44 protein-coding genes (2 of these 44 only partly in view) are annotated in these 57,671 nt (G+C 60.0%); 20 read left to right on the top strand and 24 right to left on the bottom strand.

Annotated elements, in window-relative coordinates; all coding sequences use genetic code 11:
- The 11 genes from nuoF to AC1RPZ_RS13055 all read left to right on the top strand — a co-directional run.
- Positions 1 to 1,147, top strand: the 3' portion of a protein-coding gene (gene nuoF, locus AC1RPZ_RS13105; RefSeq protein WP_493137452.1) for an NADH-quinone oxidoreductase subunit NuoF. Its footprint begins 209 nt before the window's first position; the window shows 1,147 of its 1,356 coding nt (coding positions 210–1,356); its start codon lies beyond the left edge, outside the window; its stop codon occupies positions 1,145 to 1,147.
- Positions 1,148 to 1,285: 138 nt separating this feature from the next.
- Complete coding sequence (gene nuoG, locus AC1RPZ_RS13100; RefSeq protein ID WP_493137451.1) at positions 1,286 to 4,000, top strand: NADH-quinone oxidoreductase subunit NuoG; 2,715 nt, start codon at positions 1,286 to 1,288, stop codon at positions 3,998 to 4,000.
- The gene (nuoH, locus tag AC1RPZ_RS13095) at positions 3,997 to 5,004 is read left to right on the top strand and encodes an NADH-quinone oxidoreductase subunit NuoH (protein ID WP_493137449.1); all 1,008 of its coding nucleotides are present in this window, start codon (positions 3,997 to 3,999) and stop codon (positions 5,002 to 5,004) included. Before nuoG ends, nuoH begins: the two co-directional genes overlap by 4 nt.
- Before the next feature lie 12 nt (positions 5,005 to 5,016).
- Positions 5,017 to 5,562, top strand: coding sequence for an NADH-quinone oxidoreductase subunit NuoI (gene nuoI / locus AC1RPZ_RS13090; RefSeq protein ID WP_401123796.1), 546 nt, complete (start codon positions 5,017 to 5,019; stop codon positions 5,560 to 5,562).
- Between the two features lie 9 nt (positions 5,563 to 5,571).
- Positions 5,572 to 6,072: an NADH-quinone oxidoreductase subunit J gene (gene nuoJ, locus AC1RPZ_RS13085; RefSeq protein ID WP_019689817.1), complete on the top strand. Its 501-nt coding sequence runs from the start codon at positions 5,572 to 5,574 to the stop codon at positions 6,070 to 6,072.
- A gap of 4 nt (positions 6,073 to 6,076) precedes the next feature.
- Entirely contained in the window at positions 6,077 to 6,385 is a 309-nt protein-coding gene (gene nuoK / locus AC1RPZ_RS13080) for an NADH-quinone oxidoreductase subunit NuoK (RefSeq protein WP_493137448.1), read from the top strand.
- Positions 6,382 to 8,235 carry an NADH-quinone oxidoreductase subunit L gene (gene nuoL, locus AC1RPZ_RS13075; RefSeq protein WP_493137446.1) on the top strand — a complete coding sequence of 618 codons (1,854 nt, stop codon included), beginning with the start codon at positions 6,382 to 6,384 and terminating at the stop codon, positions 8,233 to 8,235. Before nuoK ends, nuoL begins: the two co-directional genes overlap by 4 nt.
- A gap of 39 nt (positions 8,236 to 8,274) precedes the next feature.
- Positions 8,275 to 9,807 (top strand): NADH-quinone oxidoreductase subunit M, encoded by a 1,533-nt coding sequence (gene nuoM, locus AC1RPZ_RS13070; protein ID WP_493137445.1) that lies wholly within the window; start codon positions 8,275 to 8,277, stop codon positions 9,805 to 9,807.
- A gap of 7 nt (positions 9,808 to 9,814) precedes the next feature.
- Positions 9,815 to 11,278 carry an NADH-quinone oxidoreductase subunit NuoN gene (gene nuoN, locus AC1RPZ_RS13065; RefSeq protein WP_493137444.1) on the top strand — a complete coding sequence of 488 codons (1,464 nt, stop codon included), beginning with the start codon at positions 9,815 to 9,817 and terminating at the stop codon, positions 11,276 to 11,278.
- Positions 11,279 to 11,453: 175 nt separating this feature from the next.
- A complete protein-coding gene (locus AC1RPZ_RS13060) occupies positions 11,454 to 11,918 on the top strand; it encodes a type II toxin-antitoxin system Phd/YefM family antitoxin (RefSeq protein ID WP_493137443.1) in 465 nt (154 codons plus the stop codon).
- The gene (locus AC1RPZ_RS13055; protein ID WP_493137442.1) at positions 11,915 to 12,292 is read left to right on the top strand and encodes a type II toxin-antitoxin system VapC family toxin; all 378 of its coding nucleotides are present in this window, start codon (positions 11,915 to 11,917) and stop codon (positions 12,290 to 12,292) included. Before AC1RPZ_RS13060 ends, AC1RPZ_RS13055 begins: the two co-directional genes overlap by 4 nt.
- Positions 12,293 to 12,372: 80 nt before the next feature.
- Here the strand turns inward: AC1RPZ_RS13055 and cysS are convergent, their stop codons facing one another.
- Together cysS and AC1RPZ_RS13045 are read right to left on the bottom strand one after the other, a co-directional pair.
- Complete coding sequence (cysS, locus tag AC1RPZ_RS13050) at positions 12,373 to 13,755, bottom strand: cysteine--tRNA ligase (protein WP_493137441.1); 1,383 nt, start codon at positions 13,753 to 13,755, stop codon at positions 12,373 to 12,375.
- A gap of 20 nt (positions 13,756 to 13,775) precedes the next feature.
- Entirely contained in the window at positions 13,776 to 15,473 is a 1,698-nt protein-coding gene (locus AC1RPZ_RS13045) for a glutamine--tRNA ligase/YqeY domain fusion protein (protein WP_493137439.1), read from the bottom strand.
- A 277-nt stretch (positions 15,474 to 15,750) separates the two neighbouring features.
- On the opposite strand from AC1RPZ_RS13045, the gene AC1RPZ_RS13040 reads away from it, so the two are divergent.
- Both AC1RPZ_RS13040 and lpxH read left to right on the top strand, forming a co-directional pair.
- Positions 15,751 to 16,254 (top strand): peptidylprolyl isomerase, encoded by a 504-nt coding sequence (locus tag AC1RPZ_RS13040; RefSeq protein ID WP_493137438.1) that lies wholly within the window; start codon positions 15,751 to 15,753, stop codon positions 16,252 to 16,254.
- Positions 16,251 to 17,003, top strand: coding sequence for a UDP-2,3-diacylglucosamine diphosphatase (gene lpxH / locus AC1RPZ_RS13035; RefSeq protein ID WP_493137437.1), 753 nt, complete (start codon positions 16,251 to 16,253; stop codon positions 17,001 to 17,003). The genes AC1RPZ_RS13040 and lpxH overlap by 4 nt, the downstream gene beginning before the upstream one ends.
- Positions 17,004 to 17,126: 123 nt before the next feature.
- On the opposite strand, the gene AC1RPZ_RS13030 is transcribed toward lpxH, so the two are convergent.
- From AC1RPZ_RS13030 to AC1RPZ_RS13000, 7 genes are all read right to left on the bottom strand, one after another.
- Complete coding sequence (locus AC1RPZ_RS13030) at positions 17,127 to 18,656, bottom strand: DHA2 family efflux MFS transporter permease subunit (RefSeq protein WP_493137436.1); 1,530 nt, start codon at positions 18,654 to 18,656, stop codon at positions 17,127 to 17,129.
- A 64-nt stretch (positions 18,657 to 18,720) separates the two neighbouring features.
- On the bottom strand, positions 18,721 to 19,923 hold the full coding sequence (locus AC1RPZ_RS13025; protein WP_493137434.1) for an HlyD family secretion protein: 1,203 nt from the start codon (positions 19,921 to 19,923) through the stop codon (positions 18,721 to 18,723).
- Between the two features lie 15 nt (positions 19,924 to 19,938).
- Complete coding sequence (locus AC1RPZ_RS13020) at positions 19,939 to 21,414, bottom strand: efflux transporter outer membrane subunit (RefSeq protein WP_493137432.1); 1,476 nt, start codon at positions 21,412 to 21,414, stop codon at positions 19,939 to 19,941.
- Positions 21,411 to 21,884 carry a MarR family winged helix-turn-helix transcriptional regulator gene (locus AC1RPZ_RS13015; RefSeq protein WP_493137431.1) on the bottom strand — a complete coding sequence of 158 codons (474 nt, stop codon included), beginning with the start codon at positions 21,882 to 21,884 and terminating at the stop codon, positions 21,411 to 21,413. The genes AC1RPZ_RS13020 and AC1RPZ_RS13015 overlap by 4 nt, the downstream gene beginning before the upstream one ends.
- A gap of 246 nt (positions 21,885 to 22,130) precedes the next feature.
- The gene (locus AC1RPZ_RS13010; protein ID WP_493137430.1) at positions 22,131 to 25,802 is read right to left on the bottom strand and encodes a translocation/assembly module TamB domain-containing protein; all 3,672 of its coding nucleotides are present in this window, start codon (positions 25,800 to 25,802) and stop codon (positions 22,131 to 22,133) included.
- Entirely contained in the window at positions 25,799 to 27,526 is a 1,728-nt protein-coding gene (locus tag AC1RPZ_RS13005) for an autotransporter assembly complex protein TamA (protein ID WP_493137428.1), read from the bottom strand. The genes AC1RPZ_RS13010 and AC1RPZ_RS13005 overlap by 4 nt, the downstream gene beginning before the upstream one ends.
- 65 nt (positions 27,527 to 27,591) lie before the next feature.
- Positions 27,592 to 28,242 (bottom strand): GNAT family N-acetyltransferase, encoded by a 651-nt coding sequence (locus AC1RPZ_RS13000; protein WP_493137427.1) that lies wholly within the window; start codon positions 28,240 to 28,242, stop codon positions 27,592 to 27,594.
- A 175-nt stretch (positions 28,243 to 28,417) separates the two neighbouring features.
- Here AC1RPZ_RS13000 and xthA point away from each other — a divergent pair, with 175 nt between their 5' ends.
- Entirely contained in the window at positions 28,418 to 29,230 is an 813-nt protein-coding gene (xthA, locus tag AC1RPZ_RS12995; protein WP_493137426.1) for an exodeoxyribonuclease III, read from the top strand.
- A 62-nt stretch (positions 29,231 to 29,292) separates the two neighbouring features.
- Here the strand turns inward: xthA and AC1RPZ_RS12990 are convergent, their stop codons facing one another.
- From AC1RPZ_RS12990 to AC1RPZ_RS12980, 3 genes are all read right to left on the bottom strand, one after another.
- Positions 29,293 to 30,537: a lipoprotein-releasing ABC transporter permease subunit gene (locus AC1RPZ_RS12990; RefSeq protein WP_493137425.1), complete on the bottom strand. Its 1,245-nt coding sequence runs from the start codon at positions 30,535 to 30,537 to the stop codon at positions 29,293 to 29,295.
- 66 nt (positions 30,538 to 30,603) lie between these two features.
- A complete protein-coding gene (gene lolD, locus AC1RPZ_RS12985; RefSeq protein ID WP_167368529.1) occupies positions 30,604 to 31,287 on the bottom strand; it encodes a lipoprotein-releasing ABC transporter ATP-binding protein LolD in 684 nt (227 codons plus the stop codon).
- Between the two features lie 7 nt (positions 31,288 to 31,294).
- The gene (locus tag AC1RPZ_RS12980; RefSeq protein WP_493137424.1) at positions 31,295 to 32,545 is read right to left on the bottom strand and encodes a lipoprotein-releasing ABC transporter permease subunit; all 1,251 of its coding nucleotides are present in this window, start codon (positions 32,543 to 32,545) and stop codon (positions 31,295 to 31,297) included.
- A 94-nt stretch (positions 32,546 to 32,639) separates the two neighbouring features.
- On the opposite strand from AC1RPZ_RS12980, the gene AC1RPZ_RS12975 reads away from it, so the two are divergent.
- Together AC1RPZ_RS12975 and AC1RPZ_RS12970 are read left to right on the top strand one after the other, a co-directional pair.
- On the top strand, positions 32,640 to 33,224 hold the full coding sequence (locus tag AC1RPZ_RS12975) for a PilZ domain-containing protein (protein ID WP_493137423.1): 585 nt from the start codon (positions 32,640 to 32,642) through the stop codon (positions 33,222 to 33,224).
- A gap of 13 nt (positions 33,225 to 33,237) precedes the next feature.
- Positions 33,238 to 33,960 carry a glycerophosphodiester phosphodiesterase gene (locus tag AC1RPZ_RS12970; protein WP_493137422.1) on the top strand — a complete coding sequence of 241 codons (723 nt, stop codon included), beginning with the start codon at positions 33,238 to 33,240 and terminating at the stop codon, positions 33,958 to 33,960.
- A gap of 42 nt (positions 33,961 to 34,002) precedes the next feature.
- On the opposite strand, the gene sthA is transcribed toward AC1RPZ_RS12970, so the two are convergent.
- The gene (gene sthA, locus AC1RPZ_RS12965) at positions 34,003 to 35,397 is read right to left on the bottom strand and encodes a Si-specific NAD(P)(+) transhydrogenase (RefSeq protein WP_493137420.1); all 1,395 of its coding nucleotides are present in this window, start codon (positions 35,395 to 35,397) and stop codon (positions 34,003 to 34,005) included.
- A gap of 210 nt (positions 35,398 to 35,607) precedes the next feature.
- Entirely contained in the window at positions 35,608 to 36,588 is a 981-nt protein-coding gene (locus AC1RPZ_RS12960) for an FAD:protein FMN transferase (protein WP_493137483.1), read from the bottom strand.
- A gap of 412 nt (positions 36,589 to 37,000) precedes the next feature.
- On the opposite strand from AC1RPZ_RS12960, the gene AC1RPZ_RS12955 reads away from it, so the two are divergent.
- Positions 37,001 to 38,302, top strand: a complete 1,302-nt coding sequence (locus tag AC1RPZ_RS12955) for an MFS transporter (protein ID WP_493137419.1) — start codon at positions 37,001 to 37,003, stop codon at positions 38,300 to 38,302.
- A 121-nt stretch (positions 38,303 to 38,423) separates the two neighbouring features.
- Here the strand turns inward: AC1RPZ_RS12955 and AC1RPZ_RS12950 are convergent, their stop codons facing one another.
- From AC1RPZ_RS12950 to AC1RPZ_RS12925, 6 genes are all read right to left on the bottom strand, one after another.
- Complete coding sequence (locus AC1RPZ_RS12950; RefSeq protein ID WP_493137418.1) at positions 38,424 to 39,863, bottom strand: efflux transporter outer membrane subunit; 1,440 nt, start codon at positions 39,861 to 39,863, stop codon at positions 38,424 to 38,426.
- Between the two features lie 9 nt (positions 39,864 to 39,872).
- A complete protein-coding gene (locus tag AC1RPZ_RS12945) occupies positions 39,873 to 42,023 on the bottom strand; it encodes a glycosyltransferase family 2 protein (RefSeq protein WP_493137416.1) in 2,151 nt (716 codons plus the stop codon).
- A gap of 1 nt (position 42,024) precedes the next feature.
- Positions 42,025 to 43,290, bottom strand: coding sequence for a hypothetical protein (locus AC1RPZ_RS12940; RefSeq protein ID WP_493137415.1), 1,266 nt, complete (start codon positions 43,288 to 43,290; stop codon positions 42,025 to 42,027).
- Positions 43,287 to 44,498 (bottom strand): HlyD family secretion protein, encoded by a 1,212-nt coding sequence (locus tag AC1RPZ_RS12935; protein WP_493137413.1) that lies wholly within the window; start codon positions 44,496 to 44,498, stop codon positions 43,287 to 43,289. The genes AC1RPZ_RS12940 and AC1RPZ_RS12935 overlap by 4 nt, the downstream gene beginning before the upstream one ends.
- Positions 44,499 to 45,201: 703 nt before the next feature.
- Entirely contained in the window at positions 45,202 to 46,383 is a 1,182-nt protein-coding gene (gene ampC / locus AC1RPZ_RS12930; protein ID WP_493137412.1) for a class C beta-lactamase, read from the bottom strand.
- Positions 46,384 to 46,552: 169 nt separating this feature from the next.
- Complete coding sequence (locus tag AC1RPZ_RS12925; protein ID WP_493137411.1) at positions 46,553 to 48,016, bottom strand: glyceraldehyde-3-phosphate dehydrogenase; 1,464 nt, start codon at positions 48,014 to 48,016, stop codon at positions 46,553 to 46,555.
- 168 nt (positions 48,017 to 48,184) lie between these two features.
- Here AC1RPZ_RS12925 and mfd point away from each other — a divergent pair, with 168 nt between their 5' ends.
- From mfd to AC1RPZ_RS12910, 3 genes are read left to right on the top strand one after another with little or no spacing between them, the layout of a single operon-like run.
- On the top strand, positions 48,185 to 51,634 hold the full coding sequence (mfd, locus tag AC1RPZ_RS12920) for a transcription-repair coupling factor (protein ID WP_493137410.1): 3,450 nt from the start codon (positions 48,185 to 48,187) through the stop codon (positions 51,632 to 51,634).
- A gap of 10 nt (positions 51,635 to 51,644) precedes the next feature.
- On the top strand, positions 51,645 to 52,211 hold the full coding sequence (locus tag AC1RPZ_RS12915; RefSeq protein ID WP_493137480.1) for a CsiV family protein: 567 nt from the start codon (positions 51,645 to 51,647) through the stop codon (positions 52,209 to 52,211).
- An 11-nt stretch (positions 52,212 to 52,222) separates the two neighbouring features.
- Positions 52,223 to 54,913 carry a DEAD/DEAH box helicase gene (locus AC1RPZ_RS12910; RefSeq protein ID WP_493137408.1) on the top strand — a complete coding sequence of 897 codons (2,691 nt, stop codon included), beginning with the start codon at positions 52,223 to 52,225 and terminating at the stop codon, positions 54,911 to 54,913.
- 137 nt (positions 54,914 to 55,050) lie between these two features.
- Here AC1RPZ_RS12910 and AC1RPZ_RS12905 read toward each other — a convergent pair whose 3' ends face one another.
- The 4 genes in view from AC1RPZ_RS12905 to AC1RPZ_RS12890 are tightly spaced (at most 48 nt apart) and all read right to left on the bottom strand, a layout consistent with a single transcriptional unit that may run on beyond the window.
- Positions 55,051 to 55,788 carry an S-methyl-5'-thioinosine phosphorylase gene (locus AC1RPZ_RS12905; RefSeq protein ID WP_493137407.1) on the bottom strand — a complete coding sequence of 246 codons (738 nt, stop codon included), beginning with the start codon at positions 55,786 to 55,788 and terminating at the stop codon, positions 55,051 to 55,053.
- Positions 55,789 to 55,800: 12 nt separating this feature from the next.
- A complete protein-coding gene (gene nagZ / locus AC1RPZ_RS12900) occupies positions 55,801 to 56,811 on the bottom strand; it encodes a beta-N-acetylhexosaminidase (protein WP_493137406.1) in 1,011 nt (336 codons plus the stop codon).
- Positions 56,808 to 56,960 (bottom strand): hypothetical protein, encoded by a 153-nt coding sequence (locus tag AC1RPZ_RS12895; protein WP_493137405.1) that lies wholly within the window; start codon positions 56,958 to 56,960, stop codon positions 56,808 to 56,810. Before AC1RPZ_RS12895 ends, nagZ begins: the two co-directional genes overlap by 4 nt.
- A 48-nt stretch (positions 56,961 to 57,008) precedes the next feature.
- Positions 57,009 to 57,671, bottom strand: the 3' portion of a protein-coding gene (locus tag AC1RPZ_RS12890; RefSeq protein ID WP_493137404.1) for a TetR/AcrR family transcriptional regulator. The gene runs 45 nt beyond the window's last position; the window shows 663 of its 708 coding nt (coding positions 46–708); its start codon lies off the right edge, out of view; it ends in the stop codon at positions 57,009 to 57,011.

Genomic DNA, 57,671 nt, shown 5'->3' with positions numbered 1-57,671 from the left:
CGGCGGCGCAGGCTTCCCCACTGGCGTGAAGTGGGGCCTGATGCCCAAAGACGAATCCATCAACATCCGCTACCTGCTGTGCAACGCGGATGAAATGGAACCCAACACCTGGAAAGACCGCATGCTGATGGAGCAACTGCCCCATCTGCTGATCGAAGGCATGCTGATCAGTGCTCGCGCGCTGAAAACCTACCGTGGCTACATCTTCCTGCGTGGCGAATACACCACCGCCGCCAAGCACCTGAACCGTGCCGTGGAAGAAGCCAAGGCAGCGGGCCTGCTGGGCAACAACATCCTGGGCAGCGGTTTCGATTTCGAACTGTTCGTCCACACCGGCGCGGGGCGTTACATCTGCGGTGAAGAAACCGCACTGATCAACTCCCTCGAAGGCCGCCGCGCCAACCCGCGCTCCAAGCCGCCCTTCCCTGCCGCCGTTGGCGTGTGGGGCAAGCCGACCTGCGTGAACAACGTTGAAACGCTGTGCAACGTGCCGGCGATCATTGCCGACGGGGTGGACTGGTACAAATCGTTGGCGCGCGAAGGCAGTGAAGACATGGGCACCAAGCTCATGGGCTTCTCCGGCAAGGTCAAGAACCCGGGCCTGTGGGAACTGCCGTTCGGCGTCACCGGTCGCGAGCTGTTCGAAGACTACGCCGGTGGCATGCGCGACGGTTACACGCTCAAGTGCTGGCAGCCAGGCGGTGCCGGTACCGGCTTCCTGTTGCCGGAACACCTGGACGCACAAATGTACGCCGGCGGCATCGCCAAAGTGGGCACCCGTATGGGTACCGGCCTGGCCATGGCGGTGGACGACAGCGTCAACATGGTGTCCCTGCTGCGCAACATGGAAGAGTTCTTCGCCCGTGAGTCGTGTGGTTTCTGCACCCCGTGCCGTGACGGTTTGCCGTGGAGCGTCAAGCTCCTGCGCGCCATCGAGAACGGTGAAGGGCAAGCCGGCGACATCGAGACCCTGCTGGGTCTGGTCGGCTTCCTCGGCCCAGGCAAGACCTTCTGTGCTCACGCACCGGGCGCCGTGGAGCCATTGGGCAGCGCAATCAAGTATTTCCGTCCAGAGTTCGAAGCCGGCATCGCGCCTACCCGCGTCGCCGTCCCGCCTCTGGCAAGGCCGATCGTAGTCGGCGCTTAACGCTTTAAAAAAGGCGAACGGTCCGTGCCGTTCGCCTTTCGTCCGATGACGCCTGTTACAGGCTGTTTGGATTCGGACGGATAACAAGATTCCATTAGCCACGCCCGCTGACACCGGGCCAACGAAGAACTTTGAACCATGGCCACTATCCACGTAGACGGCAAAGAGCTCGAAGTCGATGGGGCAGACAACCTGTTACAGGCATGTCTGTCGCTAGGCCTCGATATCCCTTATTTCTGCTGGCACCCCGCCCTCGGCAGCGTTGGCGCTTGCCGCCAGTGCGCCGTCAAGCAGTACACCGACGAGAACGACAAGCGTGGTCGTATCGTCATGTCCTGCATGACCCCTGCCACCGACGGCAGCTGGATCTCCATCGATGACGAAGAAGCGAAAGTATTTCGCGCCAGCGTCGTTGAATGGCTGATGACCAACCACCCGCACGACTGCCCGGTGTGCGAAGAAGGCGGTCACTGCCACCTGCAAGACATGACGGTAATGACCGGCCACAACGAGCGCCGTTACCGCTTCACCAAGCGTACCCACCAGAACCAGCAACTGGGCCCGTTCATTTCCCACGAAATGAACCGCTGCATCGCCTGCTATCGCTGCGTACGTTTCTATAAAGACTACGCCGGCGGTACTGACCTCGGTGTATTCGGCGCCCACGACAACGTGTACTTCGGTCGCGTAGAAGACGGCACCCTCGAAAGCGAGTTTTCCGGCAACCTCACCGAGGTCTGCCCGACCGGTGTGTTCACCGACAAGACTCACTCCGAGCGCTACAACCGTAAGTGGGACATGCAGTTCTCGCCGAGCATCTGCCATGGCTGCTCCAGCGGTTGCAACATCAGCCCGGGTGAGCGTTACGGCGAACTGCGTCGCATCGAAAACCGTTTCAACGGTTCGGTAAACCAGTACTTCCTGTGCGACCGTGGCCGTTTCGGCTATGGCTACGTCAACCGCGAAGATCGCCCACGTCAGCCATTGCTGGCCAACGGCGCGAAGCTGAGCCTGGACGAAGCGCTGGATAAAGCCGCTGACCTGCTGCGCGGTCGCAACATCGTCGGTATCGGTTCGCCGCGTGCCAGCCTTGAAAGCAACTACGCCCTGCGCGAACTGGTCGGTGCCGAGCACTTCTATTCGGGTATCGAAGCTTCCGAGCTGGAGCGTATTCGTCTGGTCATGCAGGTGCTGAAAGACAGCCCGCTGCCGATTCCGAACATGCGCGACGTCGAAGACCACGATGCGATCTTCGTCCTCGGTGAAGACCTGACCCAGACCGCTGCGCGTATGGCCCTGGCCCTGCGTCAATCGGTCAAAGGCAAAGCCGAAGACATGGCCGACGCCATGCGCGTTCAGCCTTGGCTCGACGCTGCGGTGAAAAACATCGGTCAGCACGCGCTGAACCCGCTGTTTATCGCCAGCCTGGCTGAAACCAAGCTCGACGACGTCGCTGAAGAATGCGTTCACGCCGCTCCAGACGACCTGGCACGCATCGGTTTCGCCGTGGCTCACGCCCTCGACGCCAGCGCTCCAGCGGTCGAAGGTCTGGACGCTGAAGCGCTCGAATTGGCCAAGCGCATTGCCGACGCCCTGCTCGCAGCCAAGCGTCCGCTGATCATCGCCGGTACTTCGCTGGGCTCCAAAGCCCTGATCGAAGCTGCGGCGAACATCGCCAAAGCCCTGAAGCTGCGCGAGAAGAACGGTTCCATCAGCCTGATCGTGCCTGAGGCCAACAGCCTCGGCCTGGCCATGCTCGGCGGCGAATCGGTCGACGCAGCCCTGCAAGCGGTGATCGACGGTAAAGCCGACGCCATCGTGGTGCTGGAAAACGATCTGTACACCCGTACCGACAAAGCCAAGGTCGATGCGGCCCTGAGCGCCGCTAAAGTGGTGATCGTCGCCGACCATCAGAAAACCGCTACCAGCGATCGCGCGCACCTGGTTCTGCCAGCCGCCAGCTTCGCTGAAGGCGACGGTACGCTGGTCAGCCAGGAAGGTCGCGCCCAGCGCTTCTTCCAGGTCTTCGACCCGACTTACCTCGATGCAAGCCTCCTGGTTCACGAAGGCTGGCGCTGGCTGCATGCCCTGCGCTCGACCCTGCTGAACCAGCCGATCGACTGGACCCAACTGGACCACGTCACGGCTGCCTGTGCTTCGAGCACTCCACAACTGGCCGGTATCGTCAACGCCGCACCGTCTGCTTCGTTCCGGATCAAAGGCCTGAAACTGGCTCGCGAACCGCTGCGTTACAGCGGCCGCACCGCCATGCGCGCCGACATCAGCGTGCACGAGCCGCGGACTTCCCAGGACAACGACACGGCGTTCTCGTTCTCCATGGAAGGTTACTCGGGCTCCGTCGAACCACGTCAGCAAGTACCATTTGCCTGGTCGCCGGGCTGGAACTCGCCGCAAGCCTGGAACAAGTTCCAGGACGAAGTCGGTGGTCACCTGCGTGCCGGTGATCCGGGTGCTCGCCTGATCGAAAGCCAGGGTGATTCGCTGAACTGGTTCGCCAGTGTTCCGCGCGCATTCAACCCGGCTCAAGGCACCTGGCAGGTTGTGCCGTTCTACCACCTGTTCGGCAGCGAAGAGAACTCTTCGAAAGCCGCTCCGGTCCAGGAACGCATTCCAGCCGCTTACGTGTCGCTGGCCAAGTCCGAAGCCGATCGCCTGGGCGTCAATGACGGTGCCATGCTGAGCTTGAACGTTGCCGGCCAGACCCTGCGTCTGCCGCTGCAAATCAACGAAGAGCTGGGGGCTGGTCTGGTGGCGTTGCCTGCGGGTATCGCTGGCATTCCGCCGGCCATCTTTGGCAAATCCGTTGACGGTCTGCAGGAGGCAGCGCAATGACCTTGTTCACTCCTGAAGTGATCGACATCATCATCGCGGTGCTCAAAGCCATCGTGATTCTGCTCGCCGTGGTGGTGTGCGGTGCTCTGTTGAGCTGGGTCGAGCGTCGTTTGCTCGCCCTCTGGCAGGACCGTTACGGTCCGAACCGCGTCGGCCCGTTCGGCGCGTTCCAGATTGCGGCCGACATGATCAAGATGTTCTTCAAGGAAGACTGGACGCCGCCGTTCGCCGACAAGGTGATCTTCACCCTGGCGCCGGTGGTGGCCATGAGCGCCTTGCTGATTGCCTTCGCAATCATCCCGATCACCCCCACCTGGGGCGTCGCGGACCTGAACATCGGCATCCTGTTCTTCTTCGCCATGGCCGGTCTGTCGGTCTACGCGGTGTTGTTCGCCGGCTGGTCGAGTAACAATAAGTTCGCCCTGCTGGGCAGCTTGCGGGCCTCGGCACAAACCGTGTCGTACGAAGTGTTCATGGGCCTGTCGGTGATGGGCATCGTGATCCAGGTTGGCTCGTTCAACATGCGCGACATCGTCGATTATCAAGCCCAGCACCTGTGGTTCATCATTCCGCAGATCTTCGGCTTCCTGACCTTCTTCATTGCTGGCGTCGCCGTGACTCACCGTCACCCGTTCGACCAGCCGGAAGCGGAGCAGGAACTGGCCGACGGTTACCACATTGAATACGCCGGCATGAAATGGGGCATGTTCTTCGTCGGCGAGTACATCGGCATCGTGTTGATTTCGGCGCTGCTGGTGACACTATTCTTCGGTGGCTGGCACGGTCCGTTCGACATTCTGCCGCAGATCCCGTTCATCTGGTTCGCACTGAAAACCGCGTTCTTCATCATGATCTTCATCCTGCTGCGCGCCTCGATTCCGCGCCCACGGTATGACCAAGTGATGGACTTCAGCTGGAAGTTCTGCCTGCCGCTGACCCTCGTCAACATGCTGGTGACCGCTGCGATCGTGTTGCTCAACACGCCCGCCATCGCGGCTCAGTGAGGATAGAGAATCATGAAGTATATTTTTGACATCGTGCATGGCTTCTTCACCCAGCTTCGCAGCCTGGTGATGATTTTCAGCCATGCCTTCCGCAAGCGCGACACGCTGCAATATCCGGAAGAGGCGGTGTACCTGCCGCCGCGCTTCCGTGGACGAATCGTCCTGACCCGCGACCCTGACGGCGAAGAGCGTTGTGTGGCCTGCAACCTGTGCGCCGTGGCCTGCCCGGTCGGTTGCATCTCGCTGCAGAAAGCTGAAACCGAAGACGGCCGCTGGTACCCGGAATTTTTCCGTATCAACTTCTCGCGCTGCATTTTCTGCGGCCTCTGCGAGGAAGCCTGCCCGACCACCGCGATCCAGCTGACACCGGATTTCGAAATGGCCGAGTTCAAGCGTCAGGACCTGGTTTACGAGAAAGAAGATCTGCTGATCTCCGGCCCCGGCAAAAACCCTGACTACAACTTCTATCGTGTTGCAGGTATGGCGATTGCCGGTAAGCCGAAAGGCGCCGCGCAAAATGAAGCCGAACCGATCAACGTGAAGAGCTTGCTGCCTTAAGGAAGAAAGATGGAATTCGCTTTCTATTTCGCGTCCGGAGTTGCCGTTGTGTCCACGCTTCGCGTGATCACCAACACCAACCCTGTGCACGCCCTGCTCTACCTGATTATCTCGCTGCTTGCCGTGGCGATGACCTTTTTCAGCCTCGGCGCTCCATTCGCCGGCGTACTGGAAGTGATCGCCTATGCCGGCGCCATCATGGTGCTGTTCGTGTTCGTGGTCATGATGCTGAACCTCGGCCCCGCCTCGGTTCAGCAAGAGCGCGTCTGGCTCAAACCCGGTATCTGGGCGGGTCCCGTTGTGCTGGCAGCGCTGCTGCTGGCTGAACTGCTGTACGTACTGTTCAGCCATTCCAGCGGCACCGGCGTCGGCCACACCACCGTAGACGCCAAGGCCGTGGGCATCAGCCTGTTCGGTCCTTATTTGCTGGTGGTCGAACTCGCCTCGATGCTGCTGCTCGCCGCAGCCGTCACGGCGTTCCACTTGGGCCGCAACGAGGCGAAGGAGTAACTTTATGCCTGCTATCCCTCTCGAGCATGGCCTGGCGGTTGCCGGCGTCCTGTTCTGCCTCGGTCTGGTTGGCCTGATGGTCCGCCGCAACATTCTCTTCGTGCTGATGAGCCTGGAGGTCATGATGAATGCCTCCGCACTGGCGTTCATCGTTGCCGGTAGCCGTTGGGGCCAGCCGGATGGACAGATCATGTTCATCCTGGTGATCAGCCTGGCAGCCGCCGAGGCCAGTATTGGCCTGGCGATTCTGTTGCAGCTGCATCGCCGCTTCCACACTCTCGATATCGACGCTGCCAGCGAGATGCGCGGATGAACCTTCTCTATCTGACTTTCGTATTCCCCCTGATCGGTTTCCTGCTGCTGTCGTTCTCACGCGGCCGCCTCTCGGAAAACCTCTCGGCGCTGATCGGCGTCGGCTCCATCGGCCTCTCGGCGATCGTTGCTGCTTATGTGATCTGGCAGTTCAACGTCGCGCCGCCTGAAGGCGGTCACGTCACCCAGGTGTTGTGGCAGTGGATCTCGGTAGGTGATTTCAAGCCGAACTTCGCCCTGTACCTGGACGGCTTGTCCGTGACCATGCTCGGTGTGGTCGTCGGTGTGGGCTTTTTGATCCACCTGTTCGCGTCCTGGTACATGCGCGGTGAAGACGGTTACTCGCGCTTCTTCGCGTACACCAACCTGTTTATCGCCAGCATGCTGTTCCTGGTGCTGGGCGATAACCTGTTGTTCCTGTACTTCGGTTGGGAAGGCGTGGGCCTGTGCAGCTACCTGTTGATCGGTTTCTACTACAGCAACCGCAACAACGGTAACGCCGCACTCAAAGCCTTCATCGTTACCCGTGTCGGCGACGTGTTCATGGCCATCGGCCTGTTCATCCTGTTCCAACAGTTGGGCACGCTGAACATTCAAGAGTTGCTGGTCAAAGCGCCTGAGCATTTCAAGACCGGTGACTTCTGGATCGTCATGGCGACCCTGATGCTGCTGGGCGGTGCGGTCGGTAAATCCGCGCAACTGCCGCTGCAAACCTGGCTGGCGGATGCGATGGCCGGTCCTACCCCGGTTTCGGCACTGATCCACGCCGCGACCATGGTGACCGCTGGCGTGTACCTGATCGCCCGTACGCATGGTCTGTTTGCGTTGGCACCGGATATCCTGCACCTGGTCGGCATCGTCGGCGGCGTGACCCTGGTCCTCGCCGGTTTCGCCGCCCTGGTCCAAACCGACATCAAACGTATCCTCGCCTACTCGACCATGAGCCAGATCGGCTACATGTTCCTGGCGCTGGGCGTGGGTGCCTGGGAAGGCGCGATCTTCCACCTGATGACCCACGCGTTCTTCAAGGCGCTGCTGTTCCTTGCGTCCGGTTCGGTGATCGTTGCCTGCCACCACGAGCAGAACATCTTCAAGATGGGCGGTCTGTGGAAGAAGCTGCCACTGGCCTACGCCAGCTTCATCGTCGGCGGCGCGGCCCTCGCGGCCCTGCCGCTGGTGACCGCAGGTTTCTACTCGAAAGACGAAATCCTCTGGGAAGCCTTCGCCAGCGGCAACCACGGTCTGCTCTATGCAGGTCTGGTGGGGGCCTTCATGACGTCGCTGTACACCTTCCGCCTGATCTTCATCGCGTTCCATGGTGAAGTGAAGACCGAAGCCCATGCAGGCCACGGCATTGCTCACTGGCTGCCACTGTCGGTACTGATCGTGCTGTCGACCGCCATTGGCGCGATGATCGTTCCGCCACTGCACGGCGTACTGCCAGAAAGCGTTGGCCATGCCGGTGGCGAAGCCAAGCACAGCCTGGAACTCGCCTCGGGTGCTATCGCCCTGTCCGGTATCCTGCTGGCCGCGCTGCTGTTCCTCGGCAAGCGTCGCTTCGTGAGCGCCATCGCCAACAGCGGCATCGGCCGTCTGCTCACGGCCTGGTGGTTCGCCGCCTGGGGCTTCGACTGGATCTACGACAAACTGTTCGTCAAACCGTACCTTGCGATGAGCCACATGTTGCGCAAAGACCCGTTCGACCAAACCATCGGTTTGATCCCGCGTCTGGCCAAAGGGGGTCACAACTCCCTGAGCCGTACCGAAACGGGTCAGCTGCGTTGGTACGCCGCCTCGATGGCTGCTGGTGCGGTGCTGGTTATCGGCGCTGTCGTGCTGGTAGCGGTCTGATATGAACCTTGCGAACTTGCGAAAGGAAACGAGCCCGTCATGATTCTGCCTTGGCTAATCCTGATCCCCTTCATCGGCGGCCTGCTGTGCTGGATGGGTGAGCGCTTCGGCGCCACCCTCCCCCGCTGGATTGCGCTGATGACCATGACCCTGGAACTCGCTCTCGGCCTCTGGCTGTGGGCCCACGGGAACTATTCATTTGCTCCGGCGCCTGGCGCCGATCCGACCTGGGCGCTTGAGTTCAAGCATGTCTGGATCGAGCGTTTCGGCATCAACGTGCACCTGGCCCTCGACGGCCTGTCGCTGTTGATGATCCTGCTGACCGGTCTGCTGGGTGTCCTCTCGGTACTCTGCTCGTGGAAAGAGATCCAGCGTCACGTTGGCTTCTTCCACCTGAACCTGATGTGGATCCTGGGCGGTGTCGTCGGCGTGTTCCTGGCCCTCGACCTGTTCATGTTCTTCTTCTTCTGGGAAATGATGCTGGTGCCGATGTACTTCCTCATCGCGCTCTGGGGTCACAGTTCTTCGGACGGCAAGAAAACCCGGATCTACGCGGCGACCAAGTTCTTCATCTTCACTCAGGCCAGCGGCCTGATCATGTTGGTGGCGATCCTGGGTCTGGTACTGGTCAATTTCAACAGCACGGGCGTGATTACCTTCAACTACGCCGACCTGTTGAAAACCAAGATGTCGCTGACCACCGAGTACGTTCTGATGCTTGGCTTCTTCATCGCCTTCGCGGTGAAGCTGCCGGTAGTGCCGTTCCACTCCTGGTTGCCGGATGCTCACGCACAGGCACCGACTGCGGGTTCCGTTGACCTGGCCGGTATTCTGCTGAAGACCGCTGCGTACGGTCTGCTGCGTTTCGCCCTGCCGTTGTTCCCGAACGCGTCGGCCGAGTTCGCGCCGTTCGCCATGGCCCTGGGCCTGGTCGGGATCTTCTACGGTGCGTTCCTGGCCTTCGCCCAGACCGACATCAAGCGTCTGGTCGCGTACTCCAGCGTTTCGCACATGGGCTTCGTGCTGATCGGCATCTACTCCGGCAGCCAACTGGCGCTGCAAGGCGCAGTGATCCAGATGCTCGCGCACGGCCTGTCGGCAGCGGCACTCTTTATCCTCTGCGGCCAGCTCTACGAGCGCACCCACACTCGCGACATGCGTGAAATGGGCGGCCTGTGGTCGAAGATCGCTTACCTGCCTGGCGTCAGCCTGTTCTTTGCGGCGGCCTCTCTGGGCTTGCCGGTAACCGGTAACTTCGTGGGTGAGTTCCTGATCCTGATCGGCACCTTCGCCAGCACGCCATGGGTCACCGTGATCGCGACTGCAGGCCTGGTGTTCGGTTCGGTCTACTCGCTGATCATGATCCACCGCGCCTACTTCGGCCCGTCGAAATCGGACGCCGTGTTGCACGGTATGGATGCTCGCGAACTGATCATGGTGGTTGGACTGGCGGCACTGCTGATTTACATCGGCGTCTTCCCGCAACCGTTCCTCGATACCTCTGCCGCGACGATGCATGGCGTGCAGCAATGGTTCGGTACCGCCTTCACTCAACTCGCTTCGGCACGGTAAGAGCGCTATGGACTTTACGATTCAACACTTTATCGCGCTTGCGCCGTTGTTGATCACCAGCGCCACGATCATCGTGGTGATGCTGGCGATCGCCTGGCGCCGCAACCACTCACAGACCTTCCTGCTGTCGGTAGCGGGTCTGAACCTGGCCTTGCTGTCGATCCTGCCAGCCCTGAAAGTCGCGCCTCTGGCCGTGACGCCATTGCTGCAAATCGACAGTTTTGCCTGTCTGTACATGGCGCTGATCCTGGTCGCCACCCTCGCTTGCGTCACTCTCGCCCACGCCTACCTCGGCGAAGGTGGCACGGGTTACCCGGGCAACCGTGAAGAACTCTACCTGCTGATCCTGATGGCCGCCGCCGGTGGCCTGGTTCTGGTCAGCGCGCAGCACCTGGCCGGTTTGTTCGTCGGTCTGGAACTGCTCTCGGTACCGGTCTACGGTCTGGTGGCCTATGCCTTCTTCAACAAGCGTTCACTGGAAGCCGGCATCAAGTACATGGTGCTGTCGGCAGCCGGTTCGGCGTTCCTGTTGTTCGGTATGGCCCTGCTCTACGCCGAAGCCGGCACCCTGAGTTTCAGCGGTATCGGTCACGCCCTTGCGGCCACCGGCCTGCCAAGCCCGCTGGCGCAACTGGGCCTGGGCCTGATGCTGATCGGTCTGGCGTTCAAGCTGTCGCTGGTCCCGTTCCACCTCTGGACGCCGGACGTCTACGAAGGGGCTCCGGCACCGGTTGCAGCGTTCCTGGCCACTGCCTCGAAAGTTGCGGTGTTCGCGGTGATGGTGCGTCTGTTCCAGATCTCGCCAGTGGCCAGCAGCGGTGTGTTGAGTACCGTGCTGACCGTGATCGCGATTGCCTCGATCCTGTTCGGTAACCTGTTGGCGCTGACCCAGAGCAACCTCAAGCGTCTGCTGGGTTACTCGTCCATCGCGCACTTCGGTTACCTGTTGATCGCCCTGGTGGCGAGCAAGGGTCTGGCCATGGAAGCCATCGGCGTGTACCTGGTCACCTACGTGATCACCAGCCTCGGCGCGTTCGGCGTGATCACCCTGATGTCCTCGCCGTACAAAGGTCGTGACGCCGACGCGCTGTACGAGTACCGCGGCCTGTTCTGGCGTCGTCCGTACCTGACCGCCGTACTGACCGTGATGATGTTGTCGCTGGCCGGCATCCCGCTGACCGCTGGCTTCATCGGCAAGTTCTACATCATCGCCACCGGCGTCGAATCTCACCAATGGTGGCTGGTCGGCTCCCTGGTACTGGGCAGCGCCATCGGCGTCTTCTACTACCTGCGCGTCATGGTCACCCTGTACCTGATCGAGCCAAACCTGCGTCGTGTCGACGCTCAGCTGCACTGGGAACAAAAGGCAGGCGGCGTCATGCTGCTGGCCATCGCCGTGCTGGCGTTCTTCCTCGGCCTGTACCCACAGCCGCTGCTGGTACTGGTTCAGCAGACGGGCCTGGCGGGTTGATCGCTTAGGTAACACGCAGTAGAAAAACAGAAACGGCACCTTCGGGTGCCGTTTTTGCGTTTGGGCGACTGCTCTCCCCTTTCTCGGAATATGCCTGCAAAGAGACCGGTGGCAGCTGACATCAGGCTGATGCTACTGAGCGCTAAGGTGAGTGACGGGCTATCAGGAGTATTCGATGAAACGAGATATTTTTTCAGAAGTGGTCGAAGGTTTTAAATGCCTGGCGACTGAGCGACAGCGCAACATTCGGGTAAGGGGTACTCCCGAAACGCCAGCAACTTCAAAAACCTCTAGACCTTTCACCGCTCACTCGACACATGACAACTTGACCTATTGTCCGCTCACCTTTGCCTACCTCAAAAATTCTGGCTATATTTGTCCAGAATATTGGAGAGGCATCATGATCATCGTTCCGTTAGGTGAAGCAAAAAACAATTTGTCCAAACTGGTCGATGACGCTGCTTCCGGACAGATCATCACGATCGCTAAACATGGTCGAGCCCTTGCCCGCCTTGTTCCCGTGGGAAAACCCTCCGGACGGCGCATCGGAGCGATGAAAGGCAAACTGACCTTGCCTGAAGACTTTGATGCGCCGCTACCGGACGAGATGCTGGACGCATTTGAAGGGACTCATGGATGAGGGTCTTACTCGATACACATATTCTGCTTTGGACTCTCAGTGATGACCCAAAACTATCCGGCAGAGCCAGAAAACTCATTGAGAGCGCCGCTGAGATTTACATCAGCGCAGCTACTTTCTGGGAGATGGCGATCAAGGTTGGGCTGGGAAAGCTAAGCGTTGATTTGGAAGAGATTCGAGAATACTGCCTCGAAAGCGGTTTCATAGAGCTGCCTGTCATGTCAGAACACGCTATTGCGGTGAAAGACCTCGAACATCACCATCGCGATCCGTTCGATCGCCTTATTGTTGCAACTGCAATCACAGAACCAATGAAGCTACTCACCGCCGACCCTTTAGTCGCCAAATACACATCACTCGCTATTTTGGTTTAACCCGTTCTATCTCGACAAAGATTACGTCCATCAAACAAAAACCCGCACAAGGCGGGTTTTGTTTTTAGCTCAAGCAGGCTTTAGTCAGCCAGACGCCACGTCGTGCCGCCCTTGCCGTCTTCCAGCACCACGCCCATGGCGGTGAGCTGGTCGCGGATGCGGTCCGATTCGGCCCAGTCCTTGTTGGCACGGGCCGTCAGGCGCGCCTGAATCAGCGCATCGACCTCTGCGGCATCGACCCGGCCTTCAGCGCCGGCTTGCAGGAAGTCATCGGCTTCGAGCTGCAACACACCAAGCACGCTGGCCAGTTCTTTCAAGCGCGCCGCCAGGCCTGCCGCCGCATCGAGATCGCTCTCGCGCAGACGGTTGATCTCGCGCACCATCTCGAATAGCACCGCACAGGCTTCCGGCGTGCCGAAGTCGTCGTTCATCACCTGGGTGAAACGCTCGACGAAGGCTTCGCCACCGACGGCTGGAACCGTCGGCAGACCTTTCAGCGCGTGGTAGAAACGCTCGAGAGCGCCTTTGGCGTCCTTGAGGTTGTCTTCCGAGTAGTTGATCGCGCTGCGGTAGTGGCTCGACACCAGCAGGTAACGCACGACTTCCGGGTGGTACTTGTCGAGCACGTCGCGAATGGTGAAGAAGTTGTTCAAGGACTTGGACATCTTCTCGCCATTGATGCGAATCATCCCGCAATGCATCCACGCGTTGGCGTAGGTCTTGCCGGTGGCCGCTTCGCTCTGGGCGATTTCGTTTTCATGGTGCGGGAACTCAAGATCACTGCCGCCGCCATGAATATCGAAGGTCTCACCGAGGCAGCAGGTCGACATCACCGAGCATTCGATGTGCCAGCCCGGACGCCCGGCGCCCCACGGCGATTCCCAGCTCGGCTCGCCCGGCTTGGCGGCTTTCCACAGTACGAAGTCCAGCGGGTCCTGTTTCGACTCGTCGACTTCGATCCGGGCGCCAATGCGCAGGTCTTCAATTTTCTTGCGCGACAGCTTGCCGTAGCCCATGAACTTGGCGACGCGGTAATACACGTCGCCGTTACCCGGTGCGTAGGCATACCCCTTGTCGATCAGGGTCTGGATCATCGCGTGCATCCCGGCGATGTGGCCGGTGGCACGCGGTTCCATGTCTGGCTTGAGGATGTTCAGGCGCGACTCGTCTTCGTGCATCGCCGCGATCATGCGCTCGGTCAGCGCTTCGAACGACTCGCCGTTTTCACGGGCGCGATTGATGATCTTGTCGTCGATGTCGGTGATATTGCGCACGTAGGTCAGGTCATAACCGCTGAACCGCAACCAGCGGGTCACCAGGTCGAACGCGACCATGCTGCGGCCGTGGCCCAGGTGGCAGTAGTCGTACACGGTCATCCCGCAGACGTACATGCGCACCTTGTTGCCATCCAGCGGTTTGAAGACTTCTTTGCTCTTGGTGAGCGTGTTGTAGATCGTAAGCACGGTTATTCCTTGGCTCTAAATCACTGGCCCCACGAATCACGCAGGGTCACGGTGCGGTTGAACACCGGGGCACCTGGTTTCGAGTCCTTGATGTCTGCGCAGAAGTAACCTTCGCGCTCGAACTGGAAACGGTCTTCCGGCTGTGCGTTGCCCAGCGAAGGCTCGGCACGACAACCGGTCAGCACCTGCAGCGAATCAGGGTTGATGTTGTCCAGGAAACCGGCGCTGTCTTCGGCCTTCTCAGGGTTAGGCGAACGGAACAGACGATCGTACAGACGCACTTCACACTCGACGCTGGCAGCGGCCGGCACCCAGTGAATCACACCTTTGACCTTGCGGCCTTCAGGGTTCTTGCCGAGGGTGTCCGGATCGTACGAGCAACGCAGTTCGACGATGTTGCCATCGGCGTCCTTGATTGCTTCGTCGGCACGGATCACGTAGCTGCCACGCAGACGCACTTCACCGGCTGGCTCCAGGCGCTTGTAGCCCTTTGGCGGCTCTTCCATGAAGTCTTCACGGTCGATGTAGATCTCACGGGCGAATGGCAGAACCCGCACGCCCATGTCTTCTTTCGGGTGGCAGGGCAGTTCGAGGTTCTCGACCTGGCCTTCCGGGTAGTTGGTGATCACGACTTTCAGCGGGCGCAGCACGCACATGGCGCGTGGGGCGCTGTGATCCAGGTCGTCACGGATGCTGAATTCGAGCATGCCGAAGTCGACCACGCCGTCGGAACGGTTGGTGCCGATCATTTCGCAGAAGTTGCGGATCGATTTCGGCGTGTAGCCACGGCGACGGAAGCCCGACAACGTGGACATGCGCGGGTCGTCCCAGCCATTGACGTGCTTTTCATCGACCAGTTGCTTGAGCTTGCGCTTGCTGGTGATGGTGTAGTTCAGGTTCAGACGCGAGAACTCGTACTGACGCGGGTGCGCCGGCACTGGCAGGTTGTCCAGGAACCAGTCGTACAGCGGACGATGGCCTTCGAACTCCAGGGTGCAGATCGAGTGGGTGATGCCTTCGATGGCGTCCGACTGACCGTGGGTGAAGTCGTAGTTCGGGTAGATGCACCACTTGTCACCGGTCTGGTGGTGGTGAGCGTGACGGATGCGGTACAGGATCGGGTCACGCAGGTTCATGTTCGGCGACGCCATGTCGATCTTGGCGCGCAGCACGCGCTCGCCGTCCTTGAACTCACCAGCCTTCATGCGGGCGAACAGGTCGAGGTTCTCTTCGACGCTACGGTCGCGGAACGGGCTGTTCTTGCCGGGCTCGGTCAGGCTGCCACGGTATGCCTTGGCTTGCTCGGGCGTCAGGTCGCAAACGTAGGCTTTGCCCGCCTTGATCAGCTCGACCGCCCACTCGTGCAACTGGTCGAAATACTGCGAGGCATAGCGCACTTCACCGGACCATTCGAAACCCAGCCACTTGACGTCGCTTTCGATAGCGTCGATGTATTCCTGGTCTTCCTTGGCCGGGTTGGTGTCGTCGAAACGCAGGTGCGTCACGCCACCGAACTCCTGGGCCAGGCCGAAGTTCACACAGATCGACTTGGCGTGACCGATGTGCAGGTAACCGTTGGGCTCAGGCGGGAAACGGGTGACGATCTGCGTGTGCTTACCCGAGTCCAGGTCCGCCTGGATGATCGGGCGCAGGAAATTGACCGGCACGGCAGGGCCAGTCTTGGAATTCGAGGTAGGGTCGACAGTGGGCTTGCTCATAGGATCCTTGGACGTACAAGTGCGTGGCCTGCATGGAGGCCTGACAAAACAAAGCCGCTATCATAGCCGATGCGGTCAAGCGCCTGACAGAGCAGGCCCTAAAACAGGTGCGTTTAATGCACCTGATTTGAAAAACAGCCTCGAAATTCGCAGCCATCACGCTAAACTGCGCACCTTGGCGTTTTTTTGCCAAACAGGTACGGGCTCGCACGCGTTTCGCAGCGCCCCGAAAGCCACGAATTCCTTGAAAACGCCTCTCCTTAAAAGAGTACCCATCATGACTCAAGTCAAACTGACCACCAACCACGGCGACATCGTCCTGGAACTGAACGCCGAGAAAGCCCCGATCACCGTGGCCAACTTCGTCGAATACGTTAAAGCCGGCCACTACGAAAACACCATTTTCCACCGTGTCATCGGCAACTTCATGATCCAGGGCGGCGGTTTCGAGCCAGGCATGAAGGAAAAGAAAGACAAGCGCCCAAGCATCCAGAACGAAGCCGACAACGGTCTTTCCAACGACAAGTACACCGTCGCCATGGCTCGCACCATGGAGCCGCATTCGGCTTCCGCGCAGTTCTTCATCAACGTCGCTGACAACAGCTTCCTCAACCACAGCGGCAAGAACGCTCAGGGTTGGGGTTACGCCGTGTTCGGCAAAGTGACCGCCGGCACTGACGTTGTCGACAAGATCAAAGGTGTTTCGACCACCATGAAGTCCGGCCATCAGGACGTACCTGCAGAAGACGTGATCATCGAGAAAGCCGAGATCATTGAGTGATATTGCTGATTTCAGATTTACATCTGATCGATGCGCGCCCGGACATTACCCGGGCGTTTCTGGATTTGCTCGCCACCCGCGCCCGCGCAGCGCAAGCGCTGTACATATTGGGCGACTTTTTCGAGGTGTGGATTGGCGACGATGCCATGACCCCCTTCCAACGTTCCATCTGCCAGGCCCTGCGCGAACTTAGCGACAGCGGCACGGCCATATTCCTGATGCATGGCAATCGCGACTTCCTGCTCGGCAAGGCCTTTTGCAAAGCAGCCGGCTGCACCCTGCTCAAGGACCCGACTGTCGTGCAGCTCGCAGGTGAGCCAGTGCTGTTGATGCACGGCGACAGCCTGTGCACCCGCGACGAAAGCTATATGCGGATGCGCCGCTACCTGCGCAACCCCATCACCTTGTTCGTGTTGCGCCATCTGCCGTTGCGCACCCGCCATAAGCTGGCGCGCAAGCTACGCAGCGAAAGCCGCGCGCAAACCCGGATGAAAGCCAACGACATCGTCGACGTGACCCCCGAGGAAATCCCGCGGATCATGCAGCAGTACGGCGTGAAAACCCTGATCCACGGCCACACCCACCGCCCTGCCATCCACAAATTGCAGATCGGCGAGCAGGCGGCCAAACGCATTGTGCTGGGGGATTGGGATCGTCAAGGCTGGGCATTGCAGGTGGATGAGCAAGGTTTTGCGCTTGCTCCATTTGATTTTGCCCCGCCGCCGCAGCGGGCAGCGCCCGCTAACTGACAGCAAAACACAAAACCCTGTGGGAGCGAGCTTGCTCGCGATAGCGGATTCACATTCAACATTTTCATTGACTGTCATGCCGCCTTCGCGAGCAAGCTCGCTCCCACATTGGCCGCGCTCCTATTAGTGTCCGGCCGCCTCCGGCCCCGCCTTCGCCGCAAACGGCGGTTTGGCCAGCCACACCAGCAGAATCAATCCCATAAAACCCCAGCCCAACAACGTGAAGTAATCCACGGTGGAGAGCATGTACGCCTGACTGGTCAGCACGTGATCGAGCTGCGCATACGCCGGATTACCCGCCCCACCCAGAGCATTCAGCGTATCGCGGGTTACCGAATCGAAGGTGCTGAGGCTTTCGCTCAGGTAAGCGTGATGCTGATCGGCGCGGCGGATCCAGATCCAGGTGGTCAGCGAGGCCGCGAAGCTGCCGCCCAAGGTCCGCAGGAACGTCGCCAGACCAGCGCCATCGGCGATCTGATGCGGCGGCAGGTCCGACATCAGAATGCTCAGGGTCGGCATGAAGAACAGCGCAACGCCAATCCCCATGAACAACTGCACCAGCGCCACGTGCTGGAAGTCCACCTCATTGGTGAAGCCGGAGCGCATGAAGCAGCTCAAGCCAATCGCCAGGAACGCCAGCCCGGCCAGCAATCGCAGGTCGAACTTGTGCGCATACTTGCCGACAAACGGCGACATCAGCACCGGCAGAATGCCGATCGGCGCCACCGCCAGCCCGGCCCAGGTCGCGGTGTAACCCATCTGGGTTTGCAGCCACTGCGGCAGAATCAGGTTGATGCCAAAGAACCCGGCGTAACCCAAGACCAACACGATGGTGCCGATGCGGAAGTTGCGGTGGGCGAACAGCCGCAGGTTGACCACCGGGTGCTTGTCGGTCATTTCCCAGATCACGAACACTGCCAGTGCAATCGCTGAAATAGCCGCACTGATAATGATGAAGTTCGATTCGAACCAGTCCAGGTCATTGCCCTTGTCGAGGATGATCTGCAGCGCGCCGACGCCAATGATCAAGGTGATCAGACCGACGTAATCCATGGGTTGGTAACTCGTCACCACCGGCCGCGCCTTGAGTTGCTGGCGCACGACCATTACCGCGAAAATCCCGATGGGCACGTTGATAAAGAAGATCCACGGCCAGCTGTAGCTGTCGGTAATCCAGCCACCCAGGATGGGGCCGGCAATCGGCGCCACCACCGTCACCATCGCCAGCAACGCCAGGGCCATGCCGCGTCTGGCCGGCGGATAGACCGCGATCAGCAGGGTCTGGGTCATCGGATACAAGGGACCTGCCACCAGGCCTTGAAGTACGCGAAAGCCGATCAGTTCAGGCATCGAGGTCGAGATCCCGCAGAGGAACGACGCCAGCACAAACAGAATGGTCGCCCACAGAAACAACTTCACTTCACCAAAACGCCGGCTCAGCCAACCCGTCAGCGGCAGCGCGATGGCGTTACTCACGGCAAACGAGGTGATGACCCAGGTGCCCTGCTCCGAACTCACGCCCAGGTTGCCGGAAATGGTCGGCAAGGCCACGTTGGCGATGGTGGTGTCGAGCACCTGCATGAAGGTCGCCAGCGACAGGCCAATGGTGCTGAGCACCAGGCTGGGCGGCTTGAAAGACGCGTTAGTACTCATCGCGAATCCTTTGAAACGAGGCAGTCGCTGCGACCGTTACGGCCGCAGCTGAGGGATTGGCGAATCAGCGTTGAGCGGTTTTGCTCGCCACTGAACTGTTGTCGTGGATCAGACGGGTGATCATCGCGTCAGCTTCAGCCAACTGACGGTCATAGACGTTGGTGCTGAACGAGGCCTTTTGCGGCGGCTGTTGCGCCAGCACCGGACCGCTCTGGTCGTGCAGATTGACGTTGACCATCGTCGACAGGCCAACCCGCAACGGGTGTTCGGCCAGTTGCTCGGCGTTGATGTGAATCCGCACCGGCACCCGCTGAACGATCTTGATCCAGTTACCGGTCGCGTTTTGCGCCGGCAGCAAGGCAAACGCGCTGCCGGTCCCGGCGCCGAGGCTGTCGATGGTGCCGTTGTATTTCACTTCGCTGCCGTAGAGATCGGCTTCGATGTCCACCGGCTGACCGATGCGCATGTCACGCAGCTGGGTTTCCTTGAAGTTGGCGTCGATCCACAGTTGATCCAGCGGAATGACCGCCATCAGCGCAGTCCCCGGCTGAACCCGTTGGCCGAGCTGCACGGTGCGCTTGGCGACATAACCGGTGACCGGTGCGATCAGTGTGCTGCGGGCGTTGGTCAGGTAGGCCTGACGCACTTGTGCGGCGGCGGCCTGCACATCCGGGTGGGACGAAACCACGGTGTCATCGACCAGCGCGTTGGTGGTGTTGAGTTGCTGCTGAGCATTGGCCAGGGCGTTTTGCGCCGAGGTCAGGTCATCCCGAGCGTGGGACAGTTCTTCCTGGGAGATCGCCCCGCCCGCCGCCAGATTCTTCCGGCGGTTGAAGTTGTCCTGAGCCTTTTGCACTTCAGCTTTCTGCGCGTTGACCTGGGCTTTCATGCCGTCAACGTTGCTGTACAGGCCACGCACCTGGCGTACGGTGCGGGCCAGATTGGCTTGTGCACTTTGCAAGCCGACTTGTGCGTCGTTCGGGTCGAAGTTGACCAGCACCTGGCCCTCATGGACCAGATCACCATCGTCGGCGCCGATACTGACAACAGTACCGGTGACCAGTGGCGTGATTTCCACCACGTTGCCATTGACGTAGGCATCGTCGGTACTTTCGTTCCAGCGTCCGTAGAGTTCGTGCCAGCCCCAGACACCGAGGCCGCCAAGCATCACCAGGATCGTCAGCACCAGCAGCATGAATTTGCGTTTGCCTGGATTGCCCGCGTCTTGGGCGCTCTCAGGGGTTAGGTTGTTTTCGGTAGTGGCCATGACAAGTACCTTGAATTATTGATTCAGCGTGGCGGGCGCTGGGGATGGAGTGGCCGAGGCAATGGTGTCGGCTTGAAATCCGCCGCCCAGTGCCTGCATCAATTGAATTGACAGATCGATCTGCTCGGCATTCAGGTTCGCCAGCTGACGCTGGGTCTGGAGCAATTGCTGCTCGATGCTGAGCACGTCCAGGTAGTTACCGATTCCGGAACCGTAACGCTGGACCACCGTGTTGTAAGAATCCTGGGCAATGTCGGTGGCGTGTTGCTGCGCACCGATCTGCCGGCCGATGTCACGCAACTGGGAAATCGTGTCGCTGACATCCCCCAACGCTTTCACCAGCGTCTTGTTGTACTGCGCGACGGCGAGGTCATAGTCGGCGTCCCGCGCATCGAGGTTGGCGCGCAAGCGGCCGCCATCGAAGATCGGCAACGACACGGTTGGCACAATATTGAAGAAGCGGCTCGCCGAGCCAAACATCGCGTCACCCAACAACGACTCGGCACCGGCGGCCGCGCTCAGGTTGAGGTTTGGGTAGAACCTGGTTTTACCGGCGTCGATGTTTTTGCTCGCCGCCTCGACCCGCCACCGTGCGGCGATCAGGTCCGGGCGACGACCGAGCAACTCGGCCGGCAGCGTCGATGGCAACGCCACGGCGCTGGCCTGAAGCACTTTCGGCCGGGTAATTTCATTGCCGCGATCCGGGCCTTTACCGAGCAACACGGCCAGGGCGATCTTCGCGCTCTGAAGGGTCTTTTCGGCGTCGATCAACGTGGCTTCGGAACTGGCTTCCAGGCTTTCGGTTTGCTGATACTGGTATTGGCTGTCGATGCCGGAGCTCAGCCGACGCTTGCTCAGATCGAGCATTTGCCGAGTGCGCTTGAGGTCATCATTAGCCAGGTCATGGACGATATGAGCCTGCCCGAGGTTGCTGTAGGCGCGGGCAACATCGGCCGACAAGGTCAACTGCGCGGCTTGCTGATCGACTTCGGCAGCGCGGGCCTGGCCCAGCGCCGCTTCCCAGGTGGCACGCTGGCCACCCCAGAGGTCGAAGGTGTAATTGAAGCTGGCGCCGATACTGCGCACCGTGGAGTAAGTGCCACCCACTCCGGTCGGGTCCTTGTCGCGAGCCAACCGCGAGCGGCTGACGCTGGCGCTGGCATCGAGAGTCGGCATCCGCGCGGCGTCGGCAGCATAAGCAGCGGCGCTGGCCTGATGGGCCCGGGCGTCGGCGATCTGCATGTCCGGGCTGTCGTGCAGGGCTTCGCGGATCAGGCCATCGAGCTGGGGGTCGCCGAGGCTTTTCCACCAGTCGCTTTTTGGCCAGGCTGCCGGCGACAGGGTCACGCCATTGAGGGATTGCCCGGCCTTGAGGGTTTTCGCATCGAGGCTTACGCCCTGGGTGTTCAGACCGCTGTAGCTGGCACACCCGGCCAGGCTCATGGCCAACAGCACCAGGCTGAGGCCGGTACGCAAGGTTTTACGGCTCATTTGTCACCTACCCGCAGCAAAGTGATCGAGTCACCGGCCGCCAGCAAAATTTTCTTCAGGATCTGTTCCAGGGTTTTCAACTCTTCTGGAGTGATGGCGCCTGCCAGTTCGTTCATCGCCTCGGCACCGATATGCGGCAGACGGTCGGCCAGCGTCTGGCCCTCCTCGGTCAGCACCAGTTGCACCTGACGTCGGTCGCCTTCGGAGCGTTGGCGGGAGAGAAAGCCCTTCTGCTCCAGACGATCGAGCATGCGGGTCATCGAGCCACTGTCCAGAGACAGGTGCCGGCACAGCTCGGCCGGGGTATCGACGCCAAACTGGGCCATGATGATCAACACCTTGAACTGCGCGGCGGTGATGCCGTGGGGTTCCATGTGCGTGTCGATGATCCGGTCCTTGAGCAGCGCGGCGCGCCCGAGCAAGAGACCGAGGTGACAATTCTGGAATTCGTCTGGCGTGAAATGTTTCATCTGACCACCCATTAGCTGCCTAGGCAGGGAATATATGTCCAGATGTTACTGCCTAGGCAGCGAATGTCAACGCAATAGTTAGGTGGCTTTGTAATTGGGTGATAAATGGTGAGGGGAAGTTGCTTCGGATCGACGACCGCGGCGCGGCCATCGCGAGCAGGCTCGCTCCCACAGGGATCACGCTGAACCTGTGGGAGCGAGCCTGCTCGCGATTGGAGCGACTCGGTGTATTTGGAAGGACGGGGGTTAGAAATCCCGCTTGTAGAAGATATCCAGCGAACTGGCGACGCCGCTGGCGGCTTCCAGGTAGACCATTTTGCTCAGTTTGTAGCGCAGCGCGATGGTGTTGGCCGGCTCGAATACGCCGACGCCATAACGCAAACTGAGTTTCTCGGAAAGGTTGCCGCTGGCCACCACGCTGGTGGTGGCGCCGCTGCCGTGAGTGTCGAGCTGGAAGTCTTGAATGCCCAAATCCTTGGCCAAACTGCCGGTCAGATCGGAACTGCCCATCAAACCCAACCCCAGTGCGGCTTGAGCCAGCATGTTGTTGTCTTCGCCGTTGCTGCTCAGCGGACGCCCGAGCACCAGATAGGACAATGCCTGTTCCTGGCTCATCGCCGGTTCCGAGAAGATCTGCGTGGTCGGCTGCTCGGCGCTGCCGCTCAGGCGAATACCGGCGATCACGTCGTCCGTCTGGCGCACCGCCTCGATGTCCAGGTATGGCTGATCGATGGGACCGGCGAACAACAGCCGCGCACGCCGTACTGTCAAGCGCTGGCCATAGGCGCGATAACGGCCATCGTTGAGCCAGAGCTCGCCGCGGGTGTCCATGTTGTCGCCGATGTGCACATGACCTTGCAGGTTCGCCGTCAGACCGAAACCGGCAAAGCTGAGTTTGTCCTCGCCCACCACCACATCGATGTCCATCGCCATGGCCATCGGCGGTTTACCCTCTTCGGTCTGGTGGCCGACGATCACCGTGTCATCGGACACCTTGACCGTCGACGGCGGCAACTCACGCACGGTGATCTCGCCCTTGGGCACCTGCACCTTGCCGACAATCGCCAGTTTGTCGTTGTTGATCGAGATGTTCAGGTCCGGCGCTACTTCCAGCGCGGCGTACGGCTCGACCGTCACCGGCAGTTGCGTGCCTTTAAGGCTCAGATCCACCACCAACGCCTGGCCCCAGGCAACATGCCCGCTCAAGCTACCCTGCCCGGCCTTGCCGCTTTTCCAGCCGCCATTGAGCTGCACGCTCTCGCCGGCAATCTGCGCCTGAAGCTGCAACGCCTCGAAACGCGTCGGCAGTTGCGGTCCAGAGATTTCACCGTCGCTGAGGGTCAGGTTGCCATTGACCTGCGGCGCCAGCAGCCCGCCAGACAAACTGCCGCTGCCATTCAAGCGCCCGGTCAGTTTCTCGACCATCGGCACGAACGGTCGCGCCACGGACAGATCCAGACCGCTCAGACGGAACGAGCCGTTCAGCGGTTTGCTCTTGGGTAATGGATTGATCTGCGCCTGGACCATCAGCTCGCCCAACTTGCCGCCGACGAAGTCGAGCTGCGTGTCGATGCGTTTCGGGTTGAGGGTGCTGGTCAGTTTCAGCGTCTGGTAAGGGAAATCCAGCCACTGATCCTTTTCCTTCATCCGCAGTGTTCCGCCGCTGGCGTCGATCATGATCTGGCCTTTCGGGCCACTGGCCGGCAAGTCGAGCTGCAGGTCGGCATTGAGCTTGCCCTGCCAGGCGAAGTCTTTCGGCAGCCATTGCGCGAGGCTGTCGATCGGGAACTGCTTGAGGTGGTAACGCAGTTTCGGCTCGGGCATCAGCCGCTGGTCTTCGCCGCACAGGCTGGCCGGCCCGGACATCCAGCAATGGGCGCCGAAGGTCAGCTTGCCGTCGGCCAGGCGTTCGATTTTTGCCGGATTTTGCAACTTCCAATCCTGACCGCCAGCCTGTAGGTCGCCACTGGCCAAGCGTCCGCGCCAATTGCCTTTATCCAGATTGCCGTCCAGCCCCAACGCCAGTTTCAGCAATGGACCTTGCAGGTCCAGTTGCAGCTTCTGGCTCTTGATGTCGCCCTGGCCGCTGGCGGTCAGCGTGCCCAGCTGGCTGTCGCCGGCCTGAATACCGCTGCCCTTGAGGTCGATCTTCGCCCGTTGCGCGCTGTCGAGACTGACGTCGATGTTCAGGCTTTGCAGGCGATTATCGTCGAATGCCAGTTGCACACCTTGCAGGCTGAGTTTGCCTTGCGGTGCCTTGAGGCTACCGGCGACGTCGACCCGACCGTTAAGCTGACCGCGCAACTGCGGCCAGAGCTGACCCAGACGCGGTGCCTTGATGTCGATCTGGCCGGCGAGTTTCTGTTGCAGGCTGCCGCTACCGTCGATGCGGTTGTCGCCCAGACGGATGTGCAGCGCGCTCAGGTTCCAGCGCTCGCCCGCGCCGTCGGCCTTGGCTTGCAGGACTGCCGGCTGACCGCGCAGCTTGCCCTTGAGGTCGAGGTCGGCGTTGAGGTTCAGTTGTTCATTTCTCATTTCGCCCTTGCTGTGCAAAGGGCCGGCCAGAGTTCCCGGCAACTCTGCCAGCCAGTACGCCGGGTTGATCGCCGACAGCTCCAGCGCGGTGTCCCAGGCGATGCCATCGGCGAACTGCAGGTTCAAATGCCCTTCGGCCTTGCCCTGCCCGGCAGCCAGTTTGAATTCCGGCAGAAAGATTTTTGTCAGGTCGCCGCTGAACGGGCTGCTCAAGCTGAACGCTCCGGCCGGGCCATCCAGCGCAGCCTTGAAGTTGCCCAGATAGTTACCATCGCGATAGGACACTTCACCATTGAAGCTGCGCAATGCCACCTGAGGTTCGTCGAACAACGGGTACAGCCGATGCCACGGAAAATCCAGCCAATCGATTTTCGCCTCGGCACTCAAGCCCTCGGACCAATCGAGTTGCCCGCTCAACTTCAGGCTTTGCGTGTCGCTGGCGCTCAGATCAAGCCCGGCGATCTGCGCGCCCTTCGCGTCAACCTTGCCTTGCAGTAGCAAAGCGACCGGGCCCTGCTCGGCCGGTAACGTCGCTTTGCCGAGCAACTGGTAACCGTTTTTCAGATCACCGTTGCCGGTCAGTTCCAGCTGATTGAGCTGCAAGGTGTCCGGCAAATCCGCACTGGCCTTGAAGCCATCGGCGGTAATCCGCACCTTGGCCGGCAGGTTCTCCACCAGCGGTTGCAGCTCACCCGTCAGTTGGCCTTGCAGATAGCCGCTGCTGTCAGCCTTGAGGTTCAGGGTTTTCAGCAAATCGCCGTCGATCTTCAGCGCCAGCGCCCAGGGTGCTTTACCCGGCGCCGGCAGCGTCAGCTGGCCTTCGGCGCTGAGCGGCCAGTTGCCGGTCGGTTGCAGCAGCCCGGACAAATCCAGGCTGAGGTCATCGCGTTGCAGGTGCACGGAATCGATCTGCAAACCCTTGGCTGTCCAGTGTGCAGCCAGTTGCAGGTCTTTGAGCTGCTCGCTGCCGTTGAGCAACAGGCTACCGATTTGCACCTCGCCCAACTGGATTGCCACTGGTAGCTTCAGCTCGGGCAGGCTGATCGGCCCGCTGCTGGCTTCGCTGCTCGGGGCAAATTGCAGAATGACCTGCTGAGCCTTCAATTGCTCGATACACAGGGTCATGCGCAGCAGACACAGTGGCGACCAGGCAAACACCAGTTTGTCCAGCTCAACCCGACTGCCCGCCTGCTGCCAGAGCAGATGATTGGCACTCCATTGGCCGCCCAGACGACCCTGGAAATTCTCCACGCTCAAACCTGGCATCTGGCCCAGCGTCCAACGGCTGCCCGCTTGTGTACCGAGCAAGGCGCCGATGCTCAGCAACAGCAACGCCACCAGCGAGAGCATCGCCACCAGCGCTATTTTCAAACCACGCTTCACAGCTCAGGCCCCATGGAAAAGTGCAAACGAATACCCCCGGGATCATCCAGCGCATGGGCCAGGTCGAGGCGGATCGGCCCGACCGGCGAAACCCAGCGCACGCCGATACCGACCCCGGTCTTGAGGCTCGGCAGCTCCAGCGTGTTAAACGAGTTGCCCTGATCGACGAAGGTTGCGATCCGCCATTTTTCGGCAATGGAGTATTGATACTCGACACTGCCGGCCACCATGTAACGCCCACCCACGCGGTCGCCGGCGGAGTTTTCCGGGGACAAACTCTGATAGTCGTAACCGCGCACGCTCTGATCGCCACCGGCGAAGAAGCGCAATGACGGCGGAATGGTTCGATAGCCATTGGTGGCACTACCACCGAACTGCGCGCGAGCGAGGAACCGATGGTTGTCCCACACCGTGGTGATGCCTTTGATCAATGCGGTGCCATACACCACGTTGGTGTCCGAACCCAACCCTTCCTTGGCCACCTTGCTCTCGAATTGCAGGTGATAACCGTTGTGCGGGTCGATGCGGTTGTCGCTGCGCAGATAGGAATAACTGATGCCCGGCATCAGCAAGGTACTCAGGCCCGAATCGTCGCCGAGGCGATATTCCTCACGCTGCCATTTCAACGAAATCACCCGTTGCCAGCCGCTGGGCAACTTGCTGTGCCATTCAGGGCCGAGGGTCAGCAGCTTGCTCAGGCTGTCTGTGTTGGCCAGCTCTTCATATTGATAACCACCGGCAAAGCGCAGTTTGTCGGTGAGCGGCGGATCCAGTGGCACGTCGTACCAGAGACCGACGTTCTGCCGTGGTGCCGAGACTTCCGCTTCCCAGCCATAACTGTGACCTTCGGCGTTGACCCAGTGCCGGGTCCAGTTGGCCTTGACCCGCGGCCCGACGTCAGTGGAGAAGCCCAGCCCCAGGCCCATGGTGCGCGGCTTGCGCATGTCGAGTTTGACCGCCACCGGAATCACATCGTTGGCCGCAGCGGTTGGCGCCGCATCCACCCGCACCGCGTCGAAATAGCCGCTCGATTGCAGCGCCTGATTGAGTTCGGCGATCAGTTCGGAGTCATACGGGGCGCCGCTCTTGAACGGCACCATGCGTTGCAGCAGGTCGTCGTCGAACGGGGTATCGCCGGTAAAACTGACCTTGCCCAAGGCATAACGCGGGCCGCTGTCGTAAATCAGCTCGATGTCTGCGACACCGGCCCGAGGGTCGACCAACAATTTCTGGCGGGTAAAGCGTCCACTGAAAAAGCCGAAGCGCGAAGCCTGATTCTGGATCAGCCGCTTGGCGTCCTCATAATGGCCGTGATTGAGCACAGCACCGGATGTGAGCAGGTCGCTCTTGGGCACACGAAAGGATTTGAGGGCGGCAGCCGGGCCATCGACACGAATGGTCACGTTGCGCAAATGTACCGGCTCGCCGGGGTCGATGTTCAACACCAACCGTGGCGACTTGCCGTTTTTGACTTCGCTTTCTATATGGGGCTGGTAATAACCCAAGGCCTGAGCGGCCTTGCGGGCTTGTTCTTCGGCGCCACGACGAAAGCGCAACAAGGCTTCTTCATCGCGATCGCCGACGCCGCCGATATAGCCCTCTATATTGGCCTTCAGTTCATCGTTGGACGGTTTGATCCTGACGTCCAATTCACTTTGCGCCAGGGCCGCTACGCTGCTGAACAACACGAGCACGCCGCTGGTAATTCTTCCTGGAAACTTCATAGGCGCGGATGCTATCACGAGCGTGGGAGCGTGATAGGGCGAACAATCTGAACAAAAGTTCGACCTCAGCCGGTTGCGCTGTGCAGCACCTGCGGATTGGCATGGAAAAACACGTGTTCGAGAACAGGCCCTACAGCGACCTCGCCAATCTCCTCATAACCCTGACGCTTATAGAACTCCAGATAACGCGGATTTCCCGTGTCGAGTACCACGCCTTGGGAACGCTCATCGACGGCGCACCAGTTATGCACGGCTTCGAGCAACTGCTCGCCAAAGTGCTGGCCCTGAAATTCCGGATGAATCCCCAGCAACGGCAGAACATGCACCGAGTCCGATGGCAGGCAGGCCGCCACCGCCGCGTGATACTCCAGATAACGTCGGGTGCAACGCAATCCGGTGCTGAGCACCATCCGCAAGCGCCAGGCCCAACTCTCGGTGATGCCCAGGCGACGTTGCGGCGGCGCGATCAGCGCAATGCCGATCAGCCGGTCATTGACCAGCAGACCGATCGCCGGCAATTCCTGCACAAAATGCTGTTCGACCAGTTCGCGTACCGTGGCCCGGATCCGGTGTTCATAGCCAGGGCGCTCGGCCTCGAACAGGAACTTGAAGGTCGGCTCATGTCGATAGGCGTGGTACAGCAAGGAGCGTGCTTCGTGCGAATAGCCACTGTCGAGCCGATGAACGTCGGCAATTGCGTTAGAGGTTTCAGGCATGACGGCTTATCTCCCCTGGGCGAGACTCAAATGGCCCCGTTCTTATAAGTACGAACCCGCTACAGCGGTGATCGTTCCCACACTAAAGGACATTAGCAGTGCATCTGACCTACCGCCACGCTGGCCCCCGTCCTACATGTCAGCTAGCATCGCAGTTTTGCCAGGACTGCCGACCATGAAGATCGTCTCGTTCAACATCAATGGCCTGCGCGCGCGCCCCCATCAGCTGGCGGCACTGATCGAGAAGCACCAGCCGGACGTCATCGGTTTGCAGGAAACCAAGGTGCACGACGACCAGTTCCCGCTCGCCGAAGTTCAGGCGCTGGGCTATCACGTGCATTACCACGGCCAAAAAGGTCATTACGGCGTCGCCCTGCTATCGCGTCAGGAGCCACTCGCGCTGCACAAAGGCTTTGCCAGCGATGAGGAAGACGCCCAGCGCCGCTTCATCTGGGGCACATTCGCCGACGCCAACGGCGTGCCGGTGACCATCATGAACGGCTATTTCCCACAAGGTGAAAACCGCGACCACCCGACCAAGTTCCCGGCCAAAGAGCGCTTCTACAACGACTTGCAGACGCTGCTCGAAACCCGGTTCAGCAATGACCAGCCACTGGTGGTGATGGGCGACGTGAACATTTCCCCGGAAGACTGCGACATCGGCATCGGCCCGGACAACATGAAGCGCTGGCTGAAAACCGGCAAATGCAGCTTCTTGCCGGAAGAGCGCGAGTGGATGGCCCGCTTGAAGAACTGGGGCCTGGTGGACAGCTTCCGTCACCTGAACCCGGACGTGACCGACCGCTTCAGCTGGTTCGACTACCGCAGCCGTGGTTTTGAAGATGAGCCCAAGCGCGGCCTGCGCATCGACTTGATCATGGCGTCCCAAGGGCTGCTGCCACGGGTCAAGGCGGCCGGGGTTGACTACGAGCTGCGCGGCATGGAAAAACCCTCGGACCATGCGCCGATCTGGCTTGAACTGAGCTGAGAGAGGTAGATACCGGTGCCGACGCGGGTAAACCCGCGCCTGCGCACAGGGCGTGTTGACGATTACGAATAGCGCAACGCGGTCGCAGGCTCGATCTTCGCTGCGCGCCAGGCCGGGTATACCGTGGCCAGGAAGCTCATAATGAAGCCCGCCGAGCAGATCAGCAGCACATCACCGCCCTGCAGCTCCGATGGCAAGTTGCTGACGAAGTACACGTCGGAACTGAAGATATGCTGACCGGTCACACGCTCGAGCCAGCCCACCAGCTCACTCACGTTCAACGCGGCGATCACCCCGAGGACGCCGCCAATCAGCGTGCCGACGACGCCGATCACCGTGCCCTGCACCATGAAGATCGCCATGATCTGCCGAGGCGTGGCGCCGATGGTCCGCAGGATCGCGATGTCCGCGCCCTTGTCGTTCACCACCATGATCAAGGTGGCGATGATGTTGAACGCAGCCACCGCCACGATCATCAGCAGCAACAGGCCGATCATGGTTTTTTCCATTTTCATGGCGCTGAACAGGCTGCCCTGGGTGTGAGTCCAGTCGTCGGCCTTGAAGTCGGCGCCCAGGCCGCCAGCGATGTCTGACGACACCTTGGGTGCGGCGTACAGGTCTTTCACCGCCAGGCGCACGCTTTGCACCTGATTCGGTTCCCAATGCTGCATTTGCGCCGCATCGGCGACGTGGATCAGCGCCATCGAGCCGTCGAGCTCGGCGCCGACCTTGAACACACCGACCACATTCAGCCGCTGCATGCGCGGCGTGATGCCACCCGGTGCGGTGCTGACTTCAGGCACGATCAGGGTGATTTTATCGCCGACGTTCAAGCGGAAACGGCGTGCGGTAATTTCACCGACCACCACCCCGAACTCACCCGGCTTCAGGTCCTCCAGACGACCCTGCACAATGTGCTGGGCGACGATGGACACCTTGCCTTCCTGCGCCGGATCAACACCGCTGATCTGGATCGGCTGCATCGAACCCTTGTACGACAGCATGCCTTCCATCTCGGTGAACGGCACGGCAGCCGTCACTTGCGGATTCTTCATGGCAGCGGTCGCGACAGGCTGCCAATCGTCGATCGGCTTGACGCCAACGATGGTCGCGTGGGGCACCATGCCGAGGATGCGCGAGCTCATTTCGCGCTGGAAGCCGTTCATTACCGACAGCACCACGATCATCGCCAGCACGCCCAGGGCGAGGCCGATCATCGAGGTCATCGAGATGAACGAAACAAAGCGATTGCGGCGCTTGGCGCGGGTATAGCGCGTGCCGATAAAGATCGATAACGGTCTGAACATTCGCTGGGGCACCGTATAAAAATAAAAGACCCGACACGCTTTTCAGTCGTGCCGGGTTTCGGCCAATCAGATGGGCGTCAGGCGACCTTCCTGCAAGTGCAGGACGCGATCCATCTGGCGAGCCAGGTTCATGTCGTGAGTCACCACCAGGAACGCGGTGCGCATCGAGGTGCTGAGTTCCAGCATCAAGTCCTGAATGCCCTGGGCGGTGTGGGAGTCGAGGTTGCCGGTCGGCTCATCGAGCATCACCAGCCCCGGCTTGTTCACCAGCGCGCGGGCGATGGCCACGCGCTGACGCTCGCCACCCGACAGTTCGGCCGGTTTGTGTTCCAGACGATGGCCCAGCCCTACCCGCTCCAGCAAGGCCGTGGCGCGCTGACGGGCTTCCGGGATCGCGGTGCGGCCGATCAACAGCGGCATGCAGACGTTTTCCAGCGCGGTGAACTCGGGCAGCAAGTGGTGGAACTGGTAAACGAAGCCCAGCGAGCGGTTACGCAGCAGGCCGCGGGCCTTTTCGTTGAGCGCCGACAGCTCTTCACCGGCCAGCCAGACGCTGCCTTTGGTCGGCGTATCGAGGCCGCCGAGCAGGTTGAGCAAGGTACTTTTACCGGAACCGGAGGTGCCGACAATCGCCACGCGCTCACCCGGATGCAGCTCCAGCTGCAAACCGGACAACACCACCACCGATTCCGGGCCTTCCTCGTAGGATTTACCCAGATCGCGGCAACTCAAGACTGCTTTAGTACTCATACCCAAATCACTCATAACGTAGCGCCTCCGCAGGCTGGGTGCGCGCAGCACGCCAGGCTGGATAAAGGGTGGCGAGGAAACTCAGGACCAACGCCGCGCCGCAGACCATCAACACGTCTTCAGCCATCAGTTGCGACGGCAGGTAGTCGATGAAGTACACATCGGCGTTAAGGAATTTGTGCCCGATCAGGCCTTCGAGGACGGAAATCGCGGCGCTGACATTCAACGCGGCGAACATCCCGACCACGGCACCGATCGCCGTGCCGACCACGCCGATCACCGTGCCCTGGACCATGAAGATCGCCATGATCTGGCCCGGTGTGGAACCGAGGGTCCGCAGGATCGCGATGTCGCCTTTCTTGTCGTTCACCACCATCACCAGCGTGGAAATGATGTTGAACGCGGCCACCGCAACGATCAGCAGCAACAGCAAGCCGATCATGGCTTTTTCCATGCGGATCGCCTGATACAGGTTGCCGTGGGTGCGGGTCCAGTCTCGCGCGTAGTAATGGTCTCCACCCAGGTTTTGGGAGATGTTCCATGCGGTACGCGGTGCCTGGAACAAGTCGTCGAACTTCAGCCGCAAGCCCTGGACCTGGTCCGGCTTCCAGCGGTGCAGGCGCGCCAGGTCATCGAGGTTGGTCAGGCCCAGGTAACCGTCCAGCTCACCGGCGCCGACATGGAACATGCCGACCACAGTGAAGCGCTTCATCCGCGGGAACATCCCGGCCGGGGTCACAGTGACCTCCGGGGCGACGAAGGTCAGCTTGTCGCCGAGACCCACGCCGAGTTTGGTCGCAGCCTTGTCACCGATCACGATGCCGAAGCTGCCCGGCGACAAGTCGTCGAGTTTGCCCTGTGTCATGAAGTTGTCGATGATCGAGACTTTGCGCTCCTGAGCCGGGTCGACGGCATTGAGCAGGACTTTCTGCACCTGACCGTTGTTGGTCAGCAAGCCCTGCATCTGGGTGAACGGCGCAACCGCCAGCACCTGCGGGTTCTGCTGGACCTTGGCGGCCAGGCTTTGCCAGTCGCTGATGGGCTCACCGGACTCGATGGTCGCGTGGGGCACCATGCCCAGCACGCGGGTGCGCATCTCATGATCGAAGCCGTTCATCACCGACAACACCACGATCATCACGACCACGCCGAGGGCGAGTCCGATCATCGAGGTCAGGGAAATGAATGACACAAAATGATTGCGACGCTTTGCACGGGTATAACGCGTGCCGATAAATACGAAGAGAGGTCTGAACATGTCGGGGCTTGTTCGGAGGGAAAAGGAACGTCCTTGTGGCGGGGGTCGATAACCAGCTTTACACTCAGACCACCGCCGCTACCATGGGTTCGCCATGTCGACATTAGATGAAGAAGATCGCCGCGAATACTACCGTATCGAGGACACGATCGCACTGGAAATTCGGCCCCTGTCTGCCCCCGAAGCAGCAGGTCAGGAAGTGCTGCAGGATGCTTCCCCACTATTCAACCTGCTCAGCGAACTGCACCTGAGCGAATTCGAGTCGCAGCACCTGCTGCGCCAGATCAGCGAGCGCGATCGAAACATCGCCAACTATCTGAAGGCACAGAACAAACGCATCGACCTGCTGAGTCAGGTCATGGCACAAACCGTGCTCGGCAAGTTCGGTGAGCCGCAGCCCGTGGTGCTGTCGGAAGGCGGTATCGAGTTCGAGCACCACCTCGCCTACCCGGCCGGCAGCCATCTGGCGGTCAAGCTGTTGTTGATGCCGCAAGCGCTGGGCCTGCTGTTGCGGGCCAAAGTCACTCATTGTGAACCGGAGAGCTTCGGCACCTTCGAGATTGGCACCGAGTTCGAAGCCCTGACCGACGCGCAACGACAGCTGCTGGCCCGCTATATCTTGCAGAGACAGGCGCATGAGCGACGCCTGGCACGCGAGCAAAACGAATCAGGCAATTAATTAAGGAAGAACCGTGACCCTAATCTACGGCCACCGCGGCGCCAAAGGCGAAGCACCGGAAAACACCCTGACCAGTTTCCAGGAATGCCTCAATCACGGTGTACGCCGCTGCGAACTGGACCTGCACCTGTCCATGGACGGCGAGTTGATGGTCATCCACGACCCGACGCTCAAGCGCACCACCGACCGTCGCGGCAAGGTGGTCGAGCATTCGGCGGCGGAGCTGGTGACCTACGATGCGCGCAAGGGTGGTCCGGGCTGGATCAAGCCCTGCCCGATTCCACGCCTGGAGGAGCTGTTCGAGAAATGCGATTTCGAGCACTGGCAGCTGGAGGTCAAGAGCGCTTCGCGTGTGCGCGCAGCGACGACGGTGCTGGCGATTCGCGAAATGGCGCAACGGTTCGGCTTGCTGGACAAGGTCACCATCACCTCGAGCTCGCGCGAAGTGCTGAAAGCCGCAGTGGATCTGGTTCCGGATGTGTCCCGCGGACTGGTCGCCGAATACGCCTGGCTCGACCCGCTGAAGGTCGCGCAAAGTTATGGCTGTGAGATTCTGGCACTGAACTGGACCCTGTGTACGCCGGAACGCCTGCAGAAGGCGCAGCGACAAGGTCTGCATGTATCGGTATGGACAGTCAACGAACCCGCGCTGATGCGCAGGCTCGCTGATTTCGGCGTTGACAGCCTGATTACAGACTTTCCCGGTTTGGCCAGCGCCACGCTCGAGAATTGCTGAAATCGGTCTCCCCGGCCGGCTCAGGCCACCGGCCGGAGCCGCTCAAAAAAGCCGGTTGAGGCCGTCGTAGGCCGCTACCCGATAGGCTTCGGCCATGGTCGGGTAGTTGAACGTGGTGTTGACGAAGTACTTCAGCGTGTTGTGTTCGCCCGGCTGGTTCATGATCGCCTGGCCGATGTGAACGATCTCCGACGCCTGGTAACCGAAGCAGTGCACGCCGAGCACTTGCAGTGTGTCGCGGTGGAACAGGATCTTCAGCATGCCTTGCGGCTCGCCGGCGATCTGCGCACGCGCCATGCCCTTGAAGAACGCCTTGCCGACTTCGTATGGCACTTTGGCCTGGGTCAGCTCTTGCTCGTTCTTGCCGATCGAGCTGATCTCCGGAATGGTGTAGATCCCGGTCGGTACGTCGTTGACGAAGCGCCAACTGTTGTTATCGACAATGCTGCCAGCGGCCGAACGCCCCTGGTCGTGGGCGGCACTGGCCAGGCTCGGCCAACCAATCACGTCGCCTGCACCGTAGATGTTCTGTATGCAGGTGCGATAGTTCTGGTCAACTTCGATCTGGCCACGGCTGTTGACCTTCACGCCGATGTTCTCAAGACCCAAGGCGTCGGTATTACCGGTACGGCCGTTGCACCAGAGCAAGGCGTCGGCCTTGATCTTCTTGCCGGACTTGAGGTGCAGGATCACCCCGTTGTCCACGCCTTCAACGCGATCGTAATCTTCGTTATGGCGCACGGTGATGTTGTTGTTGCTGAAGTGGTAGCTCAGCGCCTGGGAGATTTCCGAGTCGAGGAAGCTCAGCAACTGACCGCGGTTATCCACCAGCTCGACCAGCACGCCCAGACCACTGAAAATCGAGGCGTATTCGCAACCAATCACGCCGGCGCCGTAAACGATGAGCTTGCGCGGGGTGTGGCCGAGGCTGAGGATGGTGTCGCTATCGTAGATACGCGGGTGGTGGAAATCGATGTCGGCCGGGCGATACGGACGCGAGCCGGTGGCGATGATGATGTGTTTGGCCACCAGTGTTTCGACCACGCCGTTGGCGCAAACCACTTCGATGGTTTGCCCGTCAGCGAAGCTGCCGGTGCCGAAGAACACGTCGACGCGGTTACGGGCGTAGTAGCCGGTGCGCGAGGCGACTTGTTTGGCAATGACTTTTTCTGCGCTTTTCAGTACGTCCGGGAACGAGAACCAGCGCGGCTCACCAATGGCCCGGAACATCGGGTTGGTGTTGAACTGCATGATCTGCCGGACTGAGTGACGCAAGGCCTTGGACGGGATAGTGCCAAGGTGGGTGCAGTTGCCGCCGACCTGGCGACGACTATCGACCATCGCCACTTTGCGCCCTGCTTTGGCGGCGTTCATTGCCGCGCCTTCTCCCGCCGGGCCGGAACCCAACACCACCACGTCGTAGTTGTAGACAGCCATGCGTACTCCTCAGAACAGGCCGCGGCACCCCGTTGGCACCTGCGGCTAAATCATGCCGGCCTTGCGGCATGAAGGAACAATTTGGGGTCAGTCGAGAACCCGGACACAGTCTATAGAAGCGTCAACGCCGCGCACATTAACCCTTGGTCGCGTCGTAGGCTAGTTTTGCCTGCACTACAACGCCAACAATGAGTGTCCATGACACCGTATTCACTTGGCTTTTTCGGCGTTCAGGCGATCAAAAGCCTGACTGGTTCGCGTGACAAAGCCTGTATCGGTTCGAATCACAAAAAATGCACCGATGTCATGCTTTTCGGCGTAGTCCCAACCGCGTTCGGGGCCGAGAATCAGCAACAGCGTCGATAAGCCATCGGCCATCAGCGTCGAAGGATGAATCACCGTGACGGACGCCAGGGTATGGGTGATCGGTGCGCCGGTTCGGGCATCGAACGTATGGGAATAGCGTCGGCCACCCTGCATGAAATAATTGCGGTAGTCGCCTGAGGTCGAAACGCCGTTGCCGTTCAACACGATCACCCGCTCGACAACCTGCTGGTCATCGCGTGGTTCCTCCAGCGCAATCTTCCAGGGTGAGCCATCGAGTTTCTTGCCAACGGCCTTGAGTTCGCCCGTGGCATCAGCGATGAAGCTGTCGATGCCCATTTCCTGCAACTTCGCAGCGATCCTGTCGATGGCGTACCCGGCGCCAATGCTGCCGAAGTCAACCTCGACCGGCGCGTCTTTGCACAATTGATCGCCTTCAATCCGCAGATGAGCATAACCGACGCGTTGTCGGGTCAGAGCCAAGGCCTCGGCGCCTGGGACTTTTTCATCACGCGATTGTGGGCCGAATCCCCAAAGGTTCAGCAGCGGCTCCACCGTCAAATCGTAAGAACCGTCGCTCGCCTCCGACAGTTGCTCGCCAACCTTGACCAACTGCAAGACCGGCGCCGGCATTGACTGGCAGCTATTGGCCGGCAAACCATTAAATCGCTCAATGTCGGAGTCACTGCGGTAGGTCGACATCTGCCGGTCGATCTCGGCCAGAATCAACTCGACCTGCTTCTGCACCTCGACCGGCCCGGGGATGCCCGGATGGCGGATGTACTTGATCGAATACGTGCTGCCCATAGTCGGGCCGCCAATGCTTTCCATGGAATCGCCGTTACCGCAGCCCGACAGAGCACCCATCAGCACAATGAGACCGCCCAGCTTCCTGTTCAACAAATCCCACGCCCCCCAATGAACTCCCTGACAGAACGCCAAGGCCAGCCATTATGCGATAGAAGTGTGGGAGCGGGCCTGCTCGCGAAGAACGATGACGCGGTTTCCCTGCTTGACCGCGACGCCCCCTTCGCGAGCAAGCCCGCTCCCACACTCGATCAGCGTCGCCCATGCGCCAGGTTTTAATTCACTCAGGTCCGGGAATTGAGCTAGCTAATGGCTATAACGTTTAAGCAGCACACTAACTATGGGTTGCCTACCATTCCCGTTACACATATCGTTACAAAACTGTTCGCGGCACCGGCACAGACCAGACCCGGCAGTGAGGATGTTTCAAGACCAGGGATTTCTAATAAGACAGCCAAAGTGAGTGCGTCCAATGTCCTCGAATACGGGCAAAGGCAAGGCGATTTTTCGCGTTGTCAGCGGTAACTTTCTCGAAATGTTCGACTTCATGGTCTACGGCTTTTATGCCACGGCCATCGCCAAAACCTTCTTTCCGGCCGACAGTGCTTTCGCTTCCCTGATGTTGTCGCTGGCCACCTTCGGTGCCGGCTTCCTGATGCGCCCCCTGGGTGCGATCTTTCTCGGCGCCTACATCGACCGTCACGGCCGTCGCAAAGGTTTGATCATCACCCTCGCGCTGATGGCTGCCGGCACTGTGCTGATTGCCTGTGTGCCGGGTTATGCGACCCTTGGCGTCGCTGCGCCGCTGATCGTGCTGTTCGGCCGTTTGCTGCAAGGCTTCTCGGCCGGCGTGGAATTGGGTGGTGTGTCGGTTTACCTTGCAGAAATTTCGACGCCTGGCCGCAAGGGCTTTTTCGTCAGTTGGCAGTCCGCCAGCCAACAAGCAGCGGTAGTGTTTGCCGGTTTGCTGGGTGTGGGCCTCAACCATTGGCTGAGCCCTGAGCAAATGGGTGATTGGGGCTGGCGCGTACCGTTCCTGGTCGGCTGCATGATCGTTCCGGCGATTTTCATCATTCGTCGCTCGCTGGAAGAAACCCCTGAGTTCCAGGCGCGTAAACATCGCCCTTCCCTGCAGGAAATCGTCCGCTCGATTGGTCAGAATTTCGGTATCGTGCTGGCCGGCATGGCGCTGGTGGTGATGACCACCGTGTCGTTCTACCTGATCACCGCGTACACCCCGACTTTCGGTAAAGCCGAACTGCATCTGTCGGACTTCGACGCGTTGCTGGTGACGGTGTGCATTGGTCTGTCGAACTTCTTCTGGTTGCCGGTAATGGGTGCGCTGTCCGACAAGATCGGTCGTAAACCGCTGCTGCTGGCGGCGACCATTCTGGCGATCCTGACCGCCTACCCGGCGCTGTCCTGGCTGGTGGTCAACCCGAGCTTCAGCCATCTGCTGATCGTCGAGTTGTGGCTGTCGTTCCTTTATGGCTCGTACAACGGCGCAATGGTCGTGGCCCTGACCGAAATCATGCCGATTGAAGTCCGCACCACCGGTTTCTCCCTGGCCTACAGCCTGGCGACCGCAACCTTCGGCGGCTTCACTCCGGCGGCCTGTACCTACCTGATCCATGTGCTGGACAACAAGGCAGCACCGGGTATCTGGTTGAGCGGCGCTGCGGTGCTTGGCTTGATCGCAACGCTGGTGCTGTTCCGTGGCAACCGGCATGAGTTGCGGACTGCGCAGGCTGCTGTAGTCGGCGGCGCCCGCTAAATCGCCTTCGCGAGCAAGCCCGCTCCCACATTGGAATGGCGGTGTGATCACGATTGTGTGAACACCGCTGAACCTGTGGGAGCGAGCTTGCTCGCGATGAGGCCAGCACAAACACCCCACATCATCGATTCGCCACTTTCACCGACTGACTCCACCCCCCGCCCAACGCCTTGTACAAATCAACCTGATTGATCTCCCGCGCCAACTCCAGCTGCGCCAACTTCTGCTGTGCATCGAATAACGAACGCTGTGCATCCATCGTCGAAAAATAGCTGTCCATTCCCGCCTCGAAGCGCAATCGGGATTGTCGGTAGGCTGCTTGATAATCCGCCACCAGACGCTTCTGATAGTCGACCTGGGTGAGCATCTCCTGGCGGGCGTTGAGGGCATTGGCGGCTTCGCGGAAAGCATTCTGCACCGTGGCTTCATACGCCGCCGTCTGCCCGTTGAACCGCGCATGGCTGGCGTCCACCTGCGCCTTTCGCGCACCGCCGTCGATCAGGGTCAACGACCCCGCCAGAGCCACCGACCAGAACTCGGCCGGCGCACTCAACAATCGCGAAAAGTCACCGGTCAGGCCACCCACCGCCGACGTCAGCGAAAAGGTCGGGAAATAAGCGCTGCGGGCTGCGCCGATGTCCGCATTGGTAGCTCGCAACAAGGCTTCGGCGGCCATGATGTCGGGCCGCCGCGCAATCAGTGACGACGGTAACCCGGCGGGCACATCGGCGGTTGCCAACTGCTCCCCCAGCACGCCAGTGGGCAGCAACCCAACCGGCACCGGCTGCCCGACCAACACCTGCAGCGCATTCATGTTCTGCGCCACCTGCATGCGGTACGTGTTGATCTGAACCGCCGCCGTGTTGGTCTGCGCATCCGCCTGGTGAACATCGATTTGAGCACTGGAGCCCAGGTTGTAGCTCTTGCGCAACAACTCACCGTAGTGGTCCTGGGACTTGTAGGTGTTTTGTGCGAGGTCGAGCAGATTCTGATTGGCCTTGAGGCTAAGCCAGGTGCTGGCCACTTCACCGATCAACGCCAGGCGAGCCGTTTGATAGTCCGCCTCGGTCGCCTCGAAGCGTGCGCCTGCGGCGTTTCGCTGACTGCGGATGCGCCCGAACAGGTCCAACTCGTAAGACGTGAAGCCACCGCCGGCCTGAAAGGTGTTGGCCGTGCTGCCTGAACTGACGCCGCCTCCCTGCGTCCTGACCTGTGACGGAAACTTGCTGCGGCCGGCGTAGGTGTTGAGCCCAATGGAAGGAAACAGCCCGGATTCGGCACCGGCGTACCCTGCCCTGGCCTCCTCGACGCCCGCCTCGAACTGACGCAGGCTGCGATTGTTCTTCAAGGACAGGTCGATCAACTGGCGCAGTCGGTCATCGAGCACGAAGCCGTGCCAATCCTTGTCGAACGCCTGCTTGGCGCTGCAACAGTCACTGGCTGAACTGGCTGGCCATTGCTGATCGATCGGCGCCTCCGGTTTCTCGTATTTGGGTTCCAGAGAACAACCGCCGAGCAATAACAGCGACATGAAACATGAGGTGGATAAGCGTCTGTTCATGAGGCGCACCTACAAACGTTGGCCGAGCAAGGCTCGTAACGGAGTGAGAAGGAAAGCCCAAAGACCTGAGCGGGAGGTGCTGATTTGCGGCAGTGGTTGCTGACGCGAACGGAGGCTGATCGGGCGTAATCCAGGCAGTGAGCTGTAGGACGGCGCCTTGACCGGCCGCCGCGAACGCGGTGCCGTGCGCTTTTCGCCGAGCAACGAACGCCGCAACAAGGTGCCGAAAGCCAAGCCTGGCTCAGCCTTGCCGACCACGTTGATCGGCGCCTCGCTGAACAGCCGCGCGATCAGCCGGCGCCGAAGCGTTTCGTCAAGGTCAATGAACTTCAAGCCCAAACGGTCCTCGCCGTGATGACGCATGACCTCGACATCCAGCCAGCCGAGCTTATTGATCCACACCTGCCCCCGCAGCCCGGACTTGATCAATGACGCGACGGCACAGGAAATGGAGGCGCCACTCAGCGAAATATCCACCAGTTGGCCCGCCAGGGTTTTGCCGGCGAAGCGCAATCCACTGGGTTTATCGAAAGGAAAGCGCTCTTCGCCGTGCAAGCGCGGCCGGTCAACACACGCCACCAGGGTGGCCAGGTTGTAAATCAGCGCGACCACCGTCCAGCACAGGTTGAACAGCATATTGCCGTCGAACGCAGCCGCGTTACTGATGGTGATGTAAGCGCCTATTTGCGAGAACAGTGTCAGCGCAAAAAAGAATCCGAACAGTTTCCAGTGGACCGTTGTGCGTGAACGATCCAGGCCCTTTGCCGTGACCTTGAAGGGTCGCCCGAACGGCCGGACCATGGCGCTGATGATCGTCGCCGTCACCGCCAGTGAGGCGACGATTTGGGTGACCTCGGTAAAAATCGGCAAGGTTCGCCGGTCAGTGACCCACGTCCCGTAGCCCCAGAATGCAATCAACGCTGGCATGCCGAAGGCCATGAAATCCGCCGGATGGGCGTAGAACCCGGCAATACCGAAATACCAATACAACACCGGCGACACCAGCATCATCAGGATGAATGGCTTGGAGAACCAGTGCATCAAGCCATGCACGAAGTGCAGCCGTTCATTGAGTGAGTAGCCACGACCGCGCAAGGGGCCCTCTTTGAGCAGCGCGACCTGGATCGTCCCCAGGCACCAGCGCCCACGCTGATTGATGTACTCGGTCAACCCCTCGGCGGACAAACCGATCGACAGTCGCTCATTCAACCAGCGGGTGACGTAGCCTTTTTGCTGCAGACGGCAGCTGGTGTAGATGTCTTCGCAGACCGAACCCGTCGGAAAGCCACCCATTTCAGTGATCAGATCACGCCGCACGACAAACGAAGTGCCCACGCAAAACGCGGTATCCCAACCATCCTTGGCCGGCTGGTAGACGTCGAAGAACACTCGCTGCTCATCGACCCAGCAGTTGGATGAACCGAGGTTGTGCTGAATCGGATCGGGGTTGTAATAGAACTGCGGCGTCTGCACCAGGCCGACCTTGGGATCTTCGAACAATCCCAGGGTGCGCATCAGGATCGGCTGCTGCGGGGCGAAGTCGGCGTCGAGCACCAGTATGTACGGCGCATTACTGCTGGCCGCCGACAGACGCAGGCCGTTGTTCAGGTTACCGGCCTTGGCGTGGGAATTGTCGGGACGTCGGGCGTATTGCACACCGACCTCGGCGCAATAGTCGCGCAACCAGTCGCGGCGGGTATCGTCGAGCACCCAGATGGTCACGTTGGGGTAATCGATGGCCTGGGCGGCGATGATGGTTTTTTCCAGGATCTCGAGGCCTTCGTTGTAGGTGGCAATGAACACATCCACCGCCGGCACCGAGTGGCCCAGGGCGCGCAAGCGTTGCTCCCCGGCATCGGCACTGGCGTGGTGATCCGAGCGACAGAGCAGAACGATGATCGAAAACAGCGTGTAGCCGATCGCCAACATTTCGAAAAACAGGAACGCGTAAGCCCAGACCGAGGCAAACCCGGCGTGTCCATCGGGCAAGGTGTCGCGAATCCGCCAGGCCACGTAATTGATCAACAACAGCGCGGTCAAGGCTCCGAAACCGGCACGTGCCATCCATTGATCACGGTGCGTCAGGCAGGTGAACAGAATCACCGCGACCACGGTCCAGAAATTGATTTGCACAAGTTGCAGCGTGTCCAGTGCCTGCATGTCAGTCAGCCTCTTGAAAACCGGTAAAGGGGTTGATGCCGGTGGCAGCGATCGCGGCCCAAGCTGTAGCGCCCAAGTGAGGCAGGTGGTAATAGAAAAAGTCGTTGGTTGTTGAGTCCGGGCCGATGGCAAGCCCGGTACTGATACGCGGGGCGGGTGTTGCAAACAGCCAGCCATTGCCGGCCTGTTGGGCCAGCAACACGTTCCACAGCGGCTGCGCCTTTTCCTTCAGCCCGCTCAAGCTCGCCACGGCGGCGGCTTGCGCGGTGCCCTCGGTCCATAAACCGTCCGGGTCACGGTTGAAGCCATACCCGGCACCCGAACGGTGCGCCTGATCGATAAACGTGAAGACGCGCCGCCAGTCCGCAGGAGGATCACTCAAGGCGATCAAGGGCCAGATCTGTGCGTCCAGTCCCGAGCGCTGACGATCCGAGGTTCGACCATCCTTCCCGGTGCCAATCAGAAAGCGCCCTTCCCCGGCGTCCCACTGACTCGACACGAATTGCCGGGCAATCTGCGCCTGGTGCGCCGAGCCCGGGTCGGGCGCAGCCGTGTTGAGTGCCGACCAGGCCGCTGCAAGGTCGACGTTATGCTCGGTGGACTTCCAGGTCTGCTGGATCTGCTTGGGGAAATACCCGTAGTAACCGCCGCTGAAACCCGCGGGAGCCTGTCCGTCAAAAGTGTTTTTCCCAGACCACTGCAACACCCTGCGAGCGGCCTCCAGATAAGAGGAATCACCGCTCTGGCGCAACGCCTCCAATAACGCCAGCGCGGCCCAGGCCTGATTACCGGTGGCACTGCTGACCTGATAGGCGTCCTGATTCCAGGCATTGCGCTCGACGCTCCAATAACCTGGCAGGCGCATCGACGACGAACCCACCGGGCCCGCCGCGTAGGCGTTGCGCAAGCGTCCATCCTGATATTCCGGGTCATGAGTCGTGGCGAAAACCAGCGCATCGGCAATTCGTCGCGCCGACTCGGCTTTGCCACAGGCAAACAAGGCGATGCTGGCCAAGGCGTTGTCGTAGGTGAACGCAACCCCACGCAACGCCAGGATCGGCGCCGGCTGACCATCCTGCGGCGGGTAGCTGGCCAGCAACACCGGCCCCGCCGCTTGCGATTGCACCGCATGATCCAGCGCTGCACACGTCATCGCCGCCAATTGCGGCTTGGCCGGCGTCGCCAGCGCAGATCCCCCGCTGCTCATCAGCATCACCCCGATCAGGCCCGGCAGCCACGGCCATTGCACAACGTTGCGCGGACTCATGAGTGAGACACCTCGGCGCTGGCCCACAGCCCTGGATTGCAGGTCATGGCGCGCTGGCTGTCGGTGAGGTCAGCGGCAAAAGTACCGACGACGTACACCGAGTTCTGCTCGGCATACGGGAAAGGAACGCTGTAGCTGTTAGGGCGAATATCCTTGGTGCTGGATAACAACTGCACGACATTGGCCTTGAGCGGTTCGTCCAGGCCATGGATTCTCACCGTCAGGACACTGTCGTGATCAATCTTGCTGGCCATGCGTTCAGGAAATACTGCAACGACATAGCTTTCTTGGCAGTTGGTGGCGCGCAGCAAGGTCGACCCGGCTTGCACCACCGTCCCTTGGGGCGCCAACAGCTCTTGAACGGTGCCGGACGAATACGCCGTGACCTCATAGCCAGCCGTCAACTTGACCCGATTCTGTTCGGTTTCGATCAGGTGGTTGAGATTGTCGAGTTCGCGTTGATAGGTCTCGCGGTTGCGGGCCTGATTTTCCAGGCTCAGTTTCAGGGTGGTCATCTGCGCGCTGAGGTCGAACATGCGCAACTGATCAGGGTCAAGGTAGACCTGCTTATTGGCGGCATTGACATCACCGTCATTGATTCGCACCTGTGAACGGACGGACTCTGCCGCCCCCTCCAACGAGGCCAACTTGGCTTTCGAGGAGGCGACGACTGCGCCACTGACCGCCCCTTGGGTGAACAACTCGAGGTTGCGATCGAGGGTTTCCTGTGCGTCCGTCAAGCGGGCGCTGGCGGCAGTGCTCTCGGCCTTCAGCGCACGTTGCGCATAGAGCTGACGAGTATGAAACGCCGATTGATAGCGCTGACTGGTTTTCTCCAACTCGTCGTAATACTGCTGGTCGTGCTCGGCCTGGCTGGCCGATGATGATAGCTCCTGCTCCAGGGTCAAACGCCGGGTTTGCAGGGTCAACAATGTCTCCTGGTTAGCCCGCGGGTTTTCAACCACCGCAATCTTCTGGCCTTGGGCAAAGGTCGAGCCAGGTTTGACCTCAAGCGAATTCACCACCCCCTCGATGGGTGTCGTCAGCAGAATGACCGGTGCATTCAAAATTGCCCGTGTCGCCGATGTCGACACCAGCGGCATCAGCAACGTCGAGAGCAACAGCCAGATGATAAATACCAGGACACCCAAGCCCACCAGACGCGGCAACAGGGACCATGAAAAAAACCTTGAACGTTCTTCTGCCATGTTTAATTCTCCCAATAAGCCATGAATACACGGCTATATGTCAGCACTGCGCAGCCGTCATGCCCGATTAGAACGCAACCGCAAAACACATTAAGCAGGATCAACGAAAGCGGATCATCAACTCCCCGGACAGCAACAAAGCCAGCACGGTTTATTTAGATTCAGTGTGATGTGAGCAGGAATAAGTTCCCTGTCTTTTTGGAGTATTAGTTGCCATCATGACGCACATTAAAACGCCACCATCTTTAAAACAGCACTGCCAAAGTTGTGCCAAAGCTGTGAAAGTTACCGTGAATACTTGCCCGTCAGTACAGGCAATTTGCTGTCACCCAGCCACGGCCGGCGCCGACGCTGACAGGGGGAGACACTAATTTCAGCACTAGTCGCTGTCAAGCATCGACCAATTCAATAAAATGGCGTCAATTATTGAGCGCACCCTGTATTGGATCCATATAAAGCAAGTAACAACACTCTCCCACTGCAACTGCTTATTTTATTTGAGGATTTTTTTATTATTGAATTTTTATAGCGGTGACATGTCGGGATTTACAGTGTTCTGATTTGGCACGCATCAAGAATAAAACGATATAACTACACCGCACTGACCGGGCATAGCAGATGACACATAAACACTTCCAATTTAATAGATGATGTCTAATTGCTCCTTATAATGAACCGCTGGCGGGTTCACACCGGCCGCCACTCAGTTCTCTGCCAGCGAACAGCAATCCAGTTCACTCAGGATTCGATGCGCCAGGCGAACCCGGGGCTCGTTGGGGTAACTCTTGTTGGCCAGCACCACGATGCCAAACTTCTTCTCGGGGACGAAGGCCACATAAGCGGAGAACCCGCCGGTCGAACCCGTCTTGTTGATCCAGACCGCCTCCTGTGGTGCCAGTGGCGGATTCAATGCCGTGACGACATGACTGTCGTAAATCATCTTGTCGGCGTTGCCTTCAACCAGGGCACTCAGTTGCACCGGGTAGTCGTACTGCTCCCAGATCAGGTCTTGAGTCATCGGACCTACCTGGAAATAACCCTTGTGCGTCTCCATCAAGGCGCGCCCGAGTTTTGCTTCGACCTTCGCGACTCCCAGATTGGCTTCGACAAAGCGAATCAGGTCCGTGGCGCTGGTTTTTACCGAGTAGGCCTCGTCACCCAGCACACCGGAATTCAACCTGACCGGGACATCCTGCTTGTTGTAACCCTGAGCATAGAGCGACAGCTTGCTCGCCGGGATGTTGATGAAGCTGTTAGGCATACCGAGTGCCGGGAAGAGTCGCTGTTCCAGCGCCACCGCGAACGGCATCTTCATGCTGATCGCCGTAATCATGCCCAGCGCCCCGATGCTGGGGTTGGCATAGGTTCGTTGAGCACCCGGCGCATACGTCGGCTGCCACGCCTTGAAGTAGTCCATCAGCTGTTGGTTGTTCTGTACCTGATCAGGCACCTGCAAGGGGAAGCCGCCTGCGGTATGGGTCGCCAGGTTGATCAGCGTCGCTTTATCGAACGCGCTACCCGCAAGCTCGGGCAGGTACTTGCCGGGGTGGTCAGTGAGTGAAAGCTGACCGTTGACCTCAGCGTAGGTCGCCAGGGTGACCGTGAAGGCTTTACTGATCGAGCCGATTTCAAACAGTGTGTCGCTCGTGACCTTTTGCTGTGTTTCCTTTGAGGCCACGCCGAAATTGTAGAACTGCTGCTTGCCATTCGCGGTCACCGCAATGACCAGGCCGGGAATGTTGTACTGCTGCATGACCGCCTGGGCGGTATCTTGCACGACGCTGTCGATATCCGACTGCTTGGCATTCGCCATGGCGAGGTTGCCGAAAGAGACGGTGGCCACCAGCAATAGCAATGCGGCACAAGGCTTTACGATAAAGCGCATTCAAATCATCCTCAAGTCTTTCTATTCGCGGACAAACCTATCATCTTGATACAAAGGCTCCAGAAGCGATGTATCACAGAATATTTCGCCAACTCCGCAGGCCGGCCAGACAAACCGCACAAACAAAAACGCCCCGACAAGTCGGGGCGTTTTCAGGTGCGGCTAAGGCTTAGCGCGGGAATGCTGGCGGGTTTACACCGGCCATGTCTTCCATCACGCGAACCACCTGGCAGCTGTAACCGAATTCGTTGTCGTACCAAACGTACAGAACAACGCGGTTGTCTTGGCAGATGGTTGCTTCAGCGTCCACCACACCGGCGTGGCGCGAGCCAACGAAGTCGGTGGAAACCACTTCCTGCGAGTTGACGAAGTCGATTTGCTTATGCAGATCGGAGTGCAGCGCCATGTAGCGCAGGTACTCGTTCATCTCTTCACGGGTCGCGGCTTTCTCAAGGTTCAGGTTGAGAATGGCCATCGACACGTTTGGCGTCGGAACGCGGATCGCGTTACCGGTCAGCTTGCCAGCCAGCTCAGGCAGGGCCTTGGCAGCAGCGGTAGCAGCACCGGTCTCGGTAATGACCATGTTCAACGCAGCGCTACGACCACGGCGATCGCCCTTGTGGAAGTTGTCGATCAGGTTCTGGTCGTTGGTGTACGAGTGAACCGTTTCAACGTGACCGTTGACGATGCCGAACTTGTCGTTCACAGCCTTGAGCACCGGCACGATGGCGTTGGTGGTGCAAGAGGCGGCGGAAACGATCTTGTCGTCAGCGGTGATTTCGCCATGGTTGATACCGTGAACGATGTTCTTCAGCTTGCCTTTGCCAGGCGCGGTCAGAACAACGCGGTCGATACCCGGGCAGGCCAGGTGCTGGCCCAGGCCGTCGGCGTCACGCCATACACCGGTGTTGTCCACCAGCAGGGCGTTGTTGATGCCGTACTGGGTGTAGTCCACTTCAGTCGGGTTCTTCGCGTAGATAACCTGGATCAGGTTGCCGTTCGCGGTGATGGTGTTGTTGGCTTCATCGATGGTGATGGTGCCATTGAACGAACCGTGTACCGAATCGCGACGCAGCAGGCTGGCGCGCTTGGTCAGGTCGTTTTCAGCGCCTTTGCGCACAACGATGGCGCGCAGACGCAGGCCGTCGCCACCACCGGTTTTTTCGATCAGGATGCGCGCCAGCAGACGGCCGATACGACCGAAGCCGTACAGCACAACGTCGGTGCCTTTGCGGGCGCTAACGTTTTGCTGACCCACAACGTCAGCCAGTTCTTCACGGACGAACTGCTCGGCAGTGCGGCCTTTGCCTTCGGTCTTGAATTTGACCGCCAGCTTGCCCAGGTCTACCGAAGCGGCGCCGAGCTTGAGCTCGCTCATCGCTTTGAGCAGCGGGAATGTTTCGTGAACGGACAGTTCGGCGTCATCGGACTGACGATGGCGAGCAAAGCGGTGCGCTTTGAGAATCGCGATGACAGACTGGTTGATCAGGCTGCGGCCATAGATCGAACTCACCACGTTGTTATTGCGGTAGAGCTGACCGATAAGCGGAATCATCGCTTCTGCGAGTGCTTCACGGTCGATCCATTCACCAAGACACTGGTCGGGCTTCTGAGTCACGGGAACCTTCCACATGTAGGGGCTGAAAAAAGGGGCTACATTATGCCGCCGAGTCCGCCGCGGAGCAATGCGCGCCTGTCGTGACATGGTTTTCCTTTCGTCGGCGGTAGTCTGCAACTGACAGCCGGCACCTTCGCCCGCTACAATTACCGACTTTGTCGCAACGCTGGAGCTCAACCTTCCGTGCCCGTTCTGCGTCTACCGCTTCTCCCTGCCGCGGCAGGTAAACAGCACTGGGGTAACCTGCCCGGTGCCGCCCTGAGCCTGGCCATTGCCGAGGCCGCCAGCGCTGCCAAGCGCTTTACCTTGCTACTGACCGCCGACAGCCAGAGTGCCGAACGGCTGGAACAGGAGCTAAGTTTCTTCGCCCCGGATTTGCCGGTGCTGCATTTCCCGGATTGGGAAACCCTGCCCTACGACCTGTTTTCGCCGCACCAGGACATTATATCCCAGCGCATCGCCAGCCTGTATCGCCTGCCTGAGCTGAGCCATGGCGTTTTGGTAGTGCCGATCACCACCGCCCTACATCGCCTGGCACCGACCAAATTCCTGCTCGGCAGCAGCCTGGTGCTGGACATCGGCCAGAAACTCGATGTCGAGCAAATGCGCACGCGGCTGGAGGCCAGTGGCTACCGCTGCGTCGACACGGTGTATGAGCACGGCGAATTTGCGGTGCGCGGCGCGCTGACCGACCTGTTCCCGATGGGCAGCAAACTGCCCTACCGCATCGATCTGTTCGATGACGAAATCGAAACGCTGCGCACCTTCGATCCGGAAAACCAGCGTTCCATCGATAAGGTCGAATCGGTCCGGCTATTGCCCGCCAAAGAATTCCCGCTGCAAAAAGAAGCCGTGACCCGTTTCAAGGCACGCTTCCGTGAGCGTTTCGATGTCGATTTCCGTCGCTGCCCGATCTTCCAGGACCTGAGCAGCGGGATTACACCGGCCGGTATCGAGTACTACCTGCCGCTGTTCTTCGATGAAACCTCGACGCTGTTCGACTACCTACCGCAGGACACCCAGGTGTTTTCCCTGCCGGGCATTGAACAGGCGGCGGAGAATTTCTGGAACGACGTGCGTAACCGCTACGAAGAGCGCCGCGTCGATCCATCCCGGCCCTTGTTGCCTCCAGTTGAACTGTTCCTGCCGGTGGAAGACTGCTTTGCACGCCTCAAGAGCTGGCCACGGGTGGTTGCCAGCCAGCAAGACGTCGAAACCGGTGTCGGCCGCGAACGTTTCCCGGCCACACCGTTGCCGAACCTGGCCATCGAAGCCAAGGCCAACCAGCCACTGGAAGCGCTGTCGAACTTCCTCGATACGTTTTCCGGTCGCGTGCTGTTTACCGCCGAGTCGGCCGGTCGCCGCGAAGTCCTGCTGGAACTGCTCGAACGCCTGAAGCTGCGACCGAAAACCGTCGACAGCTGGCCGGATTTCGTCGCCAGCAAAGAACGTCTGGCGATCACCATCGCACCACTGGATGAAGGCCTGCTGCTGGACGATCCGGCCTTGGCACTGATCGCCGAAAGCCCGTTGTTCGGTCAGCGAGTGATGCAGCGCCGTCGCCGCGAGAAACGCGCCGACGCCAATAACGACGCGGTGATCAAAAACCTCACCGAGCTGCGCGAAAACGCGCCAGTGGTGCATATCGATCATGGCGTTGGCCGTTATTTGGGCCTCGCGACCCTGGAAATCGAAAACCAGGCCGCCGAGTTCCTGACCCTCGAATACGCCGAGGGGGCCAAGCTTTATGTGCCCGTCGCCAACCTGCATTTGATTGCCCGCTACACCGGCAGCGACGATGCACTGGCGCCGTTGCACCGCCTCGGCTCCGAAACCTGGCAGAAAGCCAAACGCAAAGCTGCCGAACAGGTGCGCGATGTCGCCGCCGAGCTGCTCGACATCTATGCTCGCCGCGCGGCCCGCGAGGGTTACGCCTTCGCCGACCCAAAAGCCGATTACGCGACCTTCAGCGCCGGCTTCCCGTTTGAAGAAACCCCGGACCAGCAAACCACCATCGACGCAGTACGCGAAGACATGCTCGCGCCGAGACCGATGGATCGACTGGTCTGCGGCGACGTCGGTTTCGGCAAGACCGAAGTGGCGATGCGTGCGGCATTCATTGCCGTGCACGGCGGCCGTCAGGTGGCGATTCTGGTGCCGACCACCCTGCTCGCCCAGCAACACTACAACAGCTTCCGCGACCGCTTCGCCGACTGGCCAGTGACCGTGGAAGTGATGAGCCGCTTCAAGTCGACCAAGGAAGTGAATGCCGCGGTCGCCGATCTCGCCGAGGGCAAGATCGACATCGTCATCGGCACGCACAAGCTGCTGCAAGACGACGTGAAGATCAAAAACCTCGGGCTGGTGATCATCGACGAAGAACACCGCTTTGGTGTTCGTCAGAAGGAACAGCTCAAGGCCCTGCGCAGCGAAGTCGATATCCTGACCCTGACCGCCACACCGATTCCGCGCACGCTGAACATGGCGGTGTCGGGCATGCGCGATCTGTCGATCATCGCCACGCCGCCGGCGCGACGCTTGTCGGTGCGCACCTTCGTCATGGAACAAAACAAGAGCACGGTCAAAGAGGCCCTGCTCCGTGAGTTGTTGCGTGGCGGCCAGGTCTATTATCTGCACAACGATGTGAAAACCATCGAGAAATGTGCCGCCGATCTCGCCGAACTGGTGCCGGAAGCACGGATCGGTATCGGCCACGGGCAAATGCGCGAGCGCGAACTCGAACAGGTGATGAGCGACTTCTACCACAAGCGCTTCAACGTGCTGATCGCCTCGACCATCATCGAGACCGGCATCGACGTGCCGAGCGCGAACACCATCATCATCGAGCGTGCCGACAAGTTCGGCCTGGCGCAGCTGCACCAGCTGCGTGGCCGCGTCGGTCGCAGTCACCACCAGGCTTACGCCTACCTGCTGACACCGCCGCGCCAACAGATCACGCCCGACGCGGAAAAGCGCCTGGAAGCGATCGCCAACACTCAGGACCTCGGCGCGGGCTTCGTGCTTGCCACCAACGACCTGGAAATCCGTGGCGCCGGTGAACTGCTGGGAGACGGCCAGAGCGGACAGATCCAGGCCGTCGGTTTCACCCTGTACATGGAAATGCTCGAACGCGCGGTGAAATCGATCCGCAAGGGCGAGCAGCCAAACCTCGATCAACCGCTGGGTGGCGGTCCGGAAATCAACCTGCGCTTGCCGGCGCTGATTCCGGAAGACTACTTGCCGGACGTCCACGCGCGACTGATCCTCTACAAACGCATCGCGTCGGCGACCGACGAGGATGGCCTCAAAGATCTGCAAGTGGAGATGATCGACCGCTTCGGCCTGCTGCCGGAACCGACCAAGAACCTGGTGCGCATGACCTTGCTGAAACTGCAGGCCGAGCAACTGGGGATCAAGAAAGTCGATGGCGGCCCGCAAGGCGGTCGTATCGAGTTCGGCGCGCAAACGCCGGTCGATCCGCTGGTGCTGATCAAGCTGATCCAGGGCCAACCCAACCGCTACAAATTCGAAGGCGCCACGATGTTCAAATTCATGGTGCCGATGGAGCGCCCGGAAGAGCGCTTCAATACAGTGGAGGCACTGTTTGAGCGCCTCACTCCAAAAACTGCTTGAAGGACGCCGCATGCGCCTGTTTCGCTCATTGACCCTGTTGTTGACCCTCGTCGCCCCGATGGCGTTTGCCGACAGCCTGTATCAGGTTGAAATGATCCTGGTCCGCCAGAACGCCGTACCGGCCATTGTTAGCCGCGCCGCGCCCGAGGATTGGGCTGCCGGCGCGCGGCCGGTAAACCCCGACAGCCTGCGTACGCCAAGCCTTAACGCCGAGGCGCAGAAGTTGCGCGCAAGTAGCGATTACACGGTACTGCTGCACAAGGCCTGGCAACAGAATCTCGGTGACGTCGAGAGCAAAGTCTCGATCAGCGACGGCAAGGAGCAATTCGGTCAGTTCCCGATCGAAGGCACGCTGAACCTGAAACTCGGCCGCTTCACTGACGTCGACGCGAACTTCTGGGTCAACCAATTCAACGCCAATGGCCTGGTCACCGCCAGCGAACGCCTGAAGCAGCAAAGCCACACTAAAAACGGCCAACTCAACTACCTCGACAACGGCCACCTGGCCCTGCTGATCAAGATCACTTCGCTGACTGCACCTGCGCGTCCGCCAGTCCCTGACGTTCTCCCGGACTGATTGAAGTCCCTATGCCCCCGAGCCTGAGCAAACCCCTGGCCCCTTCCTGGGTCAGCCGATTCAAGGAACAAAGCCTGGAGCGTGGCCGCCGCTACGCACTGGAAAATCGCGTCAGGATCGTCGAAGCCCGAGACAGTACCATCACCTCTAGTTGCGAAGGCTCTGGCGGCAATGTTTACCGTCAGACCATTTCGCTGCGCGAGTCAGCCAAAGGCACTTTGTTATTGGTCGATGCGACGTGCAGCTGCCCGGTGCGCGTTAACTGCAAGCATTGCGCTGCGGTCTTGCTAAAAGTCCAGGAAACCCTTGAGTACCCGGCCGCCGCCAAAGATGCCGAGCTACTGGAAAAGCTTCAGGCCGTGCTGGAAAATCGCACTCCCGCCCCTTTGCCGCAACAATTGGTGGACAACGTGCAACCAGTGCCGCGCCTGTGGCTGGCGAGCATCGAGTTCAGCGCCTTCGAACCGCGCAACGGCAAAATGCAGCGCTACATCCAGCACCGTGCCGCATTGTCCTTCAGCTATATGGATGAATACGTCAGCGGGCAGAAAAATGCCGACATCCTGATCCGACAGGAACAGCAAACTTTACGGATCAAACGCCAGCCGGACGTCGAAAAAGCCTACCGCGAACAGTTGCGAATCCTCGGCTTCAAAGTCGCGACGAGGCAAAGCAAAGCCTTGCCGGAAAGTGCCGGTGAACTCTATGAGATGGTCAACGACAGCGCGTGGCTGACCTTTACCCTCAATGAGCTGCCCAAGTTGCGCACCCAAGGCTGGGAGCTGCAGATTGACGAAGACTTCGGCTTTGACCTGACAGCCGTCGATGACTGGTACGCCACGGTCGAAGAGGCGCCGGAACGCGACTGGTTTGATCTGGAGCTGGGAATTATCGTCAATGGCGAGCGCCTCAGCCTGCTGCCAATCCTGCTGAATCTGATGCGCTCGCACACCGAAATTCTCAACCCGGAACGCCTGTCCAAGCGCCGCGACGACGAGTTGATTCTGGTAAACATCCCGCACCGTCCGAACTCCGAATACGGCCCGTTGCAGGTCGCGCTGCCATTCGGTCGCTTGAAGCCGGTGCTGGCGACCCTCGGCGAGTTCTACTTGCAAGAGCCCGGCGAAACCCGATTGCGCCTGAGCAGCGCCGACGCCACCCGCCTGAATCCGCTGGAAGATATGCCCCTGCTCTGGGAAGGTGGCGAGCACATCCGCACCTTCGCCCAGCGCCTGCGCGACATCAAGGACTACACCACCGAGGCGCCCGAAGGGCTGAACGCCACATTACGGCCTTATCAGCTTGAAGGCTTGAGCTGGATGCAATCGCTACGGCAACTCGAAGTCGGCGGCATCCTTGCGGACGACATGGGCCTGGGCAAAACCCTACAGACCCTGGCGCATGTGCTGACCGAGAAAAACGCCGGCCGCCTCGACCGGCCGTGCATGGTGGTGATGCCCACCAGTCTGATTCCCAACTGGCTCGACGAAGCGGCGCACTTTGCTCCGCAACTCAAAGTACTGGCGCTGTATGGCACCGGACGCAAAAAACACTTTGAGCGTCTGGCGGAATACGACCTGATCCTCACCACCTACGCGCTGCTGCCCAAGGATGTCGAACGTCTGGCGGCGCAGCCATTGCACGTGCTGGTGCTCGACGAAGCGCAATACATCAAGAACCCCAACAGCAAAGCTGCTCATGCGGCGCGAGAGCTCAATGCCCGTCAGCGCCTGTGCCTGAGCGGCACACCGCTGGAAAATCACTTGGGTGAGCTGTGGTCGCTGTTTCACTTCCTGCTGCCCGGCTGGCTGGGCGACGTGAAAAGCTTCAATCGCGATTACCGCGTGCCGATCGAGAAACGCGCCAGCGACGTACGACTGCAACACCTGAACGGTCGGATCAAACCATTTCTGCTGCGCCGAACCAAGGAACAGGTCGCCACTGAACTGCCGCCGAAAACCGAGATCATCCATTGGGTCGAGCTCAACGAGGCGCAGCGCGACGTTTACGAAACCATGCGCCTGGCCATGGACAAGAAAGTCCGCGACGAAATCACCCGCAAAGGCGTGGCTCGCAGCCAGATCATCATCCTTGAGGCGCTGCTCAAGCTGCGTCAGGTGTGCTGCGATCTGCGACTGGTCAATGAGGCCGCCCTGCCCACCCGCGGCAGCACCTCGGGCAAGCTCGACAGCCTGATGGAAATGCTTGAAGAACTGTTCGAAGAAGGCCGCAAAATCCTGCTGTTTTCACAGTTCACCTCGATGCTGTCGCTGATCGAAGCCGAGCTGGATAAACGCGGCATCGCTTACGCACTGCTAACCGGGCAAACCCGCGATCGACGCACACCTGTGAAAGATTTCCAGAGCGGAAAACGGCAGATTTTTCTGATCAGCCTGAAAGCCGGTGGCGTTGGTCTGAACCTGACGGAAGCCGATACGGTGATTCACTACGATCCATGGTGGAACCCGGCGACGGAAAACCAGGCCACCGACCGTGCTTACCGGATCGGCCAGGAGAAGCCGGTGTTCGTCTACAAGATGATTGCTCGCGGCACCGTTGAAGAGAAAATCCAGCACCTGCAAAAGGAAAAGTCCGACCTGGCGGCCGGCGTACTGGATGGGCGCACGACCGGAGACTGGAAGCTACAGAGCGACGATATTGAAGCGTTGTTTGCGCCGTTGCCGGATAAATCGAAGATTTAGCGGCGACTGCAAGATCGCCATCGCGAGCAAGCTCGCTCCCACACTGGACCGAGTTCTGACGCAAGACTCTCGGCATACACTGATCTAATGTGGGAGCGAGCTTGCTCGCGATGGGGTCGACTCGATATTACTGATACTCAGCCCGCCAACACCCGCGCCAACGTCGACTTCACCTTGCCCATCCCGTCATGCAGCGCCTGCTCGATCTCGGCCATGGTAATCACCGCCGTTGACTTGCCCGCCGCCGGGTTCACCACCAGCGCCAGACAGGCGTAATCCAGCTCCAGCTCACGAGCCAATGCGGCTTCCGGCATACCGGTCATGCCGACAATATCGCAACCGTCACGTTCCAGGCGGGCGATCTCGGCAACCGTTTCCAGACGCGGCCCCTGCGTGCAGGCATACACACCATGGCTGCTGTAAGCGCAGCCTTCAGCTGCCAACGCGGCAATCAACTGCTCACGCAATGGTTCGCTGTAGGGATAGCTGAAATCGATGTGAGTGACCTGCTCCAGGTCATCGGCAAAATAGGTGTGCTGGCGACCGCTGGTGTAATCGATCAGCTGATGAGGCACACAGAAATGTCCGGTACCCATGGCGGCATGAATCCCACCGACCGCGTTGACCGCCAGAATGGCCTGTGCGCCCGCCTGCTTCAGCGCCCACAGGTTGGCCCGGTAATTCACCTGATGCGGCGGAAAACGGTGCGGATGGCCATGACGGGCGAGAAACAGCACTTCACGCCCGGCATACTCACCGACCTGGATCTCGGCCGATGGCGCGCCGTACGGAGTGTCCAGCGCCAGCGACTGGCGAATGCTCAAACCTTCGAGCTGAGTCAGACCGGTGCCACCGATAATCGCGTAAACCGTCATTGCAAAAAATCCTTAATCAATCAGTTGGGCATCTTTGAGCGCGCCAAGGGCGGTGAGCCAACGCGGATTCTGTCGATAATCAGTGCTGGCGAACGACTGGCTGCGCATCCGCGCAATGCGTGCAGACGGCTTGATCTTCAAGCGCTGAGCCGCGCTCAGGGCCAGTTCGGCAGCCGCACGATCATTGCACACCAGGCCCATGTCGCAACCAGCCGAGAGTGCCGCTTCGATCCGACTGGCAGCGTCACCGACCACATGTGCACCGGCCATCGACAGATCGTCGCTGAAAATCACCCCGTCAAACTGCAACTCGCCGCGCAGGATGTCCTGCAACCAGCGGCGCGAGAAGCCGGCCGGCTGCGAGTCAACTTGCGGATAGATCACGTGAGCAGGCATCACGGCTGCCAGTTGCTTGCTCAAGCGCGCGAACGGTACGAGGTCATTGGCGCGAATCTCGTCGAGGCTGCGTTCGTCATTGGGAATGGCGACGTGAGAATCGGCTTCCGCCCAGCCGTGGCCGGGGAAGTGCTTGCCGGTAGCCGCCATGCCGGCGCTGTTCATGCCGCGAATGAAAGCACCTGCCAGCAAGGCCGCGCGCTCTGGATCGCCTTCGAACGAACGGGTACCGACCACGGCACTGCGCTGATAATCGAGATCCAGCACCGGGGCGAAGCTCAAGTCGAGACCCACGGCCAGCACTTCGGTCGCCATGATCCAGCCACACTGCTCGGCCAGGTATTCGGCGTTCGGGTTGTCAGCAATCGCCCGCATGGCTGGCAGACGCACGAAGCCCTGACGCAGACGCTGCACCCGACCGCCCTCCTGGTCCACTGCCAACAGCAGGTCCGGTCGCACCGCACGAATCGACGCACTCAACTCGCGAACCTGACGAGGATGCTCGATGTTGCGCGCAAAAATGATCAGGCCGCCCACTTCGGGCTGACGCAACAGTTGGCGATCTTCGGCCGTCAGCCAGGTACCGGCGACGTCCACCATCAACGAGCCTTGCAGGCCAGCAGTCATAGAAATTCCTTGATAACGAAAAGCGCGCGTGGCGCATCTTTGAAGAGCCCGGCGCGATGCAGACACACTACTTCGCCGCCAAGGGCGATGCCCGGCGGAACGTGGTCGGTAAAAGAGAAATCGAGCGGGTCTGAAACGAGAGTCGGCATGGGCGGCTAGCTTAGCGGATGTAAGCTGCCGCGCCCACCCGTGTGCGGTTAAACCTTGGCGGCTTGCGGTGCCGATTTGCTGCGAGGACGTAACTGGGCCGAAGCCATGGCATCGTCGGTAACGCCGGTTTCGGCACGCATGCCAGCGGCCAGGAACGGCACCATCAGGCGCATCACCTGCTCGATCGAGGTGTTGACCCCGAAATCGGTCTCGGCGATAGCGCGCAAGGCCTTGATCCCCGACATGCTGAACGCCGCCGCACCAAGCATGAAGTGTACGCGCCAGAACAGCTCGATAGGCGGAATACGCGGCGCGGCTTCGTTGACCAGCATCATGTAACGACGGAACACCTTGCCGTACATATCTTCCAGGTAACGACGCAAGTGCCCCTGGCTCTGGCTGAATGCCAACCCCAACAGGCGCATGAAGATCGACAGGTCATTGCCGCTGCGTGGCTGCACCACGAGCGCTTGTTCGACGAGTATTTCCAGTAGTTCTTCAAGGCTCGGCTTGCTGTCCGGCCTGGCCTGACGGCGCTCCAGCTCGCGATCGAGACTGATGCAGAAAGGCCCGAGAAAACGCGAGAAGACTGCTTGAATCAAGGCCTTCTTTGAGCCGAAATGATAGTTCACCGCCGCCAGATTGACCCCAGCCTTGCTGGTGATCAGCCGCAATGAAGTTTCGGCAAAACCTTTTTCCGCGAACAACTG

The organism is Pseudomonas sp. GW822-FHT02D10, from assembly GCF_058802345.1.
The sequence above is the reverse complement of the archived record's forward strand: the minus strand, read 5'-3'. Positions and strand labels throughout refer to the sequence as shown.

Coding starts and splice junctions, on each gene's coding strand:
- nagZ (WP_493137406.1), bottom strand. CDS start 56,811: ATGACTGCTGGCCTGCAAGGCTCGTTGATGGTGGACGTCGCCGGTACC.
- AC1RPZ_RS13025 (WP_493137434.1), bottom strand. CDS start 19,923: ATGGCCACTACCGAAAACAACCTAACCCCTGAGAGCGCCCAAGACGCG.
- nuoN (WP_493137444.1), top strand. CDS start 9,815: ATGGACTTTACGATTCAACACTTTATCGCGCTTGCGCCGTTGTTGATC.
- AC1RPZ_RS12935 (WP_493137413.1), bottom strand. CDS start 44,498: ATGGCAGAAGAACGTTCAAGGTTTTTTTCATGGTCCCTGTTGCCGCGT.
- AC1RPZ_RS13045 (WP_493137439.1), bottom strand. CDS start 15,473: ATGAGCAAGCCCACTGTCGACCCTACCTCGAATTCCAAGACTGGCCCT.
- AC1RPZ_RS13015 (WP_493137431.1), bottom strand. CDS start 21,884: ATGAAACATTTCACGCCAGACGAATTCCAGAATTGTCACCTCGGTCTC.
- AC1RPZ_RS12895 (WP_493137405.1), bottom strand. CDS start 56,960: ATGCCGACTCTCGTTTCAGACCCGCTCGATTTCTCTTTTACCGACCAC.
- nuoM (WP_493137445.1), top strand. CDS start 8,275: ATGATTCTGCCTTGGCTAATCCTGATCCCCTTCATCGGCGGCCTGCTG.
- nuoI (WP_401123796.1), top strand. CDS start 5,017: ATGAAGTATATTTTTGACATCGTGCATGGCTTCTTCACCCAGCTTCGC.
- AC1RPZ_RS13005 (WP_493137428.1), bottom strand. CDS start 27,526: ATGAAGTTTCCAGGAAGAATTACCAGCGGCGTGCTCGTGTTGTTCAGC.
- AC1RPZ_RS12980 (WP_493137424.1), bottom strand. CDS start 32,545: ATGTTCAGACCTCTCTTCGTATTTATCGGCACGCGTTATACCCGTGCA.
- lolD (WP_167368529.1), bottom strand. CDS start 31,287: ATGAGTACTAAAGCAGTCTTGAGTTGCCGCGATCTGGGTAAATCCTAC.
- AC1RPZ_RS12960 (WP_493137483.1), bottom strand. CDS start 36,588: ATGGGTGCTCTGTCGGGCTGCGGTAACGGCGATTCCATGGAAAGCATT.
- nuoJ (WP_019689817.1), top strand. CDS start 5,572: ATGGAATTCGCTTTCTATTTCGCGTCCGGAGTTGCCGTTGTGTCCACG.
- AC1RPZ_RS12975 (WP_493137423.1), top strand. CDS start 32,640: ATGTCGACATTAGATGAAGAAGATCGCCGCGAATACTACCGTATCGAG.
- nuoH (WP_493137449.1), top strand. CDS start 3,997: ATGACCTTGTTCACTCCTGAAGTGATCGACATCATCATCGCGGTGCTC.
- AC1RPZ_RS12915 (WP_493137480.1), top strand. CDS start 51,645: ATGCGCCTGTTTCGCTCATTGACCCTGTTGTTGACCCTCGTCGCCCCG.
- AC1RPZ_RS12940 (WP_493137415.1), bottom strand. CDS start 43,290: ATGAGTCCGCGCAACGTTGTGCAATGGCCGTGGCTGCCGGGCCTGATC.
- AC1RPZ_RS13040 (WP_493137438.1), top strand. CDS start 15,751: ATGACTCAAGTCAAACTGACCACCAACCACGGCGACATCGTCCTGGAA.
- sthA (WP_493137420.1), bottom strand. CDS start 35,397: ATGGCTGTCTACAACTACGACGTGGTGGTGTTGGGTTCCGGCCCGGCG.
- AC1RPZ_RS12925 (WP_493137411.1), bottom strand. CDS start 48,016: ATGTGGAAGGTTCCCGTGACTCAGAAGCCCGACCAGTGTCTTGGTGAA.
- AC1RPZ_RS13030 (WP_493137436.1), bottom strand. CDS start 18,656: ATGAGTACTAACGCGTCTTTCAAGCCGCCCAGCCTGGTGCTCAGCACC.
- AC1RPZ_RS12905 (WP_493137407.1), bottom strand. CDS start 55,788: ATGACGGTTTACGCGATTATCGGTGGCACCGGTCTGACTCAGCTCGAA.
- ampC (WP_493137412.1), bottom strand. CDS start 46,383: ATGCGCTTTATCGTAAAGCCTTGTGCCGCATTGCTATTGCTGGTGGCC.
- AC1RPZ_RS13020 (WP_493137432.1), bottom strand. CDS start 21,414: ATGAGCCGTAAAACCTTGCGTACCGGCCTCAGCCTGGTGCTGTTGGCC.
- nuoG (WP_493137451.1), top strand. CDS start 1,286: ATGGCCACTATCCACGTAGACGGCAAAGAGCTCGAAGTCGATGGGGCA.
- AC1RPZ_RS13060 (WP_493137443.1), top strand. CDS start 11,454: ATGAAACGAGATATTTTTTCAGAAGTGGTCGAAGGTTTTAAATGCCTG.
- xthA (WP_493137426.1), top strand. CDS start 28,418: ATGAAGATCGTCTCGTTCAACATCAATGGCCTGCGCGCGCGCCCCCAT.
- AC1RPZ_RS12910 (WP_493137408.1), top strand. CDS start 52,223: ATGCCCCCGAGCCTGAGCAAACCCCTGGCCCCTTCCTGGGTCAGCCGA.
- AC1RPZ_RS13055 (WP_493137442.1), top strand. CDS start 11,915: ATGAGGGTCTTACTCGATACACATATTCTGCTTTGGACTCTCAGTGAT.
- AC1RPZ_RS13000 (WP_493137427.1), bottom strand. CDS start 28,242: ATGCCTGAAACCTCTAACGCAATTGCCGACGTTCATCGGCTCGACAGT.
- nuoK (WP_493137448.1), top strand. CDS start 6,077: ATGCCTGCTATCCCTCTCGAGCATGGCCTGGCGGTTGCCGGCGTCCTG.
- AC1RPZ_RS12945 (WP_493137416.1), bottom strand. CDS start 42,023: ATGCAGGCACTGGACACGCTGCAACTTGTGCAAATCAATTTCTGGACC.
- AC1RPZ_RS12955 (WP_493137419.1), top strand. CDS start 37,001: ATGTCCTCGAATACGGGCAAAGGCAAGGCGATTTTTCGCGTTGTCAGC.
- nuoL (WP_493137446.1), top strand. CDS start 6,382: ATGAACCTTCTCTATCTGACTTTCGTATTCCCCCTGATCGGTTTCCTG.
- AC1RPZ_RS12950 (WP_493137418.1), bottom strand. CDS start 39,863: ATGAACAGACGCTTATCCACCTCATGTTTCATGTCGCTGTTATTGCTC.
- AC1RPZ_RS12990 (WP_493137425.1), bottom strand. CDS start 30,537: ATGTTCAGACCGTTATCGATCTTTATCGGCACGCGCTATACCCGCGCC.